The sequence below is a fragment of the Amycolatopsis sp. NPDC058278 genome, from assembly GCF_042881395.1.
In the GTDB taxonomy this organism is placed as follows: domain Bacteria; phylum Actinomycetota; class Actinomycetes; order Mycobacteriales; family Pseudonocardiaceae; genus Amycolatopsis.
Genome location: NZ_JBHVXZ010000087.1, coordinates 1 through 42,816 on the forward strand (window position 1 = coordinate 1; position 42,816 = coordinate 42,816).

General features: G+C 71.2%; 42 protein-coding genes and 1 pseudogene. 21 read left to right on the top strand and 22 right to left on the bottom strand.

All coding sequences use genetic code 11. The annotated features are described in order from the left end of the window. The first annotated feature begins 121 nt into the window (after positions 1 to 121). Positions 122 to 769 carry a YidC/Oxa1 family membrane protein insertase gene (locus ACFVYA_RS34340; RefSeq protein ID WP_387050957.1) on the top strand — a complete coding sequence of 216 codons (648 nt, stop codon included), beginning with the start codon at positions 122 to 124 and terminating at the stop codon, positions 767 to 769. On the opposite strand, the gene ACFVYA_RS34345 is transcribed toward ACFVYA_RS34340, so the two are convergent. Beyond that, complete coding sequence (locus ACFVYA_RS34345; RefSeq protein WP_387050959.1) at positions 752 to 1,165, bottom strand: DUF1992 domain-containing protein; 414 nt, start codon at positions 1,163 to 1,165, stop codon at positions 752 to 754. The genes ACFVYA_RS34340 and ACFVYA_RS34345 overlap by 18 nt on opposite strands. A 62-nt stretch (positions 1,166 to 1,227) precedes the next feature. On the opposite strand from ACFVYA_RS34345, the gene ACFVYA_RS34350 reads away from it, so the two are divergent. After that, positions 1,228 to 1,998 carry a TetR/AcrR family transcriptional regulator gene (locus tag ACFVYA_RS34350; protein WP_387050961.1) on the top strand — a complete coding sequence of 257 codons (771 nt, stop codon included), beginning with the start codon at positions 1,228 to 1,230 and terminating at the stop codon, positions 1,996 to 1,998. Here the strand turns inward: ACFVYA_RS34350 and ACFVYA_RS34355 are convergent. The 3 genes from ACFVYA_RS34355 to ACFVYA_RS34365 form a co-directional block, all read right to left on the bottom strand. Further along, positions 1,995 to 2,264, bottom strand: a complete 270-nt coding sequence (locus ACFVYA_RS34355) for a hypothetical protein (RefSeq protein WP_387050963.1) — start codon at positions 2,262 to 2,264, stop codon at positions 1,995 to 1,997. The genes ACFVYA_RS34350 and ACFVYA_RS34355 overlap by 4 nt on opposite strands. Continuing rightward, entirely contained in the window at positions 2,261 to 3,430 is a 1,170-nt protein-coding gene (locus ACFVYA_RS34360; RefSeq protein WP_387050964.1) for a lytic transglycosylase domain-containing protein, read from the bottom strand. Before ACFVYA_RS34360 ends, ACFVYA_RS34355 begins: the two co-directional genes overlap by 4 nt. A gap of 195 nt (positions 3,431 to 3,625) precedes the next feature. Further along, positions 3,626 to 4,540, bottom strand: a complete 915-nt coding sequence (locus ACFVYA_RS34365) for a LysR substrate-binding domain-containing protein (protein WP_387050966.1) — start codon at positions 4,538 to 4,540, stop codon at positions 3,626 to 3,628. A gap of 103 nt (positions 4,541 to 4,643) precedes the next feature. Between ACFVYA_RS34365 and ACFVYA_RS34370 the strand changes: the two genes are divergently transcribed. Together ACFVYA_RS34370 and ACFVYA_RS34375 are read left to right on the top strand one after the other, a co-directional pair. Continuing rightward, a complete protein-coding gene (locus ACFVYA_RS34370; protein WP_387050967.1) occupies positions 4,644 to 5,339 on the top strand; it encodes an SDR family oxidoreductase in 696 nt (231 codons plus the stop codon). Between the two features lie 89 nt (positions 5,340 to 5,428). Next, positions 5,429 to 6,124, top strand: a complete 696-nt coding sequence (locus tag ACFVYA_RS34375; protein ID WP_387050969.1) for a hypothetical protein — start codon at positions 5,429 to 5,431, stop codon at positions 6,122 to 6,124. 2 nt (positions 6,125 to 6,126) lie between these two features. On the opposite strand, the gene ACFVYA_RS34380 is transcribed toward ACFVYA_RS34375, so the two are convergent. The 4 genes and pseudogenes from ACFVYA_RS34380 to ACFVYA_RS34395 all read right to left on the bottom strand — a co-directional run bounded on the left by ACFVYA_RS34380 (position 6,127) and on the right by ACFVYA_RS34395 (position 11,657). Beyond that, positions 6,127 to 6,567 (bottom strand): GNAT family N-acetyltransferase, encoded by a 441-nt coding sequence (locus ACFVYA_RS34380; protein ID WP_387050971.1) that lies wholly within the window; start codon positions 6,565 to 6,567, stop codon positions 6,127 to 6,129. A gap of 813 nt (positions 6,568 to 7,380) precedes the next feature. Continuing rightward, positions 7,381 to 8,614: pseudogene (locus ACFVYA_RS34385) on the bottom strand (DUF222 domain-containing protein). 83 nt (positions 8,615 to 8,697) lie between these two features. Then, complete coding sequence (locus ACFVYA_RS34390) at positions 8,698 to 10,179, bottom strand: alpha/beta hydrolase (RefSeq protein WP_387050972.1); 1,482 nt, start codon at positions 10,177 to 10,179, stop codon at positions 8,698 to 8,700. Between the two features lie 83 nt (positions 10,180 to 10,262). Beyond that, a complete protein-coding gene (locus ACFVYA_RS34395; RefSeq protein ID WP_387050974.1) occupies positions 10,263 to 11,657 on the bottom strand; it encodes an MDR family MFS transporter in 1,395 nt (464 codons plus the stop codon). Between the two features lie 76 nt (positions 11,658 to 11,733). Here ACFVYA_RS34395 and ACFVYA_RS34400 point away from each other — a divergent pair, with 76 nt between their 5' ends. Both ACFVYA_RS34400 and ACFVYA_RS34405 read left to right on the top strand, forming a co-directional pair. Next, positions 11,734 to 12,252, top strand: a complete 519-nt coding sequence (locus ACFVYA_RS34400; RefSeq protein ID WP_387050976.1) for a MarR family winged helix-turn-helix transcriptional regulator — start codon at positions 11,734 to 11,736, stop codon at positions 12,250 to 12,252. Continuing rightward, complete coding sequence (locus ACFVYA_RS34405) at positions 12,252 to 13,088, top strand: EamA family transporter (protein WP_387050977.1); 837 nt, start codon at positions 12,252 to 12,254, stop codon at positions 13,086 to 13,088. Before ACFVYA_RS34400 ends, ACFVYA_RS34405 begins: the two co-directional genes overlap by 1 nt. Here the strand turns inward: ACFVYA_RS34405 and ACFVYA_RS34410 are convergent. The 3 genes from ACFVYA_RS34410 to ACFVYA_RS34420 form a co-directional block, all read right to left on the bottom strand. Next, positions 13,077 to 13,406 (bottom strand): hypothetical protein, encoded by a 330-nt coding sequence (locus ACFVYA_RS34410; RefSeq protein WP_387050979.1) that lies wholly within the window; start codon positions 13,404 to 13,406, stop codon positions 13,077 to 13,079. The two genes, ACFVYA_RS34405 and ACFVYA_RS34410, sit on opposite strands and share 12 nt — an antisense overlap. 231 nt (positions 13,407 to 13,637) lie before the next feature. Next, the gene (locus tag ACFVYA_RS34415) at positions 13,638 to 14,534 is read right to left on the bottom strand and encodes a hypothetical protein (RefSeq protein ID WP_387050980.1); all 897 of its coding nucleotides are present in this window, start codon (positions 14,532 to 14,534) and stop codon (positions 13,638 to 13,640) included. 109 nt (positions 14,535 to 14,643) lie between these two features. Beyond that, the gene (locus tag ACFVYA_RS34420; protein ID WP_387050981.1) at positions 14,644 to 15,111 is read right to left on the bottom strand and encodes a GNAT family N-acetyltransferase; all 468 of its coding nucleotides are present in this window, start codon (positions 15,109 to 15,111) and stop codon (positions 14,644 to 14,646) included. Between the two features lie 57 nt (positions 15,112 to 15,168). Here ACFVYA_RS34420 and ACFVYA_RS34425 point away from each other — a divergent pair, with 57 nt between their 5' ends. Both ACFVYA_RS34425 and ACFVYA_RS34430 read left to right on the top strand, forming a co-directional pair. Then, a complete protein-coding gene (locus ACFVYA_RS34425; protein WP_387050982.1) occupies positions 15,169 to 15,747 on the top strand; it encodes a TetR/AcrR family transcriptional regulator in 579 nt (192 codons plus the stop codon). A 79-nt stretch (positions 15,748 to 15,826) separates the two neighbouring features. After that, positions 15,827 to 21,052 carry a hypothetical protein gene (locus tag ACFVYA_RS34430; RefSeq protein ID WP_387050983.1) on the top strand — a complete coding sequence of 1,742 codons (5,226 nt, stop codon included), beginning with the start codon at positions 15,827 to 15,829 and terminating at the stop codon, positions 21,050 to 21,052. Here the strand turns inward: ACFVYA_RS34430 and ACFVYA_RS34435 are convergent. Beyond that, positions 21,022 to 21,987, bottom strand: coding sequence for a helix-turn-helix domain-containing protein (locus tag ACFVYA_RS34435; RefSeq protein WP_387050984.1), 966 nt, complete (start codon positions 21,985 to 21,987; stop codon positions 21,022 to 21,024). The two genes, ACFVYA_RS34430 and ACFVYA_RS34435, sit on opposite strands and share 31 nt — an antisense overlap. Before the next feature lie 43 nt (positions 21,988 to 22,030). Here ACFVYA_RS34435 and ACFVYA_RS34440 point away from each other — a divergent pair, with 43 nt between their 5' ends. The 7 genes from ACFVYA_RS34440 (at position 22,031) to ACFVYA_RS34470 (ending at position 28,583) form a co-directional block, all read left to right on the top strand. After that, complete coding sequence (locus tag ACFVYA_RS34440; protein WP_285985804.1) at positions 22,031 to 22,420, top strand: cupin domain-containing protein; 390 nt, start codon at positions 22,031 to 22,033, stop codon at positions 22,418 to 22,420. A 10-nt stretch (positions 22,421 to 22,430) separates the two neighbouring features. Continuing rightward, entirely contained in the window at positions 22,431 to 23,006 is a 576-nt protein-coding gene (locus ACFVYA_RS34445) for a GNAT family N-acetyltransferase (RefSeq protein WP_387050986.1), read from the top strand. A gap of 32 nt (positions 23,007 to 23,038) precedes the next feature. After that, positions 23,039 to 23,542, top strand: coding sequence for a winged helix-turn-helix transcriptional regulator (locus ACFVYA_RS34450; protein ID WP_387050988.1), 504 nt, complete (start codon positions 23,039 to 23,041; stop codon positions 23,540 to 23,542). Positions 23,543 to 23,613: 71 nt separating this feature from the next. Further along, on the top strand, positions 23,614 to 24,105 hold the full coding sequence (locus tag ACFVYA_RS34455) for an SRPBCC family protein (protein ID WP_285985801.1): 492 nt from the start codon (positions 23,614 to 23,616) through the stop codon (positions 24,103 to 24,105). Then, complete coding sequence (locus ACFVYA_RS34460; RefSeq protein WP_387050990.1) at positions 24,102 to 25,127, top strand: LLM class flavin-dependent oxidoreductase; 1,026 nt, start codon at positions 24,102 to 24,104, stop codon at positions 25,125 to 25,127. Before ACFVYA_RS34455 ends, ACFVYA_RS34460 begins: the two co-directional genes overlap by 4 nt. Positions 25,128 to 25,138: 11 nt before the next feature. Further along, positions 25,139 to 27,469 (top strand): molybdopterin-dependent oxidoreductase, encoded by a 2,331-nt coding sequence (locus ACFVYA_RS34465; RefSeq protein WP_387050992.1) that lies wholly within the window; start codon positions 25,139 to 25,141, stop codon positions 27,467 to 27,469. Between the two features lie 7 nt (positions 27,470 to 27,476). After that, positions 27,477 to 28,583: an epoxide hydrolase family protein gene (locus tag ACFVYA_RS34470; RefSeq protein WP_387050993.1), complete on the top strand. Its 1,107-nt coding sequence runs from the start codon at positions 27,477 to 27,479 to the stop codon at positions 28,581 to 28,583. Here the strand turns inward: ACFVYA_RS34470 and ACFVYA_RS34475 are convergent. Beyond that, positions 28,580 to 30,103 carry an AMP-binding protein gene (locus tag ACFVYA_RS34475; protein ID WP_387050995.1) on the bottom strand — a complete coding sequence of 508 codons (1,524 nt, stop codon included), beginning with the start codon at positions 30,101 to 30,103 and terminating at the stop codon, positions 28,580 to 28,582. The genes ACFVYA_RS34470 and ACFVYA_RS34475 overlap by 4 nt on opposite strands. A gap of 60 nt (positions 30,104 to 30,163) precedes the next feature. Between ACFVYA_RS34475 and ACFVYA_RS34480 the strand changes: the two genes are divergently transcribed. Next, on the top strand, positions 30,164 to 30,994 hold the full coding sequence (locus tag ACFVYA_RS34480) for a hypothetical protein (RefSeq protein WP_387051013.1): 831 nt from the start codon (positions 30,164 to 30,166) through the stop codon (positions 30,992 to 30,994). A 171-nt stretch (positions 30,995 to 31,165) separates the two neighbouring features. Then, a complete protein-coding gene (locus ACFVYA_RS34485) occupies positions 31,166 to 31,888 on the top strand; it encodes a nitroreductase/quinone reductase family protein (RefSeq protein ID WP_387050996.1) in 723 nt (240 codons plus the stop codon). On the opposite strand, the gene ACFVYA_RS34490 is transcribed toward ACFVYA_RS34485, so the two are convergent. Genes ACFVYA_RS34490 through ACFVYA_RS34510 form a run of 5 tightly spaced genes read right to left on the bottom strand, consistent with a single transcriptional unit; the run spans position 31,889 to position 36,544 of the window. Then, positions 31,889 to 32,737, bottom strand: coding sequence for an LLM class F420-dependent oxidoreductase (locus tag ACFVYA_RS34490; protein ID WP_387050998.1), 849 nt, complete (start codon positions 32,735 to 32,737; stop codon positions 31,889 to 31,891). 26 nt (positions 32,738 to 32,763) lie between these two features. Then, positions 32,764 to 33,453 carry a TetR/AcrR family transcriptional regulator gene (locus ACFVYA_RS34495; protein ID WP_285985793.1) on the bottom strand — a complete coding sequence of 230 codons (690 nt, stop codon included), beginning with the start codon at positions 33,451 to 33,453 and terminating at the stop codon, positions 32,764 to 32,766. Positions 33,454 to 33,482: 29 nt separating this feature from the next. Beyond that, complete coding sequence (locus ACFVYA_RS34500; protein ID WP_387051000.1) at positions 33,483 to 34,409, bottom strand: phosphotransferase enzyme family protein; 927 nt, start codon at positions 34,407 to 34,409, stop codon at positions 33,483 to 33,485. Positions 34,410 to 34,420: 11 nt separating this feature from the next. Then, positions 34,421 to 35,614: a pyridoxal phosphate-dependent aminotransferase gene (locus tag ACFVYA_RS34505; RefSeq protein WP_387051002.1), complete on the bottom strand. Its 1,194-nt coding sequence runs from the start codon at positions 35,612 to 35,614 to the stop codon at positions 34,421 to 34,423. Between the two features lie 21 nt (positions 35,615 to 35,635). Then, complete coding sequence (locus ACFVYA_RS34510; protein ID WP_387051004.1) at positions 35,636 to 36,544, bottom strand: hypothetical protein; 909 nt, start codon at positions 36,542 to 36,544, stop codon at positions 35,636 to 35,638. A 212-nt stretch (positions 36,545 to 36,756) separates the two neighbouring features. On the opposite strand from ACFVYA_RS34510, the gene ACFVYA_RS34515 reads away from it, so the two are divergent. The 3 genes from ACFVYA_RS34515 (at position 36,757) to ACFVYA_RS34525 (ending at position 38,537) form a co-directional block, all read left to right on the top strand. Then, on the top strand, positions 36,757 to 37,056 hold the full coding sequence (locus ACFVYA_RS34515) for a YciI family protein (protein WP_387051006.1): 300 nt from the start codon (positions 36,757 to 36,759) through the stop codon (positions 37,054 to 37,056). 177 nt (positions 37,057 to 37,233) lie between these two features. After that, on the top strand, positions 37,234 to 37,803 hold the full coding sequence (locus ACFVYA_RS34520; protein ID WP_387051008.1) for a dihydropteroate synthase: 570 nt from the start codon (positions 37,234 to 37,236) through the stop codon (positions 37,801 to 37,803). Further along, positions 37,800 to 38,537, top strand: a complete 738-nt coding sequence (locus tag ACFVYA_RS34525) for a dihydrofolate reductase family protein (RefSeq protein WP_387051014.1) — start codon at positions 37,800 to 37,802, stop codon at positions 38,535 to 38,537. Before ACFVYA_RS34520 ends, ACFVYA_RS34525 begins: the two co-directional genes overlap by 4 nt. Before the next feature lie 210 nt (positions 38,538 to 38,747). On the opposite strand, the gene ACFVYA_RS34530 is transcribed toward ACFVYA_RS34525, so the two are convergent. The 4 genes from ACFVYA_RS34530 to ACFVYA_RS34545 all read right to left on the bottom strand — a co-directional run bounded on the left by ACFVYA_RS34530 (position 38,748) and on the right by ACFVYA_RS34545 (position 41,724). Continuing rightward, entirely contained in the window at positions 38,748 to 39,149 is a 402-nt protein-coding gene (locus ACFVYA_RS34530; protein ID WP_285985787.1) for an NUDIX hydrolase, read from the bottom strand. Positions 39,150 to 39,164: 15 nt separating this feature from the next. Beyond that, complete coding sequence (locus ACFVYA_RS34535) at positions 39,165 to 40,835, bottom strand: hypothetical protein (RefSeq protein ID WP_387051010.1); 1,671 nt, start codon at positions 40,833 to 40,835, stop codon at positions 39,165 to 39,167. A 76-nt stretch (positions 40,836 to 40,911) separates the two neighbouring features. Next, the gene (locus ACFVYA_RS34540; protein WP_285985785.1) at positions 40,912 to 41,277 is read right to left on the bottom strand and encodes a VOC family protein; all 366 of its coding nucleotides are present in this window, start codon (positions 41,275 to 41,277) and stop codon (positions 40,912 to 40,914) included. Positions 41,278 to 41,307: 30 nt separating this feature from the next. Further along, positions 41,308 to 41,724 carry a hypothetical protein gene (locus tag ACFVYA_RS34545; RefSeq protein ID WP_387051011.1) on the bottom strand — a complete coding sequence of 139 codons (417 nt, stop codon included), beginning with the start codon at positions 41,722 to 41,724 and terminating at the stop codon, positions 41,308 to 41,310. Between the two features lie 363 nt (positions 41,725 to 42,087). On the opposite strand from ACFVYA_RS34545, the gene ACFVYA_RS34550 reads away from it, so the two are divergent. Continuing rightward, on the top strand, positions 42,088 to 42,612 hold the full coding sequence (locus ACFVYA_RS34550; protein WP_387051015.1) for a serine hydrolase domain-containing protein: 525 nt from the start codon (positions 42,088 to 42,090) through the stop codon (positions 42,610 to 42,612). Positions 42,613 to 42,816: the final 204 nt, after the last annotated feature.

The following is a 42,816-nucleotide window of genomic DNA, read 5'->3' on the forward strand; positions in this document are numbered from 1 at the left end:
TGACACCGGCGGGCAGCCGATTGTGGGAGCGACTCACCGAGCACCTGGACCAGAGTCTGGCCGGACCCGGTCCTGCTGCCCAGTATCAAGTAGCCCTTCTTGTTCAAGCGGAGTGCTGCCCATGTTCGGCTTTCTCGACGTGCCCGTCGAAGGCGCGTACCACCTGATCCACGTGCTCACCGGCCCCCTCTCGACGGCGCTGGCGATCGTCGTCTTCACCCTCGGCGTGCGGCTGCTGCTGCACCCGCTCGCCCGGTCGGCCGCCCGCGGCGAACGAGCGCGAACCGCGCTGCTGCCCGAGATCCGCGCCCTGCAGGAGGAGCACGGCCACGACCGGGAGCGGCTGGCCGCGGAGATGATGCAGCTGCAGCAGGAGTCCGGGACGTCCCTGTTCGTCGGCTGCCTGCCGATGCTGCTCCAGCTGCCGTTCTTCATGGTCATGTACCGGCTGTTCACCACGGCCACGATCGGCGGCGAACCCAACTCGCTGCTCGGCGCGACCCTGCTCGGGACACCGCTGGGCGCGCACGGCCTGGGCGGCAGCCCGCTCGTGTTCGTGATCGCGGCCGGGCTCGCCGTCGTCGCCTGGTTCTCGGTGCGCCGGCAGCCCGCCCCGGCTTCCGGCGTTCCGGGCGGGAAGCTGCTGCGGCTGCTGCCCTACGGCACCGTGCTCGCCACGCTCGTCGTGCCGCAGGCCGCCGGCATCTACCTGCTCACCACGACGGCGTGGAGCGCGGCGGAACGGGCGTTGCTACGACGCGGTTCGTGAGCGCCGCCAGTCCTCGACCGCCTCTTCGACGTCCACCAGCGCCACCGTGAGCGGCGGGCCGGAGAGGTGGTTGAGGTAGGCCTGCCGGATCCGCTCGTTGAGGTCCTCGATGAGTTCCCGCACCCGCCGTTCGGTGCGCTCGGCGGCGAGCTTGCCCGGCAGGTCCTGGACTTCGCGCTTGAGCGCGAGCGACGGTGGCAGCAACACCGTCGTGTCGTGCCCGCCCTTCCGGACTTCGCGGAGGACCCAGTCGGTCACGGCGTCGTTGCCGGTGGGTTTGGGCAGCGGTTTGCCGGTGCCGGGCAGGTCGTCGAACTCGCCGCGCTCGCGAGCTTCGGCGATCTGCCGGTCGACCCACCAGCGGAAGGACACCTTCGGTGGTTTGCGCCTGCTCATCTCCTCGCACCCCCTCCGTCCGCTCTCCAGGGTAATGTCCGGATGACGAGCGAGGGGACCGCATGACCGTCGAACGCAGTGGCGCCGAGGACGTCGACCGGACGCTCGCGCTGCTCTGGCGCGCCCGCGGCGGCGGCGCCGAACCGACCAGGGGCCGCCGTCCGACGCTGACGATCGAGCGGATCGTCGCCGCCGCGATCACGGTCGCGGACGCCGACGGGCTCGCCGCCGCGTCGATGCACCGGGTCGCCAAGGAGCTGGGCGCCGGCACAATGACGCTCTACACCTACGTGCCCGGCAAGGCCGAGCTGGTCGACTTGATGGTCGACGACGTGCTCGTCGGGCGGCGGCTGCCCGGGCCGGGCGAGCCGCGCCGCGGGGACTGGCGCGAGCAGGTGGCGCTCTACGCCGAGCGGACCCGGCAGGTCTACCGGGACCACCCGTGGCTGTGCGAGGTTTCGCGTGTCCGGCCGCCGCTGGGCCCCGGCCAGCTGGCGGGCCAGGAGTACCTGCTGTCGATCATGGACGCGCTCGGGCTGCCGCCGCGGCAGGCCGTCGCGGCGGCCAACGGGATCGGTACGTACGTCGACGCGAACGCCGCGCTGGGCGCGGAGAACGCCCGGCTGGAGCGCAGCACCGGCCAGTCGACCGAGGCGTGGTGGCACCAGCGGTCGTCGTTCTGGGAGAACTACTTCGTCGTCGACGCGCACCCGGCGATGAACCGCATCTGGCTCGGCGGGGGCTTCGACCAGAGCGCCAAGGCGCAGGGCGACACGGCGTACGAGTTCGGCCTGAACCGGATGCTCGACGGCATCCAGGCCCTGGTGGACTAGCGCCGGCTGCGCCACCGCAGCCGGCGTCGCTCCTGCTGGGGCACCGAAGCCGGCTGAGCCGTCGACGCCGCGCGCAGGACGTCCCGGCAGAGCGGGTCGAACCGGCCGGGTTCTTCGATCATCGGCGCCGCCAGCACGACGTGCCCGCACACCGCCCGGAACCGCCCCTCGTGCCGTCCCGCCGCGAACTCCTCCTCGGTGACGGCATGGGTGTAGCCGTCGGTGTCGCAGCGGATGTGCACCAGGAACGGCTCCACCGGGCTCATCCGGCCGAACTGGTCGAGGTGGTTTCGGTGGGGGCGTCCGTCGAGTCGGCCGGGGTGGCGGCGGCGGTCGACGACGGCGGCGGGGTGGTGCTGGTCGTCGCCGGCGGCGGCGTGGTCGGGTCCGTCGAAGGCGGCGTGACCGGGTCCGTGGACGTCGGCGGGGTCGGCGTCGTCGGGGTGGTCGGGGTGGTGGTCGGGTCCGGCGTGGTGGGCGTCGTCGGCGTGGTCGCCGGCGTGTCCGTCGGCGGGGTGTCGACCGGCGGCGCGGGCGGTGCCGGGACGCCGACCGGGGACCCGGCCGCGGCGGCGTCCGGCGCGTTCGGCACGCCGATCGGCACCTGGCTGTCGGGCAGCTGGGCCACCCCGCCGCGGTAGGCCGCGGCCCAGGCCAGCACGGTGTCCACATAGGACTGCGAGTTGTTGTAGCGGCGCACGGCGATCCGCTGGCCCGCGTCGGTGGAGAGGTCGAGGCCGCCCGAGCACAGGTAGCGCGCGGTGGCCAGCGCCTCGTCGTAGATGTTGTTCGGGTTCGACACGCCGTCGCCGTTGCCGTCGGAGGCGTAGCCGCGCCACGTCGACGGGATGAACTGCGTCGGACCGACCGCGCGGTCCCACACGGTGTCGCCGTCGTACTTGCCGCCGTCGGTGTCCGGGATCGCGGCGAACGCGCCCGCGCCGTTGAGCACCGGGCCGAGGATCGGCTCCAGCGTGTCGCCGTTGGCGTTGACGTACCCGCCGCGGGCGTGGTTGGACTCGATCCGGCCGATGCTGGCGATCAGCGCCCAGTCGAGGTGGCAGTTCGGCTGTTCCTTGGCGAGGATGTTCGCGGCGTTCTGGTACGCCTTGAGCATGCTCCCCGGGATGCCGAGTGACCCGGAGATACCGGCGGAGCCGGCCCGCCCGCCGGGCACGACCAGCGGTTCGGGCAGCGGCGGCTGGGGCAGGCTGCCGTTGACCGCGATCGGCGGCATGACGATGTTCGGCTGCTGCGGCGCCGGAGCGGCGACGGCCTGGTCGGGCGCGCTGTCCCCGGCGTTGGCCACCACGACCGGCGCGGGCAGGCCCGTGGTCAGCGTCGGCAGCACGACGAGCGCCCCACCCGCGAGCGCGGCGGCGGTCCGCCGGACCGAACGCGCGCTCGTGCGACGTGGCCGGTGCTTGGGCATGGTCGTCCCCGCTTCCCTCGATCTGTCGCTGATCGCCTCACCCGATCGGCCTCACCCACCGGTACTGACCGGTAGGAGCAAGCTATCCGATGGAACCAAACTTTGGCGAATGCCACAGCCAAATCGGCCCCGGATGGAGAAGTTCGTCTGGATGGCACAAAACCTTCGTAGGAAATCTGTCAGATTCACCAGGACTTAACGGGGCGCTGCGGACAGTTTGTCCGACAGGACACCGGGCACGGTGAGCCCCCGGTGCGTCACGTCCGAAGAAAAGCGCCGGACGAGCGGATCCGACGGTGTCGCGGTGAACGTCACGACGTCCCGGTGCAGCGGAGGCTTCAGCCGCCGCAGCGCCCCCGGGAAGGTCCGCGTCAGCGCGGTGGTCGGGACCAGTGCCACCCCGAGCCCCGCCGCGGCGAGCTGGGCCGCCGTCGCCGCCTGTTTCGTCCGCATCACCGCGTCCAGCACCGTCCCGCTCCGCGCCGCCTCCTGGTCGAGCCAGCCACCGAGCCCATTGTCCCGGTGGTAGTGCACCACCGGAATGCCCGCGAGGGCGGTCATCGGGACGGCCGCCCGGGCAGCGAGCGGGTGGTCCGCGGTCAGTGCCACGACGATCTCCTCGCGTCCCACCACCTCGGCGGACCCCGTCCAGCGGCTCGGCCGCGGCCCGACCGCGATGTCCGCTTCGCCCGTTTCCAGGGCTTCGACCAGCGCGTCCGCGCTCGTGGTCTCGGTTAGCGTGATCAGCACGTCCGGCCAGTGGCGGTGCCAGGCGCGCAGGACGGGGGCGAGCAGCCCCGCGGTCATGCTCTCCGCGCACGCGATCCGCAGGGTGCCTTCGCCACCGCCGGCCACCGCGCGGCCGGTCCGGACCACCCGCTCGGCGGCGGCCAGCGCCGCCCGCGCGTCCGCGAGCACCGCCCGCCCGGCGCCGGTGGGGCGGACCCCGCGCGGCAGCCGTTCCAGCACCGGCGTCCCCAGTTCCCGCTCGAGCGCGCCGATCTGGTGGGACAGCGCGGGCTGCGACAGGTGCAGCCGCGCGGCCGCCTCGGTGATCGAGCCCGCGTCCAGGACGGCGACCAGGCACTCGAGCGCGCGCAGCGTAGGCATTCGTAAATTCTATCGCAGCAATCGAAAACCTTCGGATCGCGATGGGATGGTTCCGGGCGCGCCCCGCGCTGAACGCCGTGTGCGAGACGAAAGGAGCACGGAAATGTCGTTCGAGGGAAAACGGCTGGTCATCGTGGGCGGCGGCTCGGGGATCGCCCGCCGGATCGCGGTGGACGCGTGCGCGGCCGGCGCGGAAGTGATCTCGGCCGGACGCCATCCGGCGGCGCTGGTGGAGCGCGGTGTCCGGGCCGCGTTCGCGGATCTCGGTGAGGAATCGTCGTTGAAAGCGCTTGCCGACGAAGTGGGCGAAGTGGACTTCGTGGTCTCGCTCGCCGCGGCGCCGGCGAACGGCCCGGTCGCGACGTTGGAGCGTGCCGCGGTCGCGCGCGCCTTCGACGCCAAAGTGGTCGGTCCCCTGATGCTCGCCAAGCACTTCGCGCCGCGATTCCGCGAAGGCGGTGCCATGGTGTTGTTCTCCGGCGTCGCCGCCTGGCGCCCGGCGCCGGAGAGGACGGTCATGGCGACCACGAACGGCGCGGTGGCGTTCCTCGCCGAAGCGCTCGCCGTGGATCTCGCGCCGGTCCGGGTCAACGCGATTTCCCCGGGCATCGTCGACTCGGGTGCGTGGGACCGGCTCGGCGAGGCGAAGGCGGAGTTCTTCCGCCGGACCGCGGAAGCGAATCCCGCCCGCCGGGTGGGGCGGCCCGAGGACGTTTCGGCGGCCACGCTCCAGTTGCTGGCCAACCCGTTCGTCACGGGTTCGGTGCTGCATGTGGACGGTGGCGGCCGGCTCGGGTGAACGAGCCTTTACACGGAGTTGAAGCCTTCCTATGATCGGCCGTCCGGACGCGTTGCCGCCCGTCCGGACGGCCCCAGGTGGAGGGTTTGATGGCACGTAGGGCTCCGCGCCGAGAGCAGGTCACCGTCGCTGAGCTGCTGGTCCGCTCCGACGCACCGTTTGATCGTTACCGTGACGAGGACACGGTCGTGTTCCCGCGGGTGGCGCGCCACCGGGAGAGGCCGCAGGTCTTGCGCTCGCTGACGCGGTTGCGGATGTTGTCCGTGGTCGCGGGGGCGCTGGCGCTGACGGGCGGAGTCAGCGCGGCGGTGTCGATGCCGTCTTCGCGCGACGTGGGTGCGGCCTGGCCACCGGCCGGCTTGGAACCCCCGGCGGTGGCGCTGGTCCCGCTGCCGGCCGACGTCGTCGTGCCGCCGGCCAAGCACGCCCCGGCGCCGCCCGTGACTCCGGAATCCGTAGCGCCTCCGGCGGAGCCGTCCGGAATTTCTCCGGCAGCTGTCGATCCGGAATCGGATTCCGTCGGCCCGGCCGTGCGCCGCGGAACCTTGGCGCGCGCGGTGAAGATCGTCGACAAGGTGAAGACGCCGGTGAAGGCAAAACCGGCGCCGCCCGCCGAGCAGGCGGCGCCGGTGCGCCACGAGATCCCGGACGTCCCGCTCTGGTCGCGCGGTCGCCCCGGAACCCCGGACTGGCCGGCGATGTGGGGCGGCCGCCGCCCGGCCGGCTTTTCCTTCGGCGAGCACCACCACGGATGCGGCGGAGGCGGCGGCCGTCACCGCCGCTGAGGTCAGGTGCCGAGCGGAAGCTGGTACTGCATGAATCCCTTGTCGACCGCGACCTGGTCATAGAGCCGCCGGGCGGTCACGTTCGACGTGTGGGTGTGCCAGTAGACCCGCACGCACCCCCGCGCCCGCGCCCAGCCGGCAACGGCTTCGATGAGGGCGCGGCCGACCCCGCGCCCGCGAGCGCCGGCATCGGTGAAGAGGTCCTGCAGGTAGCAGACGTCGGCGGAGGTGGTGCTGACGTGCGTGAGGAAGTGGACGATGCCGACGAGTTCGCTCTCGGCCCACGCGCCGAGAGCGTGCATCCGTTCCCCGCGGGCGAACTCGCGCCACGCCCGGTCCACGAGTTCCGGCGCGAGGGTCCTGCCGTAGAACGTGTTGTAGCCGGCGAACAGGTTTTCCCAGGCAGCGCGGTCTTTTTCGGTGAGGCCCCCAATGGTGATCATGGTCCGAGGCTAACGCGCAGGGGACACGCACCGGACACAACTCGCGAGTAAGGTGACGAACCCGAATCAAATTCATAGAATCGCGGAGCCCGGGTCGGCGAAAGCAGCGGAGGTTCCTGATGGCGCGCACGGCGCACCGTGCCAGCGGCAGACGCGTCTCGGTGGGGGAGCTGATGCTGCGGCCGGATGTCCGTGGCCGCCGACGCCCTGAAGATCTCGAAGTGCTGGAGCTGGCATACCGCATGCGCCGCCGAATCGGCCCCGAGGCGGCGACGCAGGTCCCGTCCCCGGGAGCCCGAGCACTGGCCGCGGTGACCGCCCTTTGGCGGCGCAAGCCGAGGTAAGCCCCGGTCAGGCCGCGGCGGGCACCGGTGTCGGCGGCGAACTTTTCCGGCCGGCCGGCCGCGCGCGTGGTTCGGCGGTGGCCGGGCCGAGGAACTCCGGTAGGTCGCTGGTGGCGCTTCTTCGCCGGGGTGGTGCAGCAGCCGGTGGTGGTGACGGTGGTCTGCCGGGTCCGAGGTGCGCACATTCAGCCGCCGGGCTGCGCGGTGGAACCGTTGGTGGAGCTTGTTGGCTGCTGGTGACGCACGGGCCAGGCGGATGCTTGGCGGTTCAGGTCCGTTGCCTGCGCGGTTGAGGGTGGCGCCGTGGGTGGTGCTCGTCGGGCGCGGGTCCTTTCGGCGGTGTGGGGCGCGCACGTTTCGTCTGTCGGGTTGGGAAGCGGGGCCGTTGGCGGATTTGTGCGGCCCGAGTCTCTTCGCGGGTCGCGTGGGTGTGGGCCCGTAGCCGTGTGGCTGCGGGTCTTTCCCGTGTTCAGGCTGCGAATGGAAGTGGTTGGTGGAGGTTGTTGCGCCTGGGTTTTCGGCGTTTGTCGATGAACCTGGGTGGGAGGAATTCCGGTAGGCCGTCGGGGGCGATGCGGACTTCCCAGCCGGAGCGGTGCAGGAGCCGGTGATGGTGGGCGCACATCAAGACCAGGTTGGCCAGATTGGTGGGACCCCCATCGGCCCAGTGACGGATGTGGTGACCCTGGCAATGCCGGGGTGGTCGGTGGCAGCCGGGGAAGGCGCAGCCACGGTCGCGTAGGTAGAGGGCGCGGCGGAGTCCGGCGGAGATGAGGCGGCGGAGGCGGCCGAGGTTGAGGGGTTCGCTTTTCTCGCCGAGGACGGCGGGGATGATCATGCTGTCGCAGGCGTGTACCCGGGCTTCGGCGGCAGACATCTCACCGGTGTCCCCGAGCGTGGCCGTCCCGACACCGGTTTTCAGGTCCTCTAGCGACACTGCGACCATCACATGGGCTCGTTCCCCCGCCTGCATCGGCAGTTCCGGGGAGTTGAGGGCGAGGTCGATTGCGTCGGAGAAGGCGTCGCCGTGGCGTTGGGGCAGTGTGCGGTGGTCGGGGCCGTCGTCGCTGGTGCGGCGTTCGGCCAGGGCGTCGAGCAGGGCGTTGGTGCGGGTGCCGGTCTCGTCGTCGAATGTGCCGTTGAGTTCCCAGATCCCGGTTCGCTTGCGGCGCAAGAATAGTTCGCGGGTGGGGGTGGCGGGTTCGGTGTCGTCAGGCTCGGTGCCGTCGGGGTTCAAGTGGGCGAGGATGCGGGCGCCGAGGGCGGCGACCTGCTTGTGCCCGGCATCGGCAGCAAACGTCAGCAAGTCAGCCTCAACGCGCGCATGATGTTCAGGCGAAACCTGGGTGAGCACACCGGTGATCACGTCGATCATCGAGTTGCTCAACCGCCCAGCCCGCGCGGCAACACCGGTCGCGGCCGCGAGAGCGGGAATCGGGCTGCCATCAAGGTTACGGCCGGGGTTGAGAGCGCGGGCGCGTCTCACCATCCGTTCGCCAGCCCTGCCTGGGAACATCGACAAGATGCTCCAACAACCGGGCCACAGAGCGGTAACCGAACAGCTCCATCACCCCGCGCTGCTCGATTTCCACCAGCAGCGCACCAAGTTCCGCCTCCGCCGACCGCATGCACGCGACCAGCTCACCGATGCGGTCGGCCAGAGCCACCGCATCGGAGGAGACAGCCACGTTGTTGTCGGACATACCCCCAGATTACCGAGATTCGAACACGGGTTCATCACACGAAAGGGCGTAAGGGGCAAGCTGCTGTCTGGGGAACCGAAGCCTCAAAAGCCGATCGTCGAAGGAGATTGGGCGGCCAAACTCGTTGCCGGTGGCTCGACCGCTGCGCAATGCGTGCCCGGCGCCGGCAGCTTTCCGGTGATCAAGTAGTCGTCGGCCGCCTTCGTCACGCAGGTGCTGTTCTTGGCGTACGCGCCGTGGCCCCAGCCGTCGTAGGTCAGCAGGGTGTTGCCGGTCTGGCGGGCCACCGCCTGCGACCACGCGTACGGGGTCGCCGGGTCGTGGCGGCTGCTCAGCAGCAGCAACGGTGGTGCGCCGTGGATCTGCGGCACGCGCTGCGGGTTGCTGGTGCGGTTCGGCCAGCCGATGCAGCTCGTGACCGTCGCCCAGCCCAGTGCGCTGATCTTGACGTCCGGGGCGAGCACCGCCGCCCCGCGGCGGTAGGTCTCGAGTTCGGCGAAGTTGTGCACGGGCAGGCGCCAGTCGTCGCAGAGCACGGCGGGGAGGACGTAGTTGACCGGGATGTCCTCGCGCAGCCGCGTCGAAGCCCCGGTGCCGTCCACGAAGGACTTCAACGCCGACGCGAGCCGATCCCAGCTCGGGCCGTAGAAGTTGCTGTGGATGATCGAGGCGAGCGTCAGCGGTGTGACCGGCTCGCCGCTTCGCGGGTCCGTGAGCTCGCCGCGCGCGGCCTTGTCCTGGAGGTCACGAGTCAGCTTCGAGACGTCCCGGCCGTGCAGCGCGCAGCTCGGCGTCCGGTCGCACCAGGCCGCGAACTCGCCGAACTCCGCCTGTGCCGACTGGGTTTCGCTCCTGATGAAATCCCACGCGGTGAACTGCGAATGGTCCATGTTGCTGTCCAGCACGAGCGCGCGGACCTTGTCCGGGAACAGTTCCGCGTACTGCTGGCCCATCAGCGTGCCGTAGGAAACGCCGTAGTAGGTCAGCTTGGCCTCGCCGAGCGCGCCGCGGATGACGTCCATGTCCCGCGCGACGCTCTTCGTGTCGCCGAACTCCGCGAGCGGCCCGGTGAGCCGGTTGCAGCTTTCGCCGAGCTTTCGGTTGTGCGCCGCGAGCTGCTCGAACTCGTCCTGGTTGCGCGGCACCTGCGGGTAGTCGGCGATCAGTTCCTCGAGCCCGCACTTGATCTGGGTGCCGGCGCCGACGCCGCGCGGGTCGAACCCCACGGTGTCGAAGCGCCGGGTGACCTCGGGTGAGAGCGACCAGCCGGTCTTGACCGCCTCGGTGCCCGATCCGCCGGGGCCGCCCGGGTCCATCAGGACCGAGCCGATCCGGGCCTGGGGATCCGTGGCTTTCCGCCGGGCGAGCGCGACGGACGTGGTGCCGCGGTCCGGATGTGCCCAGTCCACCGGCACGGTCACCGTGCCGCAGTCGACGCCGGGCGCGTCGGCGCACGGCTGCCAGTCGACGGATTCCGCGGCCGAAGCGGGCGTTGCCGCCAGAAGGCTCCCCAAAACCGCCGTCACCGCCGCGGCCGTCACCAGCCGCTTGCGCACCCCCGCCATCGCCCGGCCTCCCCCTCACCGACAGTACCCGACCCACTCCAGCAAATCACCGATCCGGTGATCCCGCCAGCTTCCCAGGTGCGTCACGCCTTCGCGTCCACTGTGGACGATCGTTCGGCCCGCCGGAGCCAGGCGGTGGCCAGCGCGCCGAGCACGCACAGCACCGCCAATACGCCGAAGGCCCAGCCGAACCCGGTCGCCGGGCCGGCGCCCAGGCCCTGGGCCAGCACGAGCACGCACAGGGCGCCGCCGAGCGCGCCACCCACGCGCAGCACGATGTTGACCAGCGCGGTGGCGTGGCCGAGCTCGACGGCGTCGACCGACGCGTACGCCGCCGTCGACGCGGGGATGATCGAAAGCCCGAGCCCGGCGCCGCGGACCATGAGCACGGCCTGGACGAGCCACATCGGCGTCTCCGGGCCGAGCCAGGGCATCGGCACCGTGCTCGCCAGCACCACCAATGACCCGGTGAGCGCGACGGTCCCGCCGCCGTAGCGGTCGGTCAGCCGCCCGGCCACGAACACGAACACCGTCGTGGCCAGTCCCATCGGCGCGAGCAGGACGCCGGACTCGGCGGTCCCGGCGCCGAGCCGGAGCTGGAACCACAGCGGCAGCAGCAGGACGGCGCTGAACATCCCGGCGCCGCCGAGCAGCACGGACGCGAGCGCGGAGCCCAGCACCGGCCGCGCGGCGAGCCGCAGCTGCAGCACCGGGTGGGTGGTGCGCAGCGACCACCAGGTGAACAGGCCCATGGCGGCGGCGCCGATGGCCGCGAGAACGATGTCAAGCGCGCCCGGGGTGGCCAGTTCGGTGAGCCCGTACACGAGCAGCGGCAGGCCGAGCGACACCATGGCCAGGCCGCGCCAGTCCATCGGCGGCGGCTGCTGCCGGTCGCCGCGCGGCACGTACCGCAGCGCCAGGCCGAACGCGAGCAGCCCGATCGGGAGGTTCAGCCAGAACAGCACCGGCCACGAGAAGTGCGCGAGCAGGAAACCGCCGACGCTCGGCCCGACGACCGGTGCGAGCCCGACCACGAGCGCCAGCGTGCCCATCGTGCGGCCCAGCCGTTCCGGGCCGACGGCCAGCCCGATCACGGTCTGCCCGGCGGTGACCATGACGCCGGCGGCCATGCCCTGCACGGCCCGGACGGCGATCAGCGTGCCCGCGTCCGGGGCGAGGGCGCACGCCACCGACGTGAGCAGGAACGCGGCCAGCGCGCCGAGCCACAGCCGTCCGGCGCCGAACTTCCGCCCGAGCCACGGCGTGAGCGGGAGCGCGGCCGAGAGACCCAGCAGGTACGCCGTCGCGACCCACTGGATCTCGACGAGTGCGACGCCGAGGCTGTCCCGCATCGATTCGAGCCCGACGGCGACGATCGAAGCGTCCATGTTGCCCAGGAAGCCGCCGAGCGCCATCACCCCGGACGCGATCCAGACGGTGCGCGGGATCGGCGGCGGCGCGGTGCGGAGATCGGTCATGGTGCCGACGGTAAAAGCTCCAGAAAGGTTGAAGTCAACCTTGCCAGGGCCCGGGGGCCTGTGTTATGCATGAGTAATGCATGAGACGCGGCTCGCGAACCTGCTTGGCGCGGCGGTGCTGAACCTGTCCGACCGGATGACGGGCGCCGCGGCGGCGGCCGCCGGGGTCAGCTTGAGCGGAACGGCCGCGCTGGTGGTGCTCGCGGAGTTCCCCGGCCTGGGCGGCACCGAGCTGGGGCAGCGGATCGGGCTCAGCCAGCCGGCCTGTGCCCGGATGCTCGACCAGCTGGAAGCCCGCGGGCTCGTGCGACGGCAGGCGAAGAGCGGTCGCGCGGTCGGTGTCGGGCTCACCCGCGCCGGGCGGTCCGCGGCGAACCGCGCGCTCGAGGCACGGCAGGAAGTGCTGGCCGGCGCGCTGGGTGCGGTGTCCGATCCGGACGCGCTCGAACCCGCGCTGGAACAGCTGTTGCGCGGGCTGCATGCCGAAGTCCGCTCGGGCGACCTGATGTGCCGGCTCTGCGATCGTCCCGGCTGCGTCGCGCAGGACCGGATCTGCCCGGTCGGGCAGGCGCAGCGTGAACTCGGGACGCCGTGATGGGCAACGTTCTCGCGCTCGTCTCGGCGCTGTGCTTCGGAGTCACGCACTTCGTCAGCGGGCTGGTGTCCCGCCGGGCACCGGGAATGACCGTGTCGCTGTACGCCCAGGTCGCGGGCACAGTGGTGACTGTCCCGTTCGCGGCGTTCGCCGGCTCCGGCCCGCCCACCGCGGCGGCGCTCGGCTGGGGCGCGTTGTCCGGGGTGGGCACCGGGGTGGGCGTCGCCTTCCTCTACCGCGCGATGGGCAAGGGGGCGATGAGCCTGGTCGTGCCCGCGAGCGACGTCGCCGCGGTGGTCCTGCCGGTCCTCTTCGGACTGGTTCTGCTCGGGCAGCGGCTTTCGGGACCCGCGCTCGCCGGGATCTGTTGCGCGGTACCGGCGTTGTGGCTGGTCTCGCGGTCGCGCGGGGAGCGTGCCGGCCGGACGGCGGCGGGGATCCCGGACGCCTTCGTCGCCGGGCTCGGCTTCGCCGTCCAGTTCGTCGCGCTCTCGCGGATCCCGGCCGAAGCGGGGTTCTGGCCGGTGGTGTTCAGCCGCGCGGTGTCGGTGGTGGCCATCGCCGGCCTGGTCGCGTCGACGCGGGCGCCGTGGCGGCTGCCGTTGCGCTTGCTGGGGCCGGCCGCGTTCGCCGGGGTGTGCGGCAGCGCGGCGATCGTGCTCTACCTGCTCGCGGCCCAGCGGCAGCTGCTGGCCGTCGCGACCGTGCTCGCGGCCCTCTACCCCGCGGTGCCGGTGGTGCTGGCGCTGGTCTTCCTGCGCGAACGGCTGAGCCGGGCCCAGCTCGCCGGACTGCTCGGCGCGGGCGCGGCGATCGTGCTCGTGTCACTGGGCTGAACGGCGGAAAACGACGGTCCGGCTGTCCGCGTCGAGACCCCGGTAGTGCTCGAGGGCCGCCACGGACTCGGTCACCTGCTCGAAGCTGGGCAAGGCGCGCACGTTCGCCACCAGCGTCATGTCCTTGCGCGGGATCTCGACGAAGCACACCTCGACGCCGGCGTGCTCGGCGTGGGCGGCCACCTCGGCCTGCCAGCTCGGCAGATCGAGCTCGTCCCCGAGCCATTCGTGCAGGTAGACACACCACTTGCCGCGCAGCAGCTCACCCGCGATGGCTTCCAGGCCGACCACGTACGGCTCGGTCACGCGCTCGGCCATGACCGTTCCCCGCAACACCAAGGCACCGTTTCCCTCCTGCACCCGGCGGCGACCCCTACCGCCGGAAAGCGCTCTCTCGGCGGTGGCCTCCCCGCTCCGCCGAGCAGCGCGAACCCCGGTGACCGATGATCGAACACCGGGGTCCGCCAATTTACCGGTGGATTTGTTTCCCAGCAACCGTTTCCCGGAGATCACGGAAAGCGCGTGCACAAGCGGCGTGCGGATGCACGGTCATTTCAGCCGGGTGCGCAGCAGGTTGGGTGATCCGCCGAAGTACGCGCTGTCGGCCACATACAGCGTGTCACCGCGGACGGCCACCGACGTCGGGTTGGCCAAGCCGTCTGAAATGGACAAAATGGTTCGGACCCCGTTGTGGCCGGCGATGACGACCCGGTTCTCCTGGTTGACGGCCGCGACGACGTCCTCGCCGTGGAAGGCGAAGTCGTCGACCGGCCCGAGACCCGAGGCCACGACCCGGCCGGGCGCTCCGCTGAGCGGGAACCGGACCAGTGTGCCGCGATCCAGGTTGGACACCCAGAGCGCACCGTCGTGGACCTTCACGCCGTTCGCTCCGAAGCCGCCGGCCGGGGCGAGCAGCTCGCCGGTGGCCCAGTCGGTGACCCGTCCGGTGCGCGGGGAGACGCGCCGGACGACCGAACCGAACGAATCGGCGACGAAGATGTCACCGCTGGCGGGGTCGCGCGCGACCCCGTTCTGGAAACCGGCCGGCGGCAGGGCGGCCACCTGCACCGGCGCGGCGCCGGGGCGCACGCGGTAGAGGCCGGTTGCCGCCGTGCCGGTCGAAACGGCCACGTACAGGTCGCCGCCGGGGACGCGGACGATGCCGCCGAGGAACAGTTTCCGGTGCACCACCGGGACGTCACCGTCGGCGGGGACCGGGATGCGGGCGATGACGCCGATCCGCCCGCTGGGTGTGACCCGGCCGATTTCGCCGGTGTAGGCGAAAGTGAGGTCGGCGGAGCCGTCGGGCTCCAGGGCGATGTTCTCGGGTTGCTGTCCGGCGGAGAGGTCGAGCGGGATGATCCTGGACGCCGCTCGGGCGGGTGCGGCCGGAACGGCCAGGACGGCGGCCGCGGTCAGCGCGACGCCGATCTGCTTGATGCGCAAGGGAAACTCCGGTTCGTGAAGGAACGGCAGAGCGCCGTGCCTTCGACCGTAGGCCCGGAGTGCACCCGGCCGCCAATAGCTCGGCTTGGACCGGCCATCGGAAAACCGATCACAGGTCGCGGGCGAAGCAGCGGGAGAGCGGTTCGCCGCGGTAAGGCCCGTACGCCTCGATCGGTTCATAGCCTTCGCGCCGGTAGAAGCGGATCGCGTCCGGCTGCCCGGTGCCGGTCTCCAGCAGCAGCCGGGTGATGCCGAGCTGCCGCGCGTGGTCTTCGAGGGCGCGCAGCAGGGCGGCCGCGACGCCGGTGCCGCGGACCGCCGGCTCGACGTACATGCGCTTGACCTCGCCCGACCCCGGGCCGAGCAGTCGCAGTCCGCCGCAGCCCACGGCGGTGCCGGCGGCGTCCCGCGCGAGCAGGAACACGGCGACGGTTTCGGCGGTGGGGACCGCGCCGGGTTCGTGGTCGTCGGTGCCGTAGCGGGCGTCGAGCTCGGTCCGCTGGGCTTCGCGCAGGCGGACCGCGTCGGGATCGTCCCAGGTCACCGGGGTGATCGTCAGCGTGCGGTGATGCGTCAAGGCACACTCCCCTTTCCGTAACAGGTGTTACCGTAGCACCTGTTACGATTCCAAGCCATGCCGAAGCAGCGTGACGTCCAGGCGCAGCGAGATCTGCTGTCGAACGCGACCTGGCAGGTGCTCGCCGACAACGGCCTGCCGGGGCTGACCCTGCGCGCGGTCGCCGAGCGCGCCGGCTGCACCACCGGCCTGGTGATGCACGCGTTCCCGACGAAGAAGGCGTTGCTGCTGCACGCACGTGACCTGCTGTACGCGCGCACGGCGGTCCGCGCCGACGCGGCCGAAGCGGCGTGCGCGGACGCGCCGGGCGCGCTCGCGGCGGTGCTGGGCCAGGCGGTGGACCTCCCGCACGGCCACCACGAGGAATCCCGGGTCTGGGTGGGCTTCCTGGCGGCGGCCCTGGCCGACGACGACCTGGCCGAACGCCACCGCGCGGCGAACCGTTCGTTCCTGGCCCGCATCCACCGCCTGGTGGCGGCCTGCCGTCCGGAGTGGACGGACGAGCGGCTCGAGCTGACGACGAAGAGCCTGGTGGCGCTGGTGGAGGGGATGAACGTCCTGGCCGCGGCCGACCCGAAGACCTACCCGGCCCGGCTGCAGCAGGACGCGCTCGCCGAAGCGCTCGCCGGTCTGTGAGCGGCCTGTCCGTCACAGTCGAATGTGGTTCGGCCGCGATGTGAACCGCTAGGATGCCGGTCCGGCGGGAGGAGCGTTCGTGACGGAGGAACCACCGCCGGAGCCGGTCAACCACATCGCCGGGGACGTGGTCGGATCGGCGCTGCAGGTCGGCGCGGTCCACGGCGACATGTACGTCGGCTTCGCGCAGGCGGCCGCACCGGTTCCCATCGATCCGCCCACGAACTGGTCGGACCTCCCCGAGCTGCCGCCGAAGATCGTTTCCCTGCTGCGGGCGCAGCTCCAGAACGCGGAGAAGATGCCCTACCGGCTGCCGGGGGCGCGTCGGCCATCGCTGGCGACCGTCTACGTCCGCCAAGACGTGACGACCGGGACCGAGCTCCCGCCGTCCGACCAGGCACGGCCGCTCCCGGTGCTCGACGGCAAGGGCAGGCTCATCGACGTCCCGGGGCCGCCACCGGCTCGGCTCACGGTGCGGCCGCCCTCGCGGAGCATGCGCGAAGCGCTCGACGGCGGCGAGCACCTGCTGGTGACCGGTGGGCCGGGGCAGGGCAAATCGACCCTGTCGCTGCGGCTGGCCGCCGAGGTCGCTCGCTGCTGGCAGGGAGCCGCCGATTCGCCGCCGTTGCGCGAGCCGGTCCTCCCGCTGCGGCTGACCGCGCGCGTGCTCGCCACCCGGCTCGAACTGCCGTTTTACGAGGCGCTGGCCGAATCCGTCCGCGGTGAGTACGGCGCGATGCTCGCCCAGCCGTTGCGGCCGGAAGACCTGACCGGCCGGGTCGCCGGCTGCCGGTGGTTGCTGCTCGTGGACGGGCTCGACGAAGTCGCCGACGCCGCTCTCCGGGACCAGCTGGTCACGGTGCTCGCTGCATGGGCGTCGGATGCGGTCTACCGCGTCGTCCTCACCACCCGGCCGATCGAAGGGGCGACGCTCGCGCCGTTTCAGCGCATCGGCGCGGCGCGCTACGAACTGCTGCCGTTCGACGAGGGGGCGTTTCGCCTGTTCGCCGGCCACTGGTTCGCGGAAAGCGCCGGTGCCGCCGAGAGGTTCGTCCGCCAGATCCGGGACGCCCACCTGGACGAGCTGGTCCGGGTCCCGTTGCTGGCCACGATCGCGGCGATCATCTTCGAGAAGTACGCCGACCGGCCGCTGCCGGACAACCAGTACGAGCTGTACGAGACGTACCTGGAGTACCTGCGGTCGGCGCATTCCGTGCCGCCGGGGCCGTTCGACTCGTGTTGCGGACAGCTTCTGGAGTACCTCGGCCGCGTCCGGCTCGAAGAGGACACGTCCCTGAGCACGGCGGCGTGTCGCTGGGTCGGCGAGAAACTGCCGGAGCTGGGCGCCGAGACCGGCTGGCGGGAACGGCTCATCGATCACCTGGCCTCGGTGGGGCCGTTCCTGTTCCGCGCCGACGATCTCGGCTTCCTGCACCACAGCTTCGCCGAGCACCTCGCGGCCACCGCGAAGGCGCGGTTGCTTCCCGAGACGTTCGATCCGGCGCACCAGGACTTCGCCGAGTTGCTGCACGCGGCCGAGCCCGAAGAACGTGGCCGATACGCCCGGCGCGTCCTGCTGCACTACACACGGTTGCGTCCGGCGGAGGCGGACCGTCTGATCCGGCACCTGCACGGCAATGGACCGCAGCAGCACCTGCTTGCGGCCCGCCTGCTCGCCTGGCACGTGCCGGCGGGCGCGGACGTCATGAACGCGTTCCTGGGGACGGCTCGCGCCTGGGCCGCCACCACGCAGTACCCGGGCGGGAAGATCCTCGCCGAGGTCAGCCGGGCTGCCCACCACCCTGATCTGGTGGGCTGGCTCCAAGGCCTGATGCGTGACGACGGTCTGCCGTGGCCTTCACGCGTCGAGGCCGCTGTGGCGCTGGGGACGCGGCTCGACAACGATGCCCGCGCGGAGGCGGTGGAGACGCTTCGGACGGTCGTGAAGAGCGTGGGCATCGACGTGCAGGCTCGTCTCGACGGGGCCGACGCGCTCTCACAGTGCGGTGACGACGAGCGCGAGGCGGCGGTGCTCGGCTTGGAATCGGTGCTGGAAAGCCCGGCCGTCGCGGCGACGCAGCACGGTGACGCCGCGGTAGTCCTCGCGGGATTGGGGCCCGAGCCGCGGGCCCGGGCGATCGCGGCACTGACTGCGGTGCTGGACAGTTCCAGTGCGACGGACCAGGACCTCGTGGCCGCGGCGGTGAGTTTGCTGGAAATCGACATCGAGTTCCACGAACGCTGTGCGACGGTGCTCCTGGCTGTGCTGAACCACCGCTGTCGGTCGACTAACGGCATCGAGGACGCAGCGATCGGCCTCGCGTCGCTGGGGCTGGGCTACCTGGCGGAGGCGGCCGGCGCGCTCGAGCGCCGTGTCACGGACCTCCGGCTGCACTACATCGATCGGGTTTACGGTGCTCGTGTTCTGTCGCGGCTGGGCCCTCAGTACCGCGTCAGGGCGGGAGAGCTGATGTTGGCGCTGGCCACCGGCCCGGCCTCGGGAACATTCGACCGGGCCTACATCGCGTCCGTGCTCGCCAACTGCGGGCCCGAGTTCCGCGAGGCGACGGTCGCCCTCCTGCATTCGGTGGTGGACGATCCCGCCGCGGGCGCGGGGTATCTGCTCTCGGCCGGGACCAGACTGGCCGACCTGGGGCCTGATCACTGGCCGGATGCCGCCGGGGCGCTGGTACGTGCCGCCTACCATCCGCTGGGATTCGACCAGCTCGCCATGGACGCCCTTGCGGCCCTCGCGGGACTGGGGGAACCGCACCGAGCGCAGGTACTGGCCGGGATGCGCTCTGCGATGAACAAGCCGGAATCGACCCTGGAAACGCGGTACCGGGCGGCATCCGAGCTGTCCTGCCTCGGTCCGGAGTTTTATCCCGAAGCGCTCGACGAGTTGGTTCGTCTCACGGCTGCATCACTTCCGCTGAAGCTCCGGCTGGATGTCTGGCGCCAGCTCGAGCGGCTCGCCCCCGAGCTGGCTCCGCGGGCTTCGGCCGGAATGATCGGGCTGCAGCTCGTGCAGGAAGGCGATGAGACGTGGGGTGAGGGCCTCCCGCACGACCGTTGGGACGTGCCCGATCCGGACGAACTGGGCCGGATCCTGGAACGGGTGCTCGACGACCGGGAACGCAGTGGTCGTCAGCGATATGACGCTGCGATCATCCTGACGTGGATGCACCACCGATTCCACGCCGCGGCTGCGCGAGGAATTGTGAAGCTGCTCCAGGACGACATCGTCGATGACCGAGAAATCATTGTCATGGGTAGTCAAGTCAGTCATGCCGGTCCAGCGACGCGAAGTCCCGTAGCCGACGTGTTGCTGGACAAGGTACTTGCGCCGGCCACCCGCCCCGGCAGGATGTGTCGCGCTGCGGCCGCGATGGATGCGCTTGCTTCGTTGGACAGCGATAGGGTGCTTTCTGCGCTCGCCAGAGTTGCTGCCGACTTTTCGGCCGAAGCCGAAGCGCGGTGCCATGCCGCGATCCTCCTGGCGAGGAACAATTTCCTGCGACCTGGTGCTGCTTTCGAAGTCATCTTCAGGCTTTGCTCGAAAATAACGGACTATTCCTGGATTCGTTTCGTTCGCGACGCCGTCGAGCTCGGTGCCGACGTGGTGGAAGACATGCGCGGGGAGGTGCTTGATCGCGATGTGGACCGCTATCGGCGGCAGGAAGCAGCCGTTCTCCTCGCGGAGCTGGTGCCGGGCCCGGCGTCGGAGGGGGCTGCCGAGCTGACGTCGGAAGCCGAGGACCCGTTCATCGATGCCGGCTGCCGAAGCGGTGCGATGGTGAGGCTGGTCAGCCTGAACCCCGGCACGGCATCCGTGACCGCCGCCGCGCTCCGAACGACGATGGAGGACGAGCGAAGGTCGATCGACCACCGCTGCGACGCCGCTTACGAACTTGCGCGCATCGACCAGCCGACGGGGGAGTATGCCCGCCGGACCTTGCTGCGGTTCGCCGGGGATTCGGAACTGACTCAGGAAGAACGTGGTGAGGCGTTGAGGATGCTCAGCTACTTCCTGACTGATGCCCCGATGATCCGGTGCCGCCTGGCCCTGGCCCAAGATCCGGCGGTTACTTCCGGCAAGATTCGCGCGGCCGTACTGCGCGACCTCACGGGCAGAGAACGCCGGTCCGTCGGGCGCGCGTTGGTGTCGGACCGGCTCGTCTCGCCCGAGACCTGGGCGGGTTGCGTAACCCGATGGAACGACGGCCCTTTCGCGCGGGAAGCCGAGCGGGAGCTTCTCGACCGGTTGGCCGGCCCCGAATCAGCGCCGGCCGACCGGACCAACGCAGCCGTGGCGCTGAGCAAGATCGCCCCTGCGCTCGAACCGAGAGCCGTCGAGGAACTCGAGAAACTGAGTCATGGCAACACCGGCGTCCGTCGCGCGCGGCGGGAACTGGCGTTGCTGGACAACCGCTGGCGTGAACGTGTCATCGCCGACGCACAAGCTGGGTTGGCGGACGCTGAGCGGCCCGGGCGTGAGCGGGCCGAAGCCGGGCTCGTCCTGATCGATCTCACCTCCGAACTTCCCGGGGCATGCCAGAAGCACCTGGAAGAGCTATCGGTCGACGGACGCATCGCCGATCGTCTGCGGCTTCGCGTTCTGTTCGGCTTGAGGCGCTTGGACGACGTCCGGGCGATCCGCGACGACCAGCATCGACCGCTCTCGCTGCGATGGGACGCAGCAAGGAAGTTGACCGACTACTGCCGCGAAGATCGCGTTGCGGCCGCGGAGCTTTTCCAGGCGATCGCCGCTGACCAAGACTGTCATCCGAGATCGCGCTGGTGGGCGGCCGACGACCTCGCCGAGCTGGGAGCTCGAGGACACGAACTCGGGACCGCGGCGTTGGAGTCGCTGATGAAGGACGAAACGCTCCCCATGGCCGCCCGCACGGGTGCCGCCGGCCGGCTGGGGGCGCACCGGCCCGACCTGCGTGGCGAGGTGCTCCGCGTGTTGCGCGGCTTTCGAGGCGAACGGAACGTCCAGGTCTGGACGACGATCGGCGAGTTCGAGCCGGAGGAGGGGGCGATGGGCCTGCTCGACCTGGCCCGGGACCGCACCCTGGGCCGGGTCGTCCGGTGCCGCAGTGCCTGGGCCGCCGCGCGGCTGCACCGAAGCCACCGGGAAGCAGCCGCGGTGGTCGCCCGCGAGATCGCCCACGATGACGAAGCTCCGCTCCACATCCGCGTCTCCGCCGCCAGGTTGCTGGCGGCCGTCAGCGATCTGTGCCGCGCCGAAGCGCGTGAGCTGCTGGAAGGTCACGCCGCCGGGCCGAAGCGGCGGCGATAAGCACTCGGGCTGAGGCCCGTGTGACGCCGTAACTGCGCCCGCAGGTTCGCCGCCGTTCCGAAGCCGCTCAATGCCGCCACTCGGTCCAAGCGCAGCTCGCCCCGCTCGATCAGGCGGCAGGCCAACGTCACGCGTTCCGTTGTCAGCCACGCCAGTGGTGTCGTGCCCAGCTCCGCGCGGAACTTGCGGTGCAGCGTCGCCGGGCTGGTCGCCGCGCGCGTGGCCAGGTCCGTGATCGTCAACGGCTTGTCCAGCCGCTCCAGGGCCCACGCCAGGACCGGGGCCAGCGATGTGTCCGGCACCGCGGGCACCGGGCGCGCGATGAACTGGCGCTGACCGCCGTCGCGGTGGCCGGTGAACACCAGGCGGCGGCTCACCGCGTTGACGACTTCGGCGCCGTGGTCGCGGTGGATGATGTGCAGGCCCAGGTCGAGCGAGGCCGCGCTGCCCGCCGCCGTCAGGACGGTTCCCTCGTCGATGAACAGCACGTCCGGTTCCCAGCGCACCCGCGGGAACTTCGCGGCCAGCGAAGCCGCCCACTGCCAGTGCGTGGTCGCCCGCTTGCCGTCCAGCACGCCCGCCTCGGCGAGGGCGAACGCTCCCGTGCAGAAGCTCACCAGCCGGGCGCCGCGGGCCGCCGCCCGGCGGATCGCGGCGATGATCGCCGGGGTCGTCGGGACGTCGGTGTTCGGGCGGGCCGGGACGATCAGGGTGTCCGCCGTGTCGGCCGCCTCGAGACCGGCGACGCCGGACAGCGTGAACATCCCGAGGTTCATCCCGACCGAGGGCGTCGCCGCGCAGAGCGTGAAGTCGTACCAGGGCCGGTCGAGTTCGGGACGGCGGAGGCCGAACAGCTCGGTCGCCACGCCCATCTCGAACGGGTTCGACTCCTCGGTGACGATCGCGACGACCCGGTGCGAGAATTCTTGCGGCATGTGCGATTCCTAGCACTCCCCGGCCGCCGGGGCCAGACCGAGGATGGTCGGCATGAACCCGATCGACCTCAACGAAGTCCTCGCGAGCTTCGACGCCGCTTGGAGCCCGCGCATCGTCACCCGCGTCAACGACTACGACATCCGCCTCGCGCGGTTCGACGGCGAGCACGTCTGGCACGTCCACGAGAACACCGACGAGTTCTTCCTCGTCCTCGACGGCGAGATCGAGATCGGCCTACGCGATCCCGCGGAACGGGTGGTCACGCTCGGCCGCGGGCAGGTCTTCGTGGTCCCGAAGGGGACGTTCCACAAGCCGTCGTCGAAGACGGGGGCGAGCGTGCTGCTCGTCGAGCCGGCGGGGACGCTCACGGTCGGCGACGTGCACGACGAGGTCCCCGACCACGTCGACGTGACGACGGGGCACCTGGTCTAACGTCGGAAACATGCTCACCGTCGTACCCGTCGATCAGGCGTCCTGGGCCGACCTGCAGGCGATCTTCGGCGACCGCGGCGACCCGGCCCGCTGCCGGTGCCAGTACTTCAAGGACACGCCGGCCGAGTGGCGGTCGGGAACCGCCGAAGAACGCGCCGAGCGGTTTCGCGACCAGACGGCCGGCCACGCGACCGGGCTCGTCGCCTACCTCGACGGCGAGCCCGCCGGCTGGTGCGCGGTCGAACCCCGCACGGCTTACCGCCGCCTTCTCGGCAGCCGGCTGGTCTGGGCCGGTCGCGAGGAGGACAAGACCGACGACGGAGTTTGGGCGGTCACCTGCTTCGTCACGCGCAAGGGCTTCCGGCGTCAAGGGGTGAGTGCGGCCCTGGCGAAGGCGGCGGCGGACTTCGCCCGTGAACGAGGCGCCCGGGCGGTCGAGGGCTACCCGATGGTCGTCGAGCCGGGGCAGCAGCTCGCCTGGCCCGGCGAACTGTTCGTCGGCAGTCGCGGGATCTTCGCCGACGCCGGGTTCACCGAGGTCAGCCGCCCGACCGCGCGGCGGGTCGTCATGCGGCTGACCTGCTGAGTCTTTTCCCGGAACGGCGTACTCTCGGCTGCATGAAACGGACATCGTTCGCGCAGTGGCCGTGCTCGATCGCGCGCACCATGGATCTGCTCGGCGACTGGTGGACCCCGCTGGTGCTGCGGGACGCCTTCTACGGCGTGCGCCGCTTCGACGAGTTCCAGCAGGCCCTCGGCATCGCGCGCAACACCCTCGCCGACCGGCTCAAGCGGCTGGTCGACGAGGGGCTGCTGGAAAAGGTGCCGTACCAGACCGAGCCGGTGCGCCACGACTACGTGCTCACCGAGAAGGGCCGCGACTTCTACCCGGTGCTGCTCGCGATGACCCGCTGGGGCGACAAGTGGCTCGCGAGCGAGGCCGGCCCGCCGATCACCGTGCACCACCTCGCCTGCGGGCACGACACGCACGCCGAAATCGTTTGCGCCGACTGCCGGGAACCGATGACGCCCGACGACACCCGGATGCGCCGCGGCCCCGGCTTCCCGCCCCGGCTGGCGCAGCGGCCCGACGTCGAGGAGCGCTTCGCCCGGCAGGAGTAAGCGTTGACAGGGTGAGTCTATCTACGCAACTATCGTGGTCAGGCGACGCCGAGAGAAGGAGTGCGACCACGATGGAGTGGACGGGTGCGCGGTACGCCGACCTGCCGACGGCCGAGGTCTCGACCTGGATCGACGCCGCGCCGGAGGTCGTCTGGCCGGTCGTCTCGGACATCTCGCTGATGCCCGAGACGAGCGCGGAACTCCAGTCCGTCGAGTGGTGCGAGGAAGGCCGCAAGTTCCTCGGCCGCAGCAAGCACGACGCGTTCGGCGAGTGGGAGACGACTTCGTACGTCGTGGAGTGCGAAGCCCCGCGCGTCTTCGCGTGGGCCGTGCAGGACCCGGAGGAGCCCAGCGCCGTCTGGAAGTTCACCCTCGAGCCGGACAACGGCGGCACGCGCCTGAGCCAGTGGATGCGGATGGGGCCCGGCCGGTCCGGGCTGTCGTACGCGATCGACCGGATGCCGGAGAAGGAACAGAAGATCGTCTTCGTCCGCATGCGGGAGTTCGAGACGGCGATGCAGGCCAACCTCACCGCGATCAAAGCCCGGATCGAAAACCGATGAGGACCGCCACCACCGTCGAGTTCTCCACGGACACCCGCACGACGCTGGACTTCGTGCTGGAAGCGGAGAAACTCGGCCTCGACGTCTGCTGGGTGGCCGAAGCCTGGGGCTCGGACGCGCCGTCCGCGCTCGGCTACCTCGCCGCCCGCACCGACCGGATCCGGCTCGGTTCGGGAATCATCCAGCTGGGCACGCGCACACCGGTCGCGATCGCGCAGGCCGCTTTGACGCTGGCCGATCTGTCCGGCGGCCGGTTCGCGCTCGGCCTCGGCCCGTCCGGACCGCAGGTCGTCGAAGGCCTGCACGGCGTCCCGTTCGCGAAACCGCTGACGCGCATGCGCGAGACCGTCGAGATCATCCGGCAAGCCTTCGCGGGGGAGAAGATCTCGTTCTCCGGCAAGGCGTTCGAGATCCCGCTGCCCGGCGAGGCCCGTCCGATGCGGCTGTCCACCGCGCCGAACCCGGACATCCCGATCTACCTCGCGACGCTGTCGCCGAAGCTCCTGGAGCTCACCGGCGAGGTCGCGGACGGCTGGCTCGGCACCAGCTTCGTGCCCGAAGGCGCCGACGCGTACTTCACCCACCTCGACGCCGGGCTCGCGAAGGCGGGTAGGCAACGCAAGGACATCGACGTCTGCCAGGGCGCCGAAGTCGCCTTCGCGGACAACGAAGCCGAGCTGCGCACCCTGGTCGGCAGCCGCAAGAAGGAGCTGGCCTTCAGCCTCGGCGGGATGGGCTCGGCCAGCACGAACTTCTACAACAACGCCTACAGCCGCCAGGGCTGGGAGGACGTCGCCGCCGAGGTCCGCGAGCGCTGGCAGGCCGGGGACCGCGACGGCGCCGCCGCGCTCGTCACCGACGAAATGGTGCTCGGCACGACATTGATCGGCACCGAAGAGATGGTGCGGAACCGCTTGCGCGTCTGGCGTGACGCCGGCATCGACACCGTCCGGCTCTACCCGGCCGGCGAGACGCTCGAAGCGCGGTTGACGACGCTGGGTCGCGCGCTCGACCTGCTGTGAAGGGGAACGCCATGGGCGAGTGGCAGCGCACCGCGTGCAGCCTCTGCTACCTCAACTGCGGGCTGGAGGTGCAGCTCGACGGCCGGAAGATCACCCGCGTCCGCGGCGACAAGGCACACCCGCGTTCGGGCGGGTACCTCTGCCAGAAGGCGCAGCGCCTGACCTTCTACGGCGACCACGAAGACCGCCTGACGACGCCGCTGCGCCGCCGTCCCGACGGCACGCACGAGCCGATCGGCTGGGACACCGCGCTCACCGAGATCGCGGCCAAGCTGCGCGCGATCCGGGACGCCGACACCGCGGCCGGGCGCCCCGGCTCGTTCGCCTACGTCGGCGGCGGTGGCCAGGGCAACCACTCCGGCGGCGCGTACGGCACGTCCCTGCTGAAGTGGATGAACTCGACGCGGCACTTCAACGCGCTGTCGCAGGAGAAGACCGGCGACTTCTGGGTCAACGGGCAGCTGTTCGGCTCGACGATCGTGCACACCGCCGAGGACGTCGAGCACTGCGACCTGCTGGTCGTGCTCGGCTGCAACCCCTGGCAGGCGCACGGGTTCAGCAACGCCCGGCAGGCGCTCAACACGCTCAAGAACGACCCGGACCGGCGGATGATCGTCATCGATCCGCGGCGCACCGAAACCGCGGAAATGGCCGACCTGCACCTCCCGCTGCGGCCGGGCACCGACGCCTACCTGCTCGGCGCGATCCTGGCACTGCTGCTCGAACGGGGTGCCGCCGACGAGGACTTCCTCGCCGCCCGGACCGAAGGCTTCGACGAGGTCGCCGCCGTGCTGGCGAAAGTGCCGGTGGACGCGTGGATCGCGCACGCCGAAGTGTCCCGTGTGGACGTCGAGCGGGCCGTCGACCTGATGTGCGCGGCGAAGGCGATGACCGTGCGCGTCGAGCTGGGCATCCAGCAGGGGCGGCACTCGACGCTCAACAGCTACCTCGAGAAGCTGCTGTACCTGCTCACCGGGCACTTCGGCCGGCGCGGCACGAACAACCTGCACTCGTGGCTGCTGCCATTGTGGGGCGCGACGACCGGCCGGCGCTCCGAGATCACCGGCTTCGAGTACATCGGCGGGCTGCTGCCGGCGAACACCCTCGCCGAGGAGGTCCTCGCCGACCACCCGAACCGCGTCCGCGCGGTGTGGGTGGAGTCGTCGAACCCGGCCAACACCTTCGCCGGGACGCGGGACGTCGAACGCGCGCTGGAGGCCGCGGAGCTGTCCGTGGTCGTCGACGTCGCCTACACCGAGACGGCCGCGCTGGCGGACTACGTGCTGCCCGCGGCCTCCCAGCACGAGAAGTGGGAGTTCACGCTCTTCACCTTCGAGTGGCCGACGAACTACTTCCAGCTGCGACGGCCGCTGCTGGATCCGCTGCCGGGCACGCTCGTCGAGGCCGAGATCTACGCGCGGCTCTTCGACGCGCTCGGCGTGCTGCCGCCGTCCGACGTGCTCGCTTCGCTGGCGGCCACACCGCGTTCGGAGCTGCAGGCAGGCCTCGGCGCCCTGGTCCAGGCGATGCCGGAGCGCGCGGCGATCCTGCCGGTGCTGCTCTACCGCACCCTGGGCGCGGCGCTGCCCGACGGCGCGGCTTCGATCGCGCCGCTCTGGGCGGGCTGCCACCGCGCGGCGAAGACGATGACCGTGCCGGTGCAGCGCGCGCTGGGCACCTCGGCCACCGGTCCGCGGCTCGGGGAAGAGCTCTTCGAGCGGGTCTTGGCCGGTCCGACGCCGTTTTCGGCGCACGAGCAGGACGAAGTGTGGAGCCTGATGCGCCGCGAGCGCGTCCGGCTGGCGGTGCCGGAGCTGCTGGACTGGCTGGCCGCGCTGGACCCGGCCGCCGAACGGCCCGACCCGGTGTTCCCGTTTTCGCTGGTCAACGGGCAGCGGCGGGCGCACAACGCGAACCAGATCCTGCGTGACCCGCGCTGGCGCCGCACCGATCCGGACGGCGCCCTGCGCGCGCGTCCCGAGGAGCTGGCGTCGATCGGCGCTTCCCAGGGCGACTGGGTGGCCGTCGTGACGGCGGCGGGGCGGGTGGTCGTCCGCGCCGAGGCCGACCCCGCGCTGCGGCCGGGCCAGCTCGCGTTGCCGCACGGCTACGGCATGGCCCACCCGGACGCCGACGGCCGCCGGGTGGTCAGCGGCCCGCGGATCAACCTCCTGACGGACGCGCTGGACCGCGACCCGATCGCGGGGACACCGCACCACAAGGACGTCCCGGCGCGCCTGGAACCCGCGACCGAGGAGGAGCGGGCCCGGGCGGAGGCGGACAGCGCGCGCGTCCGCGAGACCGTCGCGAGTGGACGGGCCGGACGTCTCGCCGGTTTATAGTGCGGGCGTGATCACGCCGTTCCGGATCGAGGTCCCGCAGGCCGACCTCGACGACCTGCGCGCGCGGCTGCGGCGGACGCGCTGGCCCGAGGCCGGACCCGGGGACGACTGGAGCCAGGGCACGCCGCTGGGGTACCTGCGCGCGCTGTGCGAGTACTGGTCGGCCGGGTACGACTGGCGTCGCACGGAAGCGCGGCTGAACCGGTTTCCGCAGTACCGCACCGAAATCGACGGGCTCGGCATCCACTTCCTGCACGTGCGCTCGCCGGACCCGGCCGCGTTGCCGCTGATCCTCACGCACGGCTGGCCGGGCTCGTTCGTCGAGTTCACCAAGGTGATCGAGCCGCTGTCCGAGGAGTTCCACCTGGTGGTCCCGTCGCTGCCGGGTTACGGCTTCAGCGACAAGCCGTCGTCGGCGGGCTGGGGCATCGAGCGGATCGCGGCGGCGTGGGCGTCGTTGATGGCCCGGCTCGGTTACTCGCGGTACGGCGCGCAGGGTGGCGACTGGGGGACGTCGATCACGACGTCGCTGGCCCAGCAGGACGCGGCGCACCTGGCGGGCATCCACCTGAACCCGCCGATCGCGGCGCCGGACCCGGCGACGTTCGGCGACCTGACGGCGTCCGAGCGCGCCGCGCTGGAGGCGTTGGAGCACGCGCAGCGCTGGGAAGACGGGTATTCGGTGCTGCAGTCGACCCGTCCGCAGACGATCGGCTACAGCCTCCTCGACTCCCCGGCCGGCCTGTGCGGCTGGCTGGTGGAGAAGTTCCACGCCTGGTCCGACGGCTTCCCGTTCACCCGCGACGAACTGCTGGACGACATCACGCTGTACTGGCTCACCGGCACGGCGGCGTCGTCGGCCCGGCTGTACTGGGAGAGCATCCGCAAGGTCCAGAAGTGGTTCTCGGAGGCGACGGACGACACGGTGGACGTGCCGACGGGCTGTTCGATCTTCCCGGCGGAGATGCCGAGGCCGTCGCGCCGCTGGGCGGCTCGGAGGTACACCGACATCCGGCACTGGAACGAGCTCGACCGGGGCGGCCACTTCGCGGCGTACGAGCAGCCTGAGCTGTTCGCCGAGGAGGTGCGGACGTTCTTCCGGCTGGTCCGCTAGTTGACCTGCCTCGACTGCCCCTCCCAGAACGGCTCCCGGAGCTTGAACTTCTGGATCTTGCCCGTCGCCGTCCGGGGCAGCTCGTCCAGGAATTCGATCCGCTTCGGGCACTTGTACCCCGCCAGGTACCCGCGGCAGTGCCGGATCAGCTCCTCGGCCGTGACGTCGCCTTCGACCACGACCAGCGCGGTCACCAGCTCGCCCCACTTCCGGTCCGGGATGCCGATCACCGCGGCCTCGCGGATCGCCGGGTGCGAGTTCAGCGCGTCCTCGACCTCGATCGACGACACGTTCTCGCCGCCCGAGATGATCACGTCCTTCTTGCGGTCCGCGATCGTCAGGTAGCCGTCTTCGAACGTGCCGCCGTCACCCGTGTGGAACCAGCCGCCGTCGGTGACCCGGGCCGTCTCCTCCGGATTCTCCCAGTAGCCGTCGAGGTTGTGGTTCGACTGCGCGAGCACCTCGCCGTCGGCGTCCACGGCGATCCGGACGCCCAGCGCCGGCGTTCCGGCGCGGCCCAGCAGCCGCGCCTGCTCGTGCGGGTCGAGATCCGCCCACTCGCTGCGCATCCGGTTGACCGTCAGCAGCGGTGCGGTCTCGGTGAGCCCGTAGATCTGGATGAACTCCCAGCCCAGCTCCGCCCGGACCCGCTCGATCGTGCGCGTCGGCGGCGGTGCGCCGGCCACGACGATCCGGACGCGGTCGCGGCCCGGGATCTCGCCGTTCCAGGTTGCTGCGCCGTCCAGCGCCGCCGTGACCACCGCGGGTGCCGCGCAGAGGATGGTGACGCCGTGTTCGTCGATGCGCCGCAGGATTTCGGTGCCGTCGACCTTCCGCAGCACGATGTGCCGCCCGCCGAGGCCGGTGACCGCGTACGGCATGCCCCAGCCGTTGCAGTGGAACATCGGCAGGGTGTGCAGCAGGACGTCGTGGTCGCTCAGCGTCGTGTGCAGGCCGAAGACGGCGGCGTTCAGCCAGATGTTGCGGTGGGTGAGCTGCACGCCCTTCGGCCGGGCGGTCGTCCCCGACGTGTAGTTGATGGTGGCGGTGGCCGACTCGTCGCCGTCCCAGGGCCGGGGTGTCCCGTCGCCACCCCAGATGGCGTCGTCGTCGCGGCCGAGGACGAACACGTGCTTCGCCGTCACCGTGTCCAGCAGGTGCGCCAGCTCCGGGTCGACGATCAGCACCTCCGCCCCGGAGTGCTCCACTATGTACTTGACCTCGGCGGGCGCCAGCCGGAAGTTCACCGGCACCAGGATCCGGCCCCAGCCGGACACCCCGAAGAACGACACGAGCAGCCGCGCGGCGTTGTGCGAGACCACCGCGACGCGCCCGCCGGCGGGCACGCCCAGCGCGTCGAGGTTGGCGGCCTGCGCGCGGGCCCGGCGTGCCACCTCGCGGTAGGTGAGCGAACCCCAGCTCGGCGCGGGCTGGTCCGGCTCGTCGACCACCGCGACGCGGTCCGGGTACACCGTTTCCGCGCGGTCGAGGAAGTCCCGGACACCCAGATCGAAGAACATCCCCCGATGATGACTCTTCGCGGATGCCCGCACCAGTCCGATGTGGTTCGCTGGACCACGATGGACTTCGACACGGTGGCCGGCGAGCTCTACGGGGGCGACCTCGCGGAGTTCGTCAGCGCGCGCAACGCGGCGGTGAAGGCGGCGAAAGCCGGGGGAGACGCCGAGCTCGCGAAGCGGATCCAGCAGCTTCGCAAGCCGACCACGGCCGCGGCGATCGTCAACGGCCTGGCCAGGGACGACTCCGATCAGCTCCGCGAGCTGGCCGAGCTCGGCGCCGAACTGCGGGACGCGCACACGCGCCTGGCCGGCGACGAGCTGCGTGCGCTGACCCGGCGCCGCGGCGAGCTGGTGCGGCGGATCCTCCACGAGCTGCCGTCGATGAGCGACACGGTGACCCGCGAGGTCGAGGCGACCCTGGAGGCCGTCGCGGCCGAGCCGGACACCGCCGCGCTGGCGCTCGCCGGGCGGCTGACGTCGGTCGCGCACCAGGACACCGACCAGTGGTTCAGCCTCGCCGCGAGCGTCCCGCCCGCCACCGGGAAGCGCTCGGCGAAGCTGGTGGACAAGGCCGAACCGGCCCGGCCGAAACGGGACCACCGGCGCGAAGAGGAAGAGGAGCGGGCGCGGGCCCGCGCGGAACGCGAGCGCCTGCGCAAGGAAGCCGCCGAGCGCGACAAGGAACGCGCGGTGGCCGAGCGCGACCTGGTCCGCACCGAGCGCGCGGCCGAGCAGGCCACGGCCCGCGTCAACGACCTGCGCGAGCGCCTGGCGGAAGCCGAGGACCGCGCCGGGCGGGCGACGGCGGAGTTCGAGACGGCGAAAGCGGCCTTCGACGAAGCCGACGCGGCCGCCGCTGCGGCGCGGAAAGCCGCTGACGCCGCCCGCTGAGTCGTGCTAACGTGCGAATGTGCCCCGGATGGGCCTACGCACGGAGGTAGTGGCTACTCAAGCCCCCTTGAGATCGACACGTTCTGCCGTTCCCTGGCAGAGGTGTGCCCTCCGTGTCGCCCTCTCGGCCTCCGGTGATTTCGTCATCGGAAAGGACCACTCAGTTTGATCATGCTCACCACGACCGGCGCCCGCACGGGCCGGAAGCACCGGGTTCCCTTGGGCGCCTTGGACATCGACGGCCGGCTGGTCGTCATCGCTTCCGCGATGGGGGCGCCGAAGCACCCGGCCTGGTACCACAACATCCGGCGCAACCCGCTGGTCACAGTGGAAACGGACACCGAGACGTACGAGGCGATGGCGGCCCTGCCGCCGGACCGCGACAAGCTGTTCGCCGAGGTGATCGAGCGGGAGCCGGGGTTCGCGGACTACCAGGCGCGAACGACCCGGATCCTGCCCGTCGTCGAGCTGTTCCGGCTCGACAGCGCGCGCCGCATGGGCGATTGGCTCGTCGAGGTGCACGACTGGCTGCGCGGCGAGCTGCGGGAAATGCGCGCCGAGCTGGATTGCGGCGTCCCGCGGCAGCTGCGCACGCGGTGCGCCGGCTTCTGCACGGCTCTCACCCGGCACCACACCGGGGAGGCCAGGAACATCTTCCCCCTGCTGGCCGAGCGGTTCCCGGCGCTGAAGCCCACGTTGGCGAAGCTCGACGAAGAGCACGTCGTCGTGGCCCGGCTGCAGGAGGAGATCGAGCGGCTCGTCGAGGAGGAAGCCGATCCGGTCCGGCTCCGCGCGGAGTTCGACCGGCTCCAGTCCGAACTGGACAGTCACTTCGCCTACGAGGAACGCACGCTCGTCGCGGCCCTGAACGCCCTGCTGCCCGCGCCCGGCTGATCAGAGCAGCACCTCCGCGAGCCGCCGCTGGTTCGCCAGCTCCACCTCGGGTGACGGGCCGAGCACCTGCACCGCCACGTGGTTGGCTCCGGCGTCCACATGGGACAACAAGCCCTTGGCCACGGTCTCCGGCGTGCCGTGCAGGACGAGGTCGTCGATCAGGCGGTCACTGCCGCCGCCGGCGACGTCGGCCTCGGTGTACCCGTGGCGCAGCAGGTTGTTCACGTAGTTGCTCAAGCCCAGGTACGGGGTCCGGACGTACGGCCGTCCGATGGCGCGCGCGGCCACCGGATCGTCGTCCACGACCACCTTGTGCTCGGGCGCCAGCAGCTTGCCCGCGCCCAGGATCGCCCGCGCGTGCCGGGTGTGGGCGACCGGCACGAGGTACGGGTGCGCGCCCGCGGTGCGCTCGGCGGCCAGCTTCAGCACGCGGTCGCCGAGCGCGGCGAGCACCCGGGCCTCGGCCGGGACGCCGGCCGCGTCAAGCCGGTCGAGGTAGTCGACGATCTTGGCGTACGGGCTGCGGTACTCGGTGAACGATTCGGGGTGGCCGACGCCGATCCCGAGCAGCAAGCGCTTTCCGTGGCGATCCGCGAGCCGGTGGTACGACGCGGCGAGCGTTTCCGGCTCGTCGACCCACATGTTGACGATCGCCGTCGCGACGGTGATCCGCTCGGTGGCGGCGAGGATTTCCTCGACGAGCGCGAGGTCGCCGACCGAATTGCGGCCGGTGCCCAGCCACACCGCGCCGTACCCCAGTTCGTCCGCCGCGACGGCGTGCGTCTTGCGCGTCACGTCGTCGCGGTGCGGGGCCAGGAACACGCCGAACTTGCCCGATACATTTGTCATATCGGGCAATGTAGCAAATGTAGCGTTCAGTTCGCCAGGCGGTGCAGCCACTCGCGCAGCATCAGGCGTTCGGTCGGGGTCAACGCGCGGTCGTCGTCCTCGAGTGCGGTCGACAAAGCGACAGCGAGGGCGCTCACGGACGACCCTTCGGCCGGGCGATCCGCGAGCAGCCCGGCCAGGACCGCCTCCCTGACCTGCGCGGACATCGCCAGGTCGCGGCGGTCTTCGGGCTGGGCGATGAGACTGAGCGTCACGCCGCTGTTGGCCGCGGCGAACTGCCGCGCGGCCTCCGCGGCCTCGACGCGCAGGCGGCCCTCGCGCGCCAACGGCGTGAAGAGCTCCAGCAGCATCGCCTCGGCGCTCGACGTGAGGTTGCAGGGCACGCCCGGCTCGATCTGGCCGTAGAGCAGCACGTAGAACGCGGGGTGCTCCAGGCCGTACTCGACGTGCCTGTCCCAGCCCGCGCGGATCCGCTCCACCGGGTCGCCGCCCGGCTCCGGCGCCTGGACGTACTGGGTGAAGCCGTAGTTGACGACCGCGTCGAGCAGGCCCTGCTTGCTGCCGAAGTGGTGGTACAGCGTGGGGGCCTGGACGCCGGCGCGCTCGCAGATCGCCCGCGTCGAGACCGGCCCGTCGCCGGCTTCATGCAGGAGCTGGCCGGCGGCCATGAGCAGGCGGTCGCGGGTGCTGGTGGCGTTGCTCGATCGTCCGGCCATGTAGCAATTGTAACGACGGGTTGTAGCGATCAGCGCAGCCGCAGCTGGACCCGCCGGAGCCCGGCGAAGGCGGCCAGCACGCCCGGGTCGGTCGTGGCCGCGGCCGGGCGGACCGACCGGTAGCCGTCCAGGAGCGCCTCCTTCAGCTCTTCTCGGTGCGGCAGGTGCGCGAGGGCGGCGCAGGCGACGGCGAGGTCGTAGGCGTAGTGCCCGTACCCGCAGTCGTCGAAGTCGATCGCGTGCACCCGGCCGCGGTGCAGCAGGTAGTTGTCCTGGTGGAGGTCGCCGTGCACCAGGCCGAAGACGTCCGAGCCGAACCCCAGCTCGGCCCGCACCGCGCGGACGCGCGCCACGGCCCTGCGGATCCGTTCGTCGCCGCCGCCCGCCGCGATGGCCCGCTCGACGACCGTCGCGGAGAAACCGTCCACCTGCGTGCGCCCGAACTCCGTCAGGTCGTCGACGCGGCGGCGGTCGAGGCCGTTCATCCGCGCGCCGTGCAGGTGCAGCCGCGCGGTGAACTCGCCCACCGCGTACAGCTGCGGCGCACTGAGCCGCTCGTCGAGGAACCGGCCCTCGACCCAGTGGCAGAGCACGCAGGTGCGTGGCTCGGGCACGGCCGGGTCGGCGACCACGGTGACCAGGTCCCGCGCGCGCGTCGGCACCGGCTGCGGGACGACGAGGTCGGTTTCGCGGCGCAGCTTGGCCAGCCAGGCCATCTCGGCCCGGACCTGCGCGACACCGGGACCGTCCGGCCGCTGCACCCGCAGCACGTACCGGTGGCCGTCCGCGCCGTCGACGCGGAACGCCGTGTTCTGCCCGTGGGCCAGCGGGGTCAGGCGAGCCACCGGCACGGCGTAGGCCGTCAACGCCGCTTCGGCGAGCCGGCGCAGGCGCCGCGTCCGGCCGGCGCGGTCGAGCTCGGCGAACGGCCGGGTGTTCGCCTGGAAGTCGGCCATCGCCCAGGTGTTCAGCTGATCGACCGTTCCGGCTCGCGGGAGTGCGAGACCAGCTCGATGGCCGGCGTGGTGTGCCGCCCGCCGCCGAGCCGCTCCACGCCGCGCAGGCCCTCGACCAGCCGCTCGACCTCGGTGTCCGGCCGCACCCCGAAGCGCATGAACTGGCTGGTCATGCCGATCTTGTTGCCGCACTGGCGCACCAGCAGGTGGTGCTCGGCGAGGAGGTAGTCGCACAGCTCGGCGCCGTCGACCGATGCGGGCAGCTTGACGAGCAGGAAGTTCGCCTGCGACGGAAACACGGTCAGTTCCGCGAACTGCCCGAGCTGCGAATGCATCATGAACCGGTCGAGCGCGAGCTTCTTCAGGCTGTCCTCGTACTCCGCGCGGTGCTCGGCGAGCATGAAGATCACGGTCTCGGCGAGCGAGTTCAGGTTCCACTTCGGCAGCGCGGCCGACAGCTTGCGCGTCAGCGCCGGGTTCGAGACCTGGTAGCCGAACCGGATCCCGTGCAGCCCGAAGTTCTTGCCGAGGCTCTTCAGCACGATCACGTTCGGCCGGACGACGGCCTCGGCGGCCACCGAGGGGTTCCGCTCGACCTCGACGAAGTCGATGAAGGACTCGTCGATCACCACCAGGTCGAGGTCCTCGAGGGCGTCCATGAACCGGATCACCTCGCGGCGCGGTAGGTACCCGCCGTCGGGGTTGTTCGGGTTGCACAGCACCGCCACCCGGGAGCCGCGGCGCTTGATGAAGTCGATGTACTCGTCCACCCGCAGCTCGAAGTTGTCCGCTTCCTTGAGCAGGAACATGTCGACGCGCTTGCCGGTCTCCATCGGCTGGTCGGTCCAGCGGCCGAACGTCGGGATCGGCACGGCGACGCTGGAATCGACCAGCAGCCGGTCGATCCAGGTGATCAGCTCGGTCGAGCCGTTGGCCAGCGAGATCGTCGACGGGTTGAGCCGCAGCACGCTCGCCAGCTGCGCGGTGATCGCGGCGGCGTCGCTCGGGTAGAACTTGAGGATCGTGCGGAGGTTCCGTTCGAGCTCGCCGAACATCGCGTCGGTGGGGAAGTACGGGTTGCAGGGGATGCAGAAGTCCGCGAGGTCGTCCGCGTGCTGGCCCATCGCCCTGGCCACGGAGAAGAACGACGGGCTGTGGGCCTTGTTCTGCTGGAAAAGGCCGTGGGTGGTCATACCGTGCCGCACGCGTGTTCTCCGTCCGCCGTTTTACCGGCCCCTTGCCTTCCCGTTGAGGACACGTACGAATCGGACGGCCGGTTCAATGCCGGACAACGCGTGGATTCCGGTGCCCGCCAGCACGGCGGCGGCCGGCGCGGACAGCAGCAGGAGCGGCAGCGGGGCGGCCAGCGGGTCGATGCCGGTGAAGGACTCGACGCCGATCACGGCGGTGAGCACGGCGTCGGCGGCGACGGCCGCCTGGACGACGCGCAGCCGGTGCGCTTCGGAGTGACCGGTGAACCGCAGGATCCAGGCCAGCGCGGGCAGCACCAGGATCGCGTGCATGGCGACCGCGTGCAGCGGCTTGAGGGCGCCGGCCGTGGTGTAGGCCAGCTGCGGGTCGCCGCCGCGGGCCGCGACCACCCCGCGGCCGATCATCACCGCGCCGGTGGCCAGCGCGACCAGCAGCACGACCAGGCCGGCGCGGACGGCCAGGCGCAGGCTCGGCGCGGCCGGGCCCGGTTCCACGAGCGCGACGGCGGTGAAGCCGATGACCGTCAGGACGAGGACACCGCCGCCCGCGGCCAGCGACATCGAAACGGCGCTGTCGAACGACGTCTCGAAGTTGAAGTGCGACGGCACTCCGCGCCACGCTTGCATGCTGACCAGGGCGACCTCCGCGATGCTCGCCGCGGTGAAGGCGCCGAGCAGGAGGGTGCGCAACCGCGGGCGCATGGTGAGGAACGACGCCGCCCAGGCGACCGAGGCGAGCGTCAGCCCGAACGACAGGCCGAACGTGACAGCCTTGCGCATCGACAGCGGGCCCAGCCACGAGCCGCCGGTGATGATGAGCACGAGAGCGTGCGCGAGGCCGCTGAGGAACAGCGCCGCGCCGACGGCGTAGGCGATGCGCTCGGCTCGCCGTCCGCCGGACCGGATCCGGGTCAGTGCGTTCATGCTGTCGAGTCTCGCTCCGCGGCCCGGGCCGCCGCGTCGGCCCGGCGGCGGCACCACGACGTACGACGACGGGCGTACGGCACCCGGCGAGTATGTCGAAAAAGTGCCGGTAAAGGAATTCCACGGTTCTTGACGGAATATTAACGAAAGGCGTGTCCGGAGCCACTCGCCAGGCGGATGCGGTGCGGACGAGAGCGTTCTACTCTGCAAACATGTACATCGCACTGCTGACCTATACGGCGCCCGAAACAGAAGTCGACTACGCGCTTCCCGACCATTCGGAGTGGTTGCGCAAACAATTCACGAAGGGACTATTCCTCGTTTCCGGAAAGGGCAACGGCGCGGCCGACCAGGTGATCCTGACCCGCCCGGTGCTGCGCGGCAAGCTCGACGCCGTGCTCGCCAGCGATCCGTTCGTGGTCCGGCGGCTCGCTCGCTACGACGTCATCGAGTTCACCGCCACGCGCACCTGCCAGGAGCTGCTGGCGATCAACGAGGCCATCGCCTCCTGAGGAGAGGTTCTTCGGGGGGTTCCGGGTGGCGGAGCCCCCGGCCCGGGGCGAAGCCCCGGATGTCACAGCCGTCAAGGTCGGGTGGCCCGGCGACGACGCCCCGCCACCTGACGGCGAAAAAAGCTCACCCGCCGGACCTCGCTTATGATCGCGAAGACGTCCAGCAGGGAGAGTGCGATGAAGACCCCCGACCTCGTCTTCCGGGGCCGCCGGTTGAGCAGCGACCGCGCGCTGGTGCTGGCCGCGGTCGAGTCGCTCCCCGGGGCCCGCGACGCCGTCGCCGACGGCGCCGATCTCGTGAGTTTCCCCGGATCCGAGTCCCTCGTCGAGGCGGCACGGGCGGCCTTTCCCGGCCTTGTCATCGGCGTGGACACCGCGGACCCGTCGGTCGCCGCGGCCTGCTGCGAAGCGGGCGCCGACCTGATCGTCGCGCGTGCGGACCTGGCCGAGGTCGCGGCTCGGTACGGCGCGGGTTATGCCGCTCCCTCGATCCCTTCGACGGCCGGTTTGTCCGTTGTCATGAACATCGGGGTGTTCCGGACGCCGTTGCCGCTGGGAGACGTGCCCGTGCTGGCCGAGGTGGCCGGGGACGGCACGCCGGCCGGCCTGGCGCGGACGGCGGTCGCGGCCTCGGCCGGGGTGGCGATCATCCGCACCAGGCACGTCCGCCAGGTGCGCCACGTGGCGGAGATGGCGGCGAGCATCGCGGGCACCCGCCCGCCGGCGAAGGCGGTCCGGTGGGAGTGATCCGTGCGGTCTGGCCGTCCTCGCGCGACCTCGCCGAGGAGGATCTCGAGCAGCTGTACAGCTACCCGGCGGACCCCCGCTGGCTGGCGGTGAACTTCGTGTCGAGCACGGACGGCGCGATCGCGGTCGAGGGCCGTTCGGGGGCGCTGTCGACCCCGGCGGACCGGATCGTGTACCGCCTCGGCAACGACCTCGCGGACGTCGTCCTGGTGGGCGCGGGGACGGCGATGGCGGAGGGCTTCGAGGGAATGCGCCCCGACACCGCCACGGCCGAACGCCGCCGCCGGTTCGGCCTGGCCCCGATCGCCCCGGTGGCGGTGGTGACGACGGGCCGTTCCCTGCCGCCGGACGCCCCGGTGATCACCAAGGCGGCGGTCCCGACCCTGGTGTTCACCTCCGCGGCCGCGCCTTCGGCGTTGCGCGAGGCGTGGGCGGCGCACGGCGCCCGGGTGTTCGTGGTGGGGGAGCCGGCGGTGTCGGCCGAGCGGGTGGTCTCGACCCTGGTGGCCGAGGGGCTGGGCCGCATCGATTGCGAAGGCGGCCCGAGGTTGTTCGGCTCGTTGATCGAGGCGGGCGTGGTCGACGAGTTCCGGTTGACGGTGGCGCCGTTCATGGTGGCGGGAACGTCGAGCCGGGCATCTCTCGGTGCGGCGGTCGATCCGGCCGAGCTGGAACTGGCTTCCGTGCTCACCGACGGCGCCAGCGTCCTGCTGCGGTACCTGGCACGTCGCTAGTTTTGTCGGTCCCTTCCGGTAGTGTGGAAATCGGGGGCTCCCTAGCCAGATTTCCCTTGTGCCACAAGGGAAATACCTGATCGACTCGCTGTCGGAGTTCACCCGTTCCAGCGATGACGTTCGCACATTTGTTCGCGTACCGTCGAAGACATGATCACGACCCGAAGACCTCCGCAGCACCGCGATCCGGTGCTGCGCCAAGGAAAACCCCTACCGATCGAGCAGCCGCCGGAAGTGATCCGGCAGCGGCAGTTCCCGGGCCTCCGCCCGCGTCAGCCACGCGAAGTCGTCGTGCTCCTCAGGGTTGAGCACGACGTCGCCGGCTCCCTCTTCCTCCACCGTGTAAACGAAAGCGTGGATGCGCAACGCCCGTCCCGCCACGTCCGGCCACGCATCCCGCGCCAGCTCGCCGGTGACGCGGACCGTCAAGCCGGTCTCCTCCGCCGCTTCGCGCGCCGCTGTGTCCTCGAAGCGCTCGCCTGGCTCGGCCGTGCCGCCGGGCAGTTCCCACCCGCCCGCGAGGAACACTCCGGGCCCGCGGCGGAGGAACAGCACCCGGTCGCCGCGGGCGATCCAGCAGTAGGCCAGGTGCTTGTGCGCGATCTCCGTCATGCGCGCGATTCTCGCTCAGTTGGTCTTCGACGTCGGCAGGTGGGCGCCCAGGTACCCGACGTACACCGTGCCGGTGCGGTCGGTGTCGTCGAGGAAGTGCAGCCGCGGCGCCGGCGACTTGAAGCGCTCCAGGGCGATGTGGGCGCCGAAGTAGTCGCGGCCCGTCGGATTCGTGCGGGGATCGACGCGGAACGTGCGGGCCTGGCGGAGCCGCTCGTTCGTGGTCACCGTGTCGGACTCGGCCAGCGCGATGATGTTCGCGCTGATCAGCGAACCCGGCTGGCCGGTGCGGGCGAACGCGAGCACGTCCGACAGCTCGGGGCCCGGGTCCTGGCCCGCGTCGAGCAAGGACATCCGGGCCCCGGCGTAGGCGTCGAGGGTGCGGAGCGCGTCCCACGCCTTGCGGCGCCAGGCAGCGGCTTTGGGGTGGTGGTCGAGGATCGCGGCCGGCGCCGGTTCGGCCGTGATCGCGAGGTGCTTGAGCGAGGCCGACGCGGCGCCGATCAGCTCGGCGAAGCTGGGGAACTCCTCCGGCGGCCGCTCGGCGGCGGCGACCTCGTCGTCGGCGTCGTGGTGGCGGGCGAGCCGGCCCGCCAGCAGCCCGTTGACGCGCCGGAGCTCGTCGCGCTCGGCTTCGGTCTCCTCGAACGCCCGCGCGTAGTCGTCCACCTCCGCCTGCAGCTGCGCGAGCTGGTCGCGCAGGCAGGCGACGTCGGTCGCGCACGCTTCCTCGAGGCGGCGGCGGAGCGTCTTCACCTCGCAGGCGTGCCGGTCCCGTTCCTCGGCGTGGGCCTTGGCCTTCTTCCGCAGGATCGTGATCACGCCCCGCGCTTCGGCCAGCTCCCGCTCGGCGCGGCCGAGCTTCTCGACCAGCCCGGCGTCGGGCTCGCGCTCCGGCGAAGCGAACGGATCGGCCTCGTACCAGGCCCGCACGCTCGGCACGTCCGCCCACTCCTCGGGCAGGGGCGTCCGGCCGCGGGTCTGGATGAGCCGGGTGATCGCGCCCTGCAGGGCCTCGCCGGACACCGGGCTTTCACTGACGACGAAATCCGGGAGCTGGTCGCACGGCGGCACGTACAGCCGCGCGCCCTGCGGCAGCGCGCACCCGAGCGGCAGGTGGCGGTTGAGGGTGTGGCGGAAGCGGTCGTCGACGTCGAAGACGTTGACCAGCCCCGGCCAGCCCTCGACCGGCACCGTCGGCGGCTCGGTGAGCACCAGCACCGCCGAAGAGCGCCACGGCGCCGACAGTGCCTCGCCCAGCAGGTCGGCGAGGTGGTCGCATTCCTTGCGCGACCAGCCGCGCATCGCCAGCACCGGCGTTTCGATCGGGATTTCGTCGCTGCCGCTGGCGCCCAGCTCCTCCAGCCCGATCCGCTGGGCCGGCGCGTCGTGGCAGCTGCGCCACGGCCGCGTGCAGGCCGCGGTCAGCAGCCACGTCACCCGGTCTTCGCCGGCGCGGTAGCAAAGCGAAAGCAATACCTGAACGGAGTAGCGGCCTTCGCTGCCCTCGTACGCGAACTTCAGGTCGCACCGGCGCGAACCGCCGTCGTCGGACGAGCCGAGATCGGTCACCGTGTAGTCGTCGTGCTGCCGCTGGCGGCTGATCAGCCTGCTGCGCAAGGCGTCCAGGGGGCGTTTCCCCTCGGTGGGGACCAGTCCGTGGTGCCAGAGCCGGTGCACCCCCACAGGACTCAACTCCGTTCGCCGGGAACAGGACCTCAGCCGAACATAGCGGATCCTGTGACCGCTCGAACGCGGGGCGTCACCCCGTGCGAGTCCAGAGGCAGAACGGGTGCCCGGCCGGATCGAAGCAGACACGGACGTCGTCCTCTGGCTGGAACTCGGCGACCACCGCGCCCGCCGCGGTCGCCGCCGCCGTCGCCTCCTGGAGGTCGTCGACCTCGATGTCGAGGTGCAGCTGCATCTGCTGCGTACCGTCGACCGGCGGCCACACCGGTGGGACGTGCCCGGTCTCCAGCTGGAACGACAGTCCCGCGCTGCCGTCGTCGGGGCGCAGGGTCACCCACTCCGGTTCGTCGGTGCGGATCGGCCAGCCGAGGAGCTTCGAATAGAACTCGGCGAGCGCACGGGGTTCCGGGGTGCCGAGCACGGTGGAGGTCAGCTTCATGATCGGACTGGTACCCGCGCGGCGGGTTCTCTACCGCGGTCCGGAGGTTCCCGTGCCGAAGTAGGCGACCGGCGGGCCGACGTGCCGCCACGACGTCGTCGCGAACACCGCGGCCCCGGACAGCGCGAGCAGCGCGGTGACGACGGCCAGGGTGGCGCCGATCCGGGCGAAACCCGGCTGGGTGCGCGCACCGGCGCAGACGCCGAAGACCAGCGCCAGCACGCTGATCGGCAGCAGCGCGAACCACAGCGCGCCGAGGACCAGCACGAACGCTTGCGTCACCCAGGACAACACCCACGCGGACACGATCCCCGGCCGGACGACCAGCCAGGCGGCCCAGGTCGCGACGGCGAGCGTCAGTCCGGACGCGCCGACCGCGAGTGACGCAATCGCCAGGCCGCGACCGGGCCGAGTGGTGGTGGTTTCCTCCGGTTCCAGCTCCCCCATGCCGGGAACATCCCCTGTAGGCGGTGGCGCGTTACCGGAATACGTCGACATCGCGTGGTTTGGTTCCCGGCGCAGGCATCGAGATCCCGGAGGGAACTGCCATGTCGTCCGAGCACGTCCAGGGCGCCGTCGCCGGCGGGTTCGAGTCCGTCCGGGAAGAGTTCGCCGCCGTCGCCTCTTGGAGGTCGTCGACCTGTGGACCGGGCCTGCCATCAACGGCGACTCGCTGACCGGTGTGTTCTCCTCGACCAAGGGGGCGCGTACCTGGCGGTCGCGCTGCTCGTCCAGGAGGGCGTGCTCGACCTCGACTAGTACTGGCCGGAGTTCGGCGCCGCGGGCAAGAGCGGGATCTCCCTTCGGGAGCTGCTCGCGCACCGCGCCGGCGTCGTGGGTGCCGACGACGGATTCACCGGCGACGAGATCGCGGACGACCGCGTCATCGCCGAGCGGCTCGCGCCGCAGCGGCCGTACTGGCGGCCCGGCCCGGCGTTCGGGTACCACGCGGTGGTGATCGGCGCGCTGACCGGCGAGGTCGTGGGGCGCGTCACCGGCCGCAGCATCCAGGAGCACTTCGAGGAGCGTGTCCGGAAGCCGTTCGGCCTGGGCTTTTACCTGGAGCTGCCCGAGGAGCTGGAGCCGCGCTTCCGCACCACGCAGCCCGAGAAGCTGGCGGCGGACGCGACCAGGCCGGACAGCCTCACGGGCATCGCCTTCAACCGCAACCACCCGGAGGCGCCCGAGCTCTGGGAGCTGCCGAACATCAAGCTGGTCCGGCAGCTGAGCCCGGCTTCGGTGGGCGGCGTCGCGTCGGTGAGGGGCTTGGCCGGCATGGATCGCCTTCCCGGGCGGAGCGGCTCCGGAGAACGCCCCCCGTTACCTTTTTCGTAGTTCCTGATCAAGGAGCTGTGGTCACCAGGCCCGGCATGACTTACGCCCCCAGTCGAGTGCATGATCCGGGGGGTGGTGTCACCGGGTCTGGTGGCATCGAGGGACCGCTGATAGGGACACGGCCACCGCTGGGTAGGTCTCGTCGTAACGTGGGTGCCGGCCATCGATGCTCGACCGGTGACCACGTCCGACGACCGAATGGCA

Bases quoted from the DNA above. Each gene is read 5' to 3' on its own strand.
- ACFVYA_RS34475 (WP_387050995.1), bottom strand. From the start codon at position 30,103: ATGTTCTTCGATCTGGGTGTCCGGGACTTCCTCGACCGCGCGGAAACG.
- ACFVYA_RS34545 (WP_387051011.1), bottom strand. From the start codon at position 41,724: ATGGGGGAGCTGGAACCGGAGGAAACCACCACCACTCGGCCCGGTCGC.
- ACFVYA_RS34360 (WP_387050964.1), bottom strand. From the start codon at position 3,430: ATGCCCAAGCACCGGCCACGTCGCACGAGCGCGCGTTCGGTCCGGCGG.
- ACFVYA_RS34460 (WP_387050990.1), top strand. From the start codon at position 24,102: ATGAGGACCGCCACCACCGTCGAGTTCTCCACGGACACCCGCACGACG.
- ACFVYA_RS34435 (WP_387050984.1), bottom strand. From the start codon at position 21,987: ATGCCGCAAGAATTCTCGCACCGGGTCGTCGCGATCGTCACCGAGGAG.
- ACFVYA_RS34340 (WP_387050957.1), top strand. From the start codon at position 122: ATGTTCGGCTTTCTCGACGTGCCCGTCGAAGGCGCGTACCACCTGATC.
- ACFVYA_RS34355 (WP_387050963.1), bottom strand. From the start codon at position 2,264: ATGAGCCCGGTGGAGCCGTTCCTGGTGCACATCCGCTGCGACACCGAC.
- ACFVYA_RS34520 (WP_387051008.1), top strand. From the start codon at position 37,234: ATGAAGACCCCCGACCTCGTCTTCCGGGGCCGCCGGTTGAGCAGCGAC.
- ACFVYA_RS34495 (WP_285985793.1), bottom strand. From the start codon at position 33,453: ATGGCCGGACGATCGAGCAACGCCACCAGCACCCGCGACCGCCTGCTC.
- ACFVYA_RS34515 (WP_387051006.1), top strand. From the start codon at position 36,757: ATGTACATCGCACTGCTGACCTATACGGCGCCCGAAACAGAAGTCGAC.
- ACFVYA_RS34450 (WP_387050988.1), top strand. From the start codon at position 23,039: ATGAAACGGACATCGTTCGCGCAGTGGCCGTGCTCGATCGCGCGCACC.
- ACFVYA_RS34490 (WP_387050998.1), bottom strand. From the start codon at position 32,737: ATGACAAATGTATCGGGCAAGTTCGGCGTGTTCCTGGCCCCGCACCGC.
- ACFVYA_RS34425 (WP_387050982.1), top strand. From the start codon at position 15,169: ATGCCGAAGCAGCGTGACGTCCAGGCGCAGCGAGATCTGCTGTCGAAC.
- ACFVYA_RS34380 (WP_387050971.1), bottom strand. From the start codon at position 6,567: ATGATCACCATTGGGGGCCTCACCGAAAAAGACCGCGCTGCCTGGGAA.
- ACFVYA_RS34530 (WP_285985787.1), bottom strand. From the start codon at position 39,149: ATGACGGAGATCGCGCACAAGCACCTGGCCTACTGCTGGATCGCCCGC.
- ACFVYA_RS34465 (WP_387050992.1), top strand. From the start codon at position 25,139: ATGGGCGAGTGGCAGCGCACCGCGTGCAGCCTCTGCTACCTCAACTGC.
- ACFVYA_RS34455 (WP_285985801.1), top strand. From the start codon at position 23,614: ATGGAGTGGACGGGTGCGCGGTACGCCGACCTGCCGACGGCCGAGGTC.
- ACFVYA_RS34410 (WP_387050979.1), bottom strand. From the start codon at position 13,406: ATGGCCGAGCGCGTGACCGAGCCGTACGTGGTCGGCCTGGAAGCCATC.
- ACFVYA_RS34370 (WP_387050967.1), top strand. From the start codon at position 4,644: ATGTCGTTCGAGGGAAAACGGCTGGTCATCGTGGGCGGCGGCTCGGGG.
- ACFVYA_RS34350 (WP_387050961.1), top strand. From the start codon at position 1,228: ATGACCGTCGAACGCAGTGGCGCCGAGGACGTCGACCGGACGCTCGCG.
- ACFVYA_RS34510 (WP_387051004.1), bottom strand. From the start codon at position 36,544: ATGAACGCACTGACCCGGATCCGGTCCGGCGGACGGCGAGCCGAGCGC.
- ACFVYA_RS34440 (WP_285985804.1), top strand. From the start codon at position 22,031: ATGGTCGGCATGAACCCGATCGACCTCAACGAAGTCCTCGCGAGCTTC.
- ACFVYA_RS34500 (WP_387051000.1), bottom strand. From the start codon at position 34,409: ATGGCCGACTTCCAGGCGAACACCCGGCCGTTCGCCGAGCTCGACCGC.
- ACFVYA_RS34400 (WP_387050976.1), top strand. From the start codon at position 11,734: ATGCATGAGACGCGGCTCGCGAACCTGCTTGGCGCGGCGGTGCTGAAC.
- ACFVYA_RS34395 (WP_387050974.1), bottom strand. From the start codon at position 11,657: ATGACCGATCTCCGCACCGCGCCGCCGCCGATCCCGCGCACCGTCTGG.
- ACFVYA_RS34375 (WP_387050969.1), top strand. From the start codon at position 5,429: ATGGCACGTAGGGCTCCGCGCCGAGAGCAGGTCACCGTCGCTGAGCTG.
- ACFVYA_RS34390 (WP_387050972.1), bottom strand. From the start codon at position 10,179: ATGGCGGGGGTGCGCAAGCGGCTGGTGACGGCCGCGGCGGTGACGGCG.
- ACFVYA_RS34540 (WP_285985785.1), bottom strand. From the start codon at position 41,277: ATGAAGCTGACCTCCACCGTGCTCGGCACCCCGGAACCCCGTGCGCTC.
- ACFVYA_RS34365 (WP_387050966.1), bottom strand. From the start codon at position 4,540: ATGCCTACGCTGCGCGCGCTCGAGTGCCTGGTCGCCGTCCTGGACGCG.
- ACFVYA_RS34480 (WP_387051013.1), top strand. From the start codon at position 30,164: ATGGACTTCGACACGGTGGCCGGCGAGCTCTACGGGGGCGACCTCGCG.
- ACFVYA_RS34345 (WP_387050959.1), bottom strand. From the start codon at position 1,165: ATGAGCAGGCGCAAACCACCGAAGGTGTCCTTCCGCTGGTGGGTCGAC.
- ACFVYA_RS34485 (WP_387050996.1), top strand. From the start codon at position 31,166: ATGCTCACCACGACCGGCGCCCGCACGGGCCGGAAGCACCGGGTTCCC.
- ACFVYA_RS34405 (WP_387050977.1), top strand. From the start codon at position 12,252: ATGGGCAACGTTCTCGCGCTCGTCTCGGCGCTGTGCTTCGGAGTCACG.
- ACFVYA_RS34445 (WP_387050986.1), top strand. From the start codon at position 22,431: ATGCTCACCGTCGTACCCGTCGATCAGGCGTCCTGGGCCGACCTGCAG.